General features: G+C 69.6%; 40 protein-coding genes, 1 rRNA gene and 1 riboswitch (1 of these 42 cut by a window edge). Of the genes, 28 read left to right on the plus strand and 13 right to left on the minus strand.

Annotated features, from left to right (window positions below):
- The 3 genes from ASF94_RS03510 to ASF94_RS03520 all read left to right on the plus strand — a co-directional run.
- A protein-coding gene (locus ASF94_RS03510; RefSeq protein WP_369818627.1) for a GGDEF domain-containing protein crosses the window boundary here: on the plus strand, positions 1–666 show its 3' portion. It extends 564 nt beyond the left edge of the window; the window shows 666 of its 1230 coding nt (coding positions 565–1230); the start codon falls outside the window, past its left edge; it ends in the stop codon at positions 664–666.
- A 140-nt stretch (positions 667–806) separates the two neighbouring features.
- The gene (locus ASF94_RS03515; protein WP_056661625.1) at positions 807–1556 is read left to right on the plus strand and encodes an SOS response-associated peptidase; all 750 of its coding nucleotides are present in this window, start codon (positions 807–809) and stop codon (positions 1554–1556) included.
- Between the two features lie 509 nt (positions 1557–2065).
- Entirely contained in the window at positions 2066–3184 is a 1119-nt protein-coding gene (locus tag ASF94_RS03520) for an IPTL-CTERM sorting domain-containing protein (RefSeq protein ID WP_235505247.1), read from the plus strand.
- 64 nt (positions 3185–3248) lie between these two features.
- Here the strand turns inward: ASF94_RS03520 and ASF94_RS03525 are convergent, their stop codons facing one another.
- From ASF94_RS03525 to ASF94_RS03535, 3 genes are all read right to left on the minus strand, one after another.
- Positions 3249–4115 carry an alpha/beta hydrolase gene (locus ASF94_RS03525; RefSeq protein ID WP_056661631.1) on the minus strand — a complete coding sequence of 289 codons (867 nt, stop codon included), beginning with the start codon at positions 4113–4115 and terminating at the stop codon, positions 3249–3251.
- A gap of 20 nt (positions 4116–4135) precedes the next feature.
- Positions 4136–5647 carry a M20 family metallopeptidase gene (locus ASF94_RS03530; RefSeq protein ID WP_056661768.1) on the minus strand — a complete coding sequence of 504 codons (1512 nt, stop codon included), beginning with the start codon at positions 5645–5647 and terminating at the stop codon, positions 4136–4138.
- 90 nt (positions 5648–5737) lie between these two features.
- The gene (locus tag ASF94_RS03535; RefSeq protein ID WP_056661634.1) at positions 5738–6766 is read right to left on the minus strand and encodes a helix-turn-helix domain-containing protein; all 1029 of its coding nucleotides are present in this window, start codon (positions 6764–6766) and stop codon (positions 5738–5740) included.
- Positions 6767–6977: 211 nt separating this feature from the next.
- Here ASF94_RS03535 and eat point away from each other — a divergent pair, with 211 nt between their 5' ends.
- Genes eat through eutC form a run of 3 tightly spaced genes read left to right on the plus strand, consistent with a single transcriptional unit; the run spans position 6978 to position 10753 of the window.
- Positions 6978–8393, plus strand: coding sequence for an ethanolamine permease (eat, locus tag ASF94_RS03540; protein WP_056661637.1), 1416 nt, complete (start codon positions 6978–6980; stop codon positions 8391–8393).
- A gap of 17 nt (positions 8394–8410) precedes the next feature.
- Positions 8411–9799: an ethanolamine ammonia-lyase subunit EutB gene (locus ASF94_RS03545; protein ID WP_056661640.1), complete on the plus strand. Its 1389-nt coding sequence runs from the start codon at positions 8411–8413 to the stop codon at positions 9797–9799.
- 54 nt (positions 9800–9853) lie between these two features.
- The gene (eutC, locus tag ASF94_RS03550; RefSeq protein ID WP_056661643.1) at positions 9854–10753 is read left to right on the plus strand and encodes an ethanolamine ammonia-lyase subunit EutC; all 900 of its coding nucleotides are present in this window, start codon (positions 9854–9856) and stop codon (positions 10751–10753) included.
- Between the two features lie 12 nt (positions 10754–10765).
- Here eutC and ASF94_RS03555 read toward each other — a convergent pair whose 3' ends face one another.
- The 5 genes from ASF94_RS03555 to ASF94_RS03575 all read right to left on the minus strand — a co-directional run bounded on the left by ASF94_RS03555 (position 10766) and on the right by ASF94_RS03575 (position 16919).
- A complete protein-coding gene (locus tag ASF94_RS03555; protein WP_056661646.1) occupies positions 10766–11929 on the minus strand; it encodes a GGDEF domain-containing protein in 1164 nt (387 codons plus the stop codon).
- A gap of 88 nt (positions 11930–12017) precedes the next feature.
- Entirely contained in the window at positions 12018–14036 is a 2019-nt protein-coding gene (locus tag ASF94_RS03560; protein WP_082492960.1) for a Cache 3/Cache 2 fusion domain-containing protein, read from the minus strand.
- A 413-nt stretch (positions 14037–14449) separates the two neighbouring features.
- Positions 14450–15034, minus strand: coding sequence for a methionine biosynthesis protein MetW (metW, locus tag ASF94_RS03565; protein WP_056661647.1), 585 nt, complete (start codon positions 15032–15034; stop codon positions 14450–14452).
- The gene (locus ASF94_RS03570; protein WP_056661770.1) at positions 15031–16176 is read right to left on the minus strand and encodes a homoserine O-acetyltransferase; all 1146 of its coding nucleotides are present in this window, start codon (positions 16174–16176) and stop codon (positions 15031–15033) included. The genes metW and ASF94_RS03570 overlap by 4 nt, the downstream gene beginning before the upstream one ends.
- A 176-nt stretch (positions 16177–16352) precedes the next feature.
- Positions 16353–16919 carry a TMEM165/GDT1 family protein gene (locus ASF94_RS03575; protein WP_056661650.1) on the minus strand — a complete coding sequence of 189 codons (567 nt, stop codon included), beginning with the start codon at positions 16917–16919 and terminating at the stop codon, positions 16353–16355.
- Between the two features lie 36 nt (positions 16920–16955).
- Positions 16956–17145, minus strand: a riboswitch (yybP-ykoY riboswitch).
- Between the two features lie 234 nt (positions 17146–17379).
- Between ASF94_RS03575 and ASF94_RS03580 the strand changes: the two genes are divergently transcribed.
- Together ASF94_RS03580 and ASF94_RS03585 are read left to right on the plus strand one after the other, a co-directional pair.
- On the plus strand, positions 17380–17790 hold the full coding sequence (locus tag ASF94_RS03580; protein WP_056661651.1) for an RNA-binding protein: 411 nt from the start codon (positions 17380–17382) through the stop codon (positions 17788–17790).
- Positions 17791–18105: 315 nt separating this feature from the next.
- Entirely contained in the window at positions 18106–18678 is a 573-nt protein-coding gene (locus ASF94_RS03585) for an RNA-binding protein (RefSeq protein ID WP_056661652.1), read from the plus strand.
- A gap of 358 nt (positions 18679–19036) precedes the next feature.
- On the opposite strand, the gene ASF94_RS03590 is transcribed toward ASF94_RS03585, so the two are convergent.
- From ASF94_RS03590 to flgA, 3 genes are all read right to left on the minus strand, one after another.
- Complete coding sequence (locus tag ASF94_RS03590) at positions 19037–19405, minus strand: hypothetical protein (RefSeq protein WP_056661655.1); 369 nt, start codon at positions 19403–19405, stop codon at positions 19037–19039.
- A gap of 71 nt (positions 19406–19476) precedes the next feature.
- Positions 19477–19797: a flagellar biosynthesis anti-sigma factor FlgM gene (gene flgM / locus ASF94_RS03595; protein ID WP_056661658.1), complete on the minus strand. Its 321-nt coding sequence runs from the start codon at positions 19795–19797 to the stop codon at positions 19477–19479.
- A gap of 93 nt (positions 19798–19890) precedes the next feature.
- Positions 19891–20688: a flagellar basal body P-ring formation chaperone FlgA gene (flgA, locus tag ASF94_RS03600; protein WP_369818629.1), complete on the minus strand. Its 798-nt coding sequence runs from the start codon at positions 20686–20688 to the stop codon at positions 19891–19893.
- Between the two features lie 321 nt (positions 20689–21009).
- Here flgA and ASF94_RS03605 point away from each other — a divergent pair, with 321 nt between their 5' ends.
- The 12 genes from ASF94_RS03605 (at position 21010) to ASF94_RS03660 (ending at position 33331) form a co-directional block, all read left to right on the plus strand.
- Complete coding sequence (locus tag ASF94_RS03605; RefSeq protein ID WP_056661664.1) at positions 21010–21480, plus strand: flagellar basal body protein; 471 nt, start codon at positions 21010–21012, stop codon at positions 21478–21480.
- Positions 21481–21544: 64 nt separating this feature from the next.
- Complete coding sequence (gene flgC, locus ASF94_RS03610) at positions 21545–21949, plus strand: flagellar basal body rod protein FlgC (protein WP_056661667.1); 405 nt, start codon at positions 21545–21547, stop codon at positions 21947–21949.
- A 37-nt stretch (positions 21950–21986) separates the two neighbouring features.
- Positions 21987–22643: a flagellar hook assembly protein FlgD gene (locus ASF94_RS03615; RefSeq protein WP_056661673.1), complete on the plus strand. Its 657-nt coding sequence runs from the start codon at positions 21987–21989 to the stop codon at positions 22641–22643.
- 55 nt (positions 22644–22698) lie between these two features.
- Positions 22699–23955 carry a flagellar hook protein FlgE gene (gene flgE, locus ASF94_RS03620; protein WP_056661675.1) on the plus strand — a complete coding sequence of 419 codons (1257 nt, stop codon included), beginning with the start codon at positions 22699–22701 and terminating at the stop codon, positions 23953–23955.
- A gap of 43 nt (positions 23956–23998) precedes the next feature.
- On the plus strand, positions 23999–24742 hold the full coding sequence (locus ASF94_RS03625; RefSeq protein ID WP_056661677.1) for a flagellar basal body rod protein FlgF: 744 nt from the start codon (positions 23999–24001) through the stop codon (positions 24740–24742).
- Between the two features lie 58 nt (positions 24743–24800).
- Positions 24801–25583 (plus strand): flagellar basal-body rod protein FlgG, encoded by a 783-nt coding sequence (gene flgG / locus ASF94_RS03630; protein WP_056661680.1) that lies wholly within the window; start codon positions 24801–24803, stop codon positions 25581–25583.
- A 41-nt stretch (positions 25584–25624) separates the two neighbouring features.
- Positions 25625–26335 carry a flagellar basal body L-ring protein FlgH gene (locus ASF94_RS03635; protein WP_056661772.1) on the plus strand — a complete coding sequence of 237 codons (711 nt, stop codon included), beginning with the start codon at positions 25625–25627 and terminating at the stop codon, positions 26333–26335.
- Between the two features lie 195 nt (positions 26336–26530).
- On the plus strand, positions 26531–27673 hold the full coding sequence (locus tag ASF94_RS03640) for a flagellar basal body P-ring protein FlgI (protein ID WP_056661683.1): 1143 nt from the start codon (positions 26531–26533) through the stop codon (positions 27671–27673).
- Between the two features lie 81 nt (positions 27674–27754).
- Positions 27755–28714 carry a flagellar assembly peptidoglycan hydrolase FlgJ gene (gene flgJ, locus ASF94_RS03645; RefSeq protein ID WP_056661688.1) on the plus strand — a complete coding sequence of 320 codons (960 nt, stop codon included), beginning with the start codon at positions 27755–27757 and terminating at the stop codon, positions 28712–28714.
- Between the two features lie 22 nt (positions 28715–28736).
- Positions 28737–30707 (plus strand): flagellar hook-associated protein FlgK, encoded by a 1971-nt coding sequence (gene flgK, locus ASF94_RS03650; protein WP_056661690.1) that lies wholly within the window; start codon positions 28737–28739, stop codon positions 30705–30707.
- A 30-nt stretch (positions 30708–30737) separates the two neighbouring features.
- Positions 30738–31988, plus strand: a complete 1251-nt coding sequence (gene flgL / locus ASF94_RS03655; RefSeq protein WP_056661691.1) for a flagellar hook-associated protein FlgL — start codon at positions 30738–30740, stop codon at positions 31986–31988.
- Positions 31989–32089: 101 nt separating this feature from the next.
- On the plus strand, positions 32090–33331 hold the full coding sequence (locus ASF94_RS03660; protein ID WP_056661695.1) for an HDOD domain-containing protein: 1242 nt from the start codon (positions 32090–32092) through the stop codon (positions 33329–33331).
- Positions 33332–33367: 36 nt separating this feature from the next.
- Here the strand turns inward: ASF94_RS03660 and ASF94_RS03665 are convergent, their stop codons facing one another.
- Complete coding sequence (locus tag ASF94_RS03665) at positions 33368–34834, minus strand: PLP-dependent aminotransferase family protein (RefSeq protein WP_056661698.1); 1467 nt, start codon at positions 34832–34834, stop codon at positions 33368–33370.
- Between the two features lie 189 nt (positions 34835–35023).
- Between ASF94_RS03665 and ASF94_RS03670 the strand changes: the two genes are divergently transcribed.
- The 8 genes from ASF94_RS03670 (at position 35024) to ASF94_RS03705 (ending at position 42280) form a co-directional block, all read left to right on the plus strand.
- Positions 35024–35623 carry a LysE family translocator gene (locus ASF94_RS03670; protein ID WP_056661700.1) on the plus strand — a complete coding sequence of 200 codons (600 nt, stop codon included), beginning with the start codon at positions 35024–35026 and terminating at the stop codon, positions 35621–35623.
- Between the two features lie 118 nt (positions 35624–35741).
- Entirely contained in the window at positions 35742–36656 is a 915-nt protein-coding gene (locus ASF94_RS03675; RefSeq protein ID WP_235505252.1) for a DMT family transporter, read from the plus strand.
- Positions 36657–36793: 137 nt separating this feature from the next.
- Positions 36794–38029, plus strand: coding sequence for a PLP-dependent aminotransferase family protein (locus ASF94_RS03680; protein WP_056661702.1), 1236 nt, complete (start codon positions 36794–36796; stop codon positions 38027–38029).
- Between the two features lie 5 nt (positions 38030–38034).
- Positions 38035–38655: a glutathione S-transferase family protein gene (locus ASF94_RS03685; RefSeq protein ID WP_056661703.1), complete on the plus strand. Its 621-nt coding sequence runs from the start codon at positions 38035–38037 to the stop codon at positions 38653–38655.
- 151 nt (positions 38656–38806) lie between these two features.
- Positions 38807–39736: a PhzF family phenazine biosynthesis protein gene (locus tag ASF94_RS03690; protein WP_056661704.1), complete on the plus strand. Its 930-nt coding sequence runs from the start codon at positions 38807–38809 to the stop codon at positions 39734–39736.
- Positions 39733–40446, plus strand: a complete 714-nt coding sequence (locus tag ASF94_RS03695) for a VOC family protein (RefSeq protein WP_056661707.1) — start codon at positions 39733–39735, stop codon at positions 40444–40446. Before ASF94_RS03690 ends, ASF94_RS03695 begins: the two co-directional genes overlap by 4 nt.
- A 70-nt stretch (positions 40447–40516) precedes the next feature.
- A complete protein-coding gene (locus ASF94_RS03700; protein WP_056661710.1) occupies positions 40517–41536 on the plus strand; it encodes a threonine dehydratase in 1020 nt (339 codons plus the stop codon).
- Positions 41537–41608: 72 nt separating this feature from the next.
- A complete protein-coding gene (locus ASF94_RS03705; RefSeq protein ID WP_056661711.1) occupies positions 41609–42280 on the plus strand; it encodes a histidine phosphatase family protein in 672 nt (223 codons plus the stop codon).
- Between the two features lie 464 nt (positions 42281–42744).
- Here the strand turns inward: ASF94_RS03705 and rrf are convergent.
- A 5S ribosomal RNA gene (rrf, locus tag ASF94_RS03710) occupies positions 42745–42832 on the minus strand; the annotation flags it as partial.

Below are 42832 nucleotides of genomic sequence, written 5' to 3' on the forward strand. Positions count from 1 at the left end.
GAATGGCGCAGCGAGCCGGGCCATTCGCAGGCGCTGTCGCTGGCCTACGCGGTGATGATCGTGGTGGTGCTGCTCAGCTCCACCTTCCTCACCCGGCGGGTGCAGGCCACGCGGGAGCACCTGCGCCGCCAGCGCTACGAGCTGGCCCAGGCCGTCGAGCAGGTGCGCAAGCTGGCCACGCACGACGAGCTGACCGGCCTGCCCAACCGCCGCTACATGCTGGAGGTGCTGCGCCTGGAAGTGCTGCGCGCGCAGCGCTCCGGCCAGCCGTTGCTGGTGGCGCAGCTGGACATCGACCATTTCAAGACCGTCAACGACACCCACGGCCACGCCATGGGCGACCGGGCGCTGCAGGTGTTCGCCCGCACCGTGCGCGCCAGCGTGCGGGCGAGCGACGTGCTGGCCCGCTGGGGCGGAGAGGAATTCATATTGCTGCTGTGCAACACCCCGCTGGCGCCGGCCGATGACCTGCTGGAGCGCGTGCGCCACGCGGTCGCGGCCCAGCGGCTGGAACGCCCGGGCAGCCCGCCGCTGCAGATGACGGTGTCGATCGGCGTGACCTGCCTGCGCCCGGGCGAGGCGCTGGAAGAAGCCCTGGAGCGGGCCGACCGCGCGCTCTACAGCGCCAAGGCGGCGGGCCGCAACCGGGTGGCCTGGATGACGTGAGCGCATGCGCCCTGCCGCACGACTGCCCGATTGCCCGATTGCCCGATTGCTATCGATTCGATAGCTGCAGGCGCTGATCCAACAAGCGGCAGAGGCACTTTTTGCCTGGGCCGGAGCGTCTGGCGGGTACCATCCGTCGCATGACGATCCGCTACGACGCCCTCACCACCCCCGACGCCTACCCCGACGTCTTCAAGGTGCCCGCCCCCGCCGAGCTGGGCGAGCGCCGCATCAAGCCGCGCAAGCCGGGCTACATGATCCGCCTGGCCCCGCAGGCGGCCATGGAAGGTGCAGCGGCCGAATCGGCCGGCCTGGCCGCCACCGCTGGCGACACCGCCACGCCAGAGCGCGAGCGCGAACGCGAACTGCTGCAGGTGCAGTGGGGCCTGGTGCCGCACTGGGTCAAGTCCGCCTCCGACGGCCGGCTGCGCGCGCCCAAGCTGGTCAACGCCCGCTCCGAAACCGTCACCACGTCCACCCCCTTCCGCGACGCCTGGCTGCAAGGGCAGCGCTGCATCGTGCCCATGCAGGCGTTCTACGTGGACGACCTGCGCAGCGGCAAGCCGGTCGCCACGCGCATCGCCCGCATCGACGGCGCCACGCTGGGCGTGGCGGGCCTCTGGGCGCGGTGGACGGGGCCGGACGGCGACACGCTGCTGAGCTTCACCCTGCTCACCGTCAACGCCAACAGCCACGCGCTGCTGCACCGCTACGGCCAGCCCGGCAGTGAAAAGCGCATGCCCGCCATCCTGAGCGAGGGCACCCACGCCGCCTGGCTCGCCGCGCCCGTCGCCAAGGCGGGTGAATTCATGCGCGCCTTCGCGGCGCAGTCGCTCACGGCGAACCCGGTGGAGACCAAAGCGGACAAGGTGCGAGATCGACTGGTTTGATCCGCCGTGCCGCCAAGCGTCTGACCCCGAATGGGTAAATACCGGCCCTGATATTCGGGCTGTGAGTTGCGCGGCCATCGACTAATTAAAAATACTGAACGGGGAGCCGTTCCCCCGGGCAATCTGCACACGCCCTCCCCGCCTGAAATAGCACCTCCCACTGGCCGGCGCAACATAACTTGAAATCGGAGATCGGCGGACTCAGAAGCCGCATTCCCAGGCATTTGCGTGATGCGTCCATTGGGAAGTTTCACGCTTCAGCTGCGAATCAGCCTCGACACGCAGTTCTGCTGCCGGATCGAAGGCTCTAGAACGGCCTACCCGATAAAAGCAGGGGCATACGGCGCCATCCCGCGCGCCTCGGGCTGGGGCCAGGATTTGCAGCGCAATACCTTCCACTCGCATTGCAAAGGTTAACAATCTTCAAACGCACGGCAAAACGGAACAATCTGTAAATGGGCGAATTAGGATGCAACCCCGATTAACCCATGCGCATCCAGGAAAATCACATGCCATTCCATTTCAGCGGGCACAAGGTTTCAGGCCGCGATATCCTGTCCACCCGCCGCTGGCAGATGATCCTCTCCTTCGCCCTGGCATGGTGCGTGCTGCCAGCGCAGGCGGCCACGACCATCACGGGGTCGACGGGCACCCTGGCAACGGTGCCCGCCGCAACGGGGCGATTCACCTCGGACAATATCGCCGGCAACTGCCATGAATCCTTCATGGACACCGATCCGGTCACCCAGGCGGCGTATTTCATCGTCGAACCCAGAACGGCGACCGCACGGTGCAGCATGTCGGTCACCGATGACAATTCCAAGGTCCTCGTCGATCTGACCACGGTAGGCGTTCCCGCAGTCGCGTACTTGGCAAGGCCCGGGGAATACACCGTGTCCGTGATGGATCTGGACAGCAACGCCGTCGCCTCGACGACGACGACGTTCGGCGGCACACCCCGGCTTCCGGCCCTCGGCAGCGGCGCCAACACCGCCGCAGGCTGCAGCACCGACCTGCAGCGCCGTTCGGTCATCGGAGCCATTTCCAGCTACACCAACGGCTGGAACATCGTCTCCCACCAAGGGGCGGCCAATTGCCCCCATACGGTCGGAACAGCCACCGTGGCGACGGATCTGGTGCAGGTGGCGATCCAGGACCCGTTCGATCTGAGCATCGTCAAGTCGGTGACCGTGCCCGACACGCCCAGCGCCGGGCAAAGTGTCGCCTACAGCTTTCTGATCACGAACGGAGGCGGCGTCCCCTGGACCCTGAGCCTGGCAGACCCCTTGCCCGGTCTTTCTGCGATCGACTGCCCTGTGAACCCCCTGCCCGCCAACCGCACGACCACCTGCACTGCAAGCTACACCATCACGGACGCGGATGTGCAGGCAGGCACCGTCAGCAACAGCGCCAACGTCACCGGCCGGGACGACACGCGGGCTGATGCAACGGGCGCCTCCGTGACGACGAGCGACAGCGCGGTGGCGTTCACCCCGGCCAGTGCTGTGCCGCCGGCAGAAACCCGGAAAGCGGTACCGACGCTGAGCGCTGCCGCACTGGCCGCGCTCGCAGCCTTGGTGGCCTTGGGCGCCTGCGTCATCAGCCGCCGCCACCCCCGCGGCTTTTGAGGCGGCCCGGACGCCGAATGCTGGGGCTGGGGCTGGGGCTGGCGCAAGGCGGCGCTGGCCGCGCTCAGGCAGGGCAGCGGGCCGCCAGCCATTCCTCCAGCCGCTGGAAGACCGGACCGGCATCCCGCTCGTTGAAGATCTCGTGGAACAGCGCCTCGAAGCACTGCGCCTGCACCCGGCCCGACGGGGCGGCGGCGGCGGCGAAGGCAGCGCTGCCGGCCGGGCGCACCAGCCGGTCCCGTCCGGCCCAGAGCAGCAGCGTGGGCACGGGCCAGTCGGCTGCGCGGGCCCGTACGGCCGGGCCGCTCTCGGCGATGAAGCGGGCCAGCCGGGCGCTGATGCGGTCGTGGCAGAGCGGGTCGGCGCGGTAGGCGGCGGCCACGGCCGGGTCGTGCGAGAGCGCGTCCACGTCGAGCCCGTTGCCGACGCGCAGGTCGGGCGCGATGCGCGGCAGCGTGGCCAGCAGCAGGCGCTGCAGCCGGTTCAGGCCGGCATCCAGCGCGGGCGACGACAACACCAGGGCATCGACGGGCGGCCACCCTTTCGCTGACGATTCCGCCACGAAACGCGCTGCCACCAGCCCGCCCAGGCTGTGGCCCAGCAGCACCAGGGGCTGGCCGGCGGGCAGGCGGGCGCGGGTGGCCTGGACCAGATCGGCCAGGTCGTCCAGCAGGCGGGTGTCCGATGTGAGTCCGCCGCGCGGGCCCGCCGATTCGCCATGGCCATACTGGTCATAGCCCCGAACGGCGAAGCCCCAGCCGTTGAGCCGGCGCGCCAGCGCGTCATACCGGCCGGCATGTTCACCCAGGCCGTGCACCAGCAGCACGGTGCCGCGCCTCGCGCCGCCCTGCACCGGCCAGTCCTGCACGGCGAGGTTTTCGCCGTCGCTGGCCGTATAGGGGCTCAGCGTGGCGGGCGCGGGCTCGGGCATGGCGGCGGACGGCACACGCGTCAGGCAGCGGCGGCGGCCGGGGCCTCGGCGTCGGCCGCTCCTGCGGGCGGCAGGCTGGCGATGACCTGCGCCACGGCGGCGGTGAGCTTCTTGGCGTAGGGCACGTGCAGGAACTCGTTGGGCCCGTGCGCGTTGCTCTTGGGGCCTAGCACGCCGCAGACCATCATCTGCGCCTTGGGGAAGCCCTGGCTCAGCAGGTTCATCAGCGGAATGGTGCCGCCCTGGCCGATGTAGCCGCACGATGCGCCGAACTGCGCCCGGCTGGCGGCGTTCAGCGCGTCCTCGAACCAGGGGGCGGTGTCGGGCGCGTTCCAGCCGGTGGCGGCGCCGGCCGAGTCGAACGTGACCTTCGCCTGGTAGGGCGCGCTGTCTTCCAGGAGCGCCTTCATCTCCTGCACGCAGCGGGCGGCGTCCACCAGCGGCGGCAGGCGCAGGCTGAGCTTGAAGGCGGTGTAGGGCCGCAGCACGTTGCCGGCGTCCTGCAGCGCCGGGAAGCCTTCGGCGCCGGTGACGCTGAGCGTGGGCTCCCAGGTGCGCTTGAGCAGCGCCTCGACCGGCTCGGTGGTGGTGGGCAGCGCGAAGGTGGTGGAGCCGCCGCAGTCGTAGTGCGCCCACGGGAAGCGCCGGTAGATCTCGTCGCCCAGGATGGCGGCGGTGGCGCGGGCCTGCGCCAGCCGCTCGGCGGGCACGGTGCAGTGGAAGCTGGCGGGCAGCAGGCGGCCGGTGGCGGAGTCCTCCAGCCGGTCGAGCACCTGCCGCATGATGCGGAACGACGAGGGCACCAGGCCCGAGGCGTCGCCTGAATGCACGCCTTCGGTGAGGATCTCCACCTTCAGCGTGCCGCTGGCCATGCCGCGCAGGCTGGTGGTGAGCCAGAGCTGGTCGTAGTTGCCGGCGCCGGAATCGAGGCAGATCACCAGCGCCACGTCGCCCAGACGCGGGCGCAGCTGTTCGATGTAGGGCAGCAGGTCGCGCGAGCCGCTTTCCTCGCAGGTCTCGATCAGGCCGACGATGCGCGGATGGGGCACGTTCTGGCGCTTCAATTCCTGCACCGCGGCGATGCTGGCATAGACGGCGTAGCCGTCGTCCGCGCTGCCCCGCCCGTAGAGCTTGCCGTCCTCGTACTTGGGCGTCCAGGGGCCCAGGTCGGCGCGCCAGCCGTCGAACTCGGGCTGCTTGTCGAGGTGGCCGTACATCAGCACGGTGGGGCCGCTGGCGGCCTGCGGCTGGGTGCCGTCCACCTCGAAGAACAGCACCGGCGTGCGGCCGGGCATGCGCACGATCTCGAGTTTCAGGCCCGGCACCTTCTGCGCCAGGGCCCATTCGGCGGCGTTGCGCAGCACGCGGTCGAGCAGGCCCAGCTGCTCCCAGTCGGGCGCGAAGCCGGGCGACTTGGCGGGGATGGCGATGTAGTCGGTCAGCTGCGGCAGGATGCCTTCGTCCCAGCGCTGGCTGAGTTGCGACAGGGCCTGGTCGGGCTGGAAGGCGGAGGCGGGGATGCGGGCGTTCATGGGCGGCTCTTCTTTCGTGCGGAGGACGGGCGGCGCCGGCGGCCCCGGCAACCGGGTGCGGACAACCGCCGCGCCAGACGGACGATTGTGCTACCGACTCTGCCCCGCGCGCTGGCGCAGGGTCTGCGAAGGCGCTTCGCCGAAGAGGGATTTGTAGTCCTGCGAGAAATGGCCCATGTGGAAGAAGCCCCAGCGCGCGGCCGTGTCCTGCACGGTGTCGCCCGGCGCGGCCGAGCGCAGCGCCCGCCGGCAGGCGTTGAGCCGCACGGCCTTCAGGAAGTCGGCGGGCGACTGGCCCAGCACCGCATGGAAGTGGTTCTGCAGCGTGCGCCGGGTGACGTGCAGCTGCTGGCACAGCGCCGGCACATCGCGGGCCTCGTCCCCCCGGCACGGCTGGCTGGCCCAGGCACGCGCGGCCATCACCAGCGTGAAGCGGCGCTGGGCCGCGCTGGGCGGGCTCTGCCTGCCTCGGTCCGCAGCGGCGGGTTCGCTGCACAGCAGGCGCAGCAGTTGCCGCGTCAGGGCCTCGTGCTGCGCCAGGCTGGCGGGTTCCGGGCCGGCGTCAAGGCCCAGCAGCGCCTCGATCGTGCCGCACAGGGCGGCGTGAGCGCGCCCCGCCAGCGGCACGGCATGCGCCGGGCTCGCCCACAGGGCTGCCGCGCCGCGCAGCCCCAGGGCGTCGGCCTGGGCACGCAGCCATTCCTGGTCCATGACCACGCCGTAGATGCCGAAGTCTTCCGGCGTGAGCAGCGTGAAGCCGTCGCTGGCGCGCGCCCGCAGGACGAAGCGCTGCGCGTCGGTGCGCCGCTCGCCGCCGCAGAAATGCAGGGGCCGGGCGCAGCGCATGTCGGGCAGGCCGAACCAGACCGACCCCGGCCACGGCGCGCATTGCTGGCTGGTGGGCTGGGAGGTGTATTCGTGGAAGACCTGCAGGCGCGGGCCGCTCAGCCACAACTCGCGCACCCGCCCGGCGAAGCGGCCGCCGCGCAGCTGGTCGTATTCCTGCGACCAGTCGGAGAGCTGGTCGGCATGTTCGTTCACGTCTTCGCTGGCGCGCGTCCGCCAGCGCAGGGGGCCGGAGGGCACCAGGGCGGAGGGGGCGGAAAGCGCGGCGGCCATGTCGTGGAGCGTTCGGGCGGTGGATTGCCGAATTTGATGCAAGAAAGACGCCAGCCAGTGCGCGAAAACCCTGGCGCCCTATCCCGGATCGGAAAAAAACGCCGCCGGGCGACGCTTTGCCCAATCGGGATAGGCAGGGCAGGCCTGGCATGGGTGCAATGGGCCTGCCGTTCCTTTCGTCGCCACCATCCCCAAAGCCAAGGCCCACCCCATGCAAAGACAGGCAACTTCAACGACCCCAGGCACCCACGCGCCGCACCTGAAGAAGGTGCTGGGCAGCTTCCAGCTCTGGGGCATCGCCGTCGGGCTGGTGATCTCGGGCGAATACTTCGGCTGGAGCTACGGCTGGGCCAGCGCCGGCACGCTGGGCTTCCTGGTCGCCACGGTGCTGGTGGCCGCCATGTACACCAGCTTCATCTTCAGCTTCACCGAGCTGACCACGGCCATTCCGCACGCGGGCGGCCCCTTCGCCTATGCGCGCCGCGCCTTCGGGCCGGCGGGCGGGTTCGTGGCGGGCTATGCCACGCTGGTGGAATTCGTCTTCGCGCCGCCGGCCATCGCGCTGGCCATCGGCGCCTACCTGAACGTGCAGTTCCCGGCCATCAACGCCAAGACCATCGCCCTGGGCGCCTACGCCGTGTTCATCGCGCTGAACTGGGTGGGCGTGGGCATCGCGGCCACGTTCGAGCTGATCGTCACGCTGCTGGCCATCTTCGAGCTGCTGGTGTTCATGGGCGTGGTCAGCCCCGGCTGGTCGTGGGCGCAGTTCGCCCATCTGGGCTGGGCCGGCAGCGACACCTTCAGCGGCGCCACCGTGGCGGGCATCTTCGCGTCCATCCCGTTCGCGATCTGGTTCTTCCTGGCGATCGAAGGCGCGGCCATGGCCGCCGAGGAAGCCCGCGACCCGCAGCGCACCATTCCGCGCGCCTACATCGCCGGCATCCTGACGCTGGTGACGCTGGCCTTCGGGGTGATGATCATGGCCGGCGGCGTGACCGACTGGCGCACGCTCTCCAACATCAACGACCCGCTGCCCCAGGCCATGAAGGCGCTGCTGGGCGCGGACAGCGGCTGGCTGCACATGATGGTCTGGATCGGCCTCTTCGGGCTGGTGGCCTCGTTCCACGGGATCATCATGGGCTATTCGCGCCAGATCTTCGCGCTGGCCCGCGCCGGCTACCTGCCCCGCGCCTTCGCCGAGCTCAGCCCCCGCTTCAACACGCCGCACCGCGCCCTGCTGGCGGGCGGCGTGGTGGGCGTGCTGGCGATCTTCAGCGACGAATGGGTGCAGTTCGGCGGCCAGACGCTCACCGCCAACATCGTGACCATGGCGGTCTTCGGCGCCATCGTGATGTACATCGTCTCCATGGCCGCGCTGCTGCGCCTGCGCCGCACCGAGCCCGGCATGCACCGGCCGTACCGCGCGCCGCTCTATCCGTTCTTCCCCGTGCTGGCGCTGGCGCTGGCGCTGGGCGTGGTGTGCCTGATCGCCATGGTGTGGTTCAACACCGTGCTGGCAGCGGTGTTTCTCGCACTGATGGCGCTGGCCTGGGTGTATTACGCTGCGACCGCCAGCCGCCGCGCCGAGGCCGCGCCCGACGCCCTGCTGGATGCATCCACCCGCTGAAGGAAGGAGCTTGCGCCATGCGCTACCACGCCACCCTGGGCGGCCAGGGCCATGCCTTCGACGACCTGCGACAGGTGATGGCGCATGCCAGCCCGGCGCGCTCGGGCGACTACCTGGCCGGCGTGGGCGCGGCCACCGCGCAGCAGCGCATGGCGGCGCGCCACGTGCTGGCCGACTTGCCGCTTTCCACCTTTTTGAACGAGGCATTGGTGCCCTATGAAGACGACGCCATCACCCGCCTCGTCATCGACGGCCACGACGCCGCCGCCTTCGCGCCCATCCGCCACATGACGGTGGGCGAATGGCGCAACTGGCTGCTGGGCGACGCGGCGACGCCCGAGGCGCTGGCGGCGCTGGCGCCCGGCCTTACCCCCGAGATGGTGTCGGCGGTGAGCAAGCTCATGCGCAACCAGGACCTGATCGCCGTGGCGCGCAAGTGCCGCGTGGTCACGCGCTTTCGCAACACGCTGGGGCTGGCCGGCCGCATCGCCGTGCGGCTGCAGCCCAACCACCCCACCGACGACCTGCGCGGCGTGGCCGCCTCGGTGCTGGACGGGCTCATGCTGGGCGCGGGCGACGCGGTGATCGGCATCAACCCGGTGTCCGACAGCATGGCCACGCTGGAAGGCCTGTGCCGCATGTTCGACGCGCTGATCCAGGGCCTGGAGATCCCCACCCAGGCCTGCGTGCTGACCCACGTCACCAACACGCTGCAGCTGATGAACGCGGGCGTACCGGTGGACCTGGTGTTCCAGTCCATCGGCGGCACCGAGAAGACCAACAGCGGCTTCGGTGTGAGCATTTCCGTGCTGGACGAGGCCTACGACGCCGCCCTGCAGCTGCGGCGCGGCACCGTGGGCGACAACGTGATGTACTTCGAGACCGGCCAGGGCAGCGCCCTGTCGGCCGGCGGCCACCACGGCGTGGACCAGCAGACCTGCGAGGTCCGCGCCTATGCGCTGGCGCGCCGCTACCACCCGCTGCTGGTGAACACGGTGGTGGGCTTCATCGGCCCCGAATACCTCTACGACGGCAAGCAGATCATCCGCGCCGGGCTGGAAGACCATTTCTGCGGCAAGCTGATGGGTCTGCCGATGGGCTGCGACATCTGCTACACCAACCATGCCGAGGCCGACCAGGACGACATGGACACGCTGCTGGTGCTGCTGGCCACCGCCGGGCTGAACTTCCTCATCGGCGTGCCGGGGGCGGACGACATCATGCTGAACTACCAGAGCACCTCGTTCCACGACGCGCTCTTTCTGCGCGACACGCTGGGCCTGCAGCGCGCGCCCGAATTCGAGGCCTGGCTGCAGCGCCAGGGCCTGACCACGGCCCAGGGCCGGCTGCGCGATGGCGCCGCGCCGCTGGCGCTGGCGAGCGTGTTGGGCACGCAGGCGCGCTGACCGGCTCCAACCGACCCCGGCCGCACCGACACGCACCGACACGCACGGATCGACATGGAAGACTCCCGCCGCGACGACCGCACCGCCGATGCAGCGCCTGCACCCCTGCCGGCGGCCGCAGGCTCGCCCCCCTCCGCTTCTGCGGTCACCGCCATGCCCTGGCAAAGCTGGCGCCGGGCCACCCCGGCACGCATCGCGCTCGGCCGCGCCGGTGCCGCCATTCCCACCGACGAGGCACTGCGCTTCGGCTGGGCGCACGCCATGGCGCGCGACGCCATCCATGCGCCGCTGGACGCAGAGGCCCTGGCCGCCGCGCTGCGCGATGCCGGCCACGAAGTGCTGCAGGCCCGCAGCCGCGCCGAAGACCGCACCACCTACCTGCGCCGCCCCGACCTGGGCCGCCAGCTGCACCCGGAAGACGCCCTGGCGCTGCAGGCGCATGCCGCGAATGCCGCCCAGGCCGGCACGCCGAAACCCACGCTGTGCGTGGTGGTGGGCGACGGCCTCTCGTCGCTCGCCGTGCAGCGCCATGCGGTGCCGCTGCTGCAGGCGCTGGCTCCGCTGCTGCCGCCGCAAGCCACCCTGGCGCCGGTGGTGGTGGTGCGCCAGGCCCGCGTGGCGGTGGCCGACGAGGTGGGCGAACTGCTGGGCGCGGGCCTGAGCGCCATGCTGATCGGCGAGCGGCCCGGCCTGAGCTCACCCGACAGCCTGGGCATCTACCTCACGCAGGCCCCCCGGCGCGGCCGCAGCGACGCGGAGCGCAACTGCATCTCCAACGTGCGCACGGAGGGGCTGGGATATGCCGCGGCGGCCTTCAAGCTGGCCTGGCTGATGCGGCAGGCCGCCCGGCTGGGCGCGACCGGCGTGGCGCTCAAGGACGACAGCGATGCCGAGTGGGCCATTGCACAGGGGCAGGGGCCGGCCGCCCGGCTGGAGCGTGACGGCGGGCCCTGACGGTGGGGCCCATCACCCCTGAGCCCACCTGCCGACCTCCACCCGGTTGCGCCCGGCGCGCTTGGCGCGGTACATCGCTGCGTCGGCCGCGTCGATGAGGCACTCCCAGCGGTCGCCGGGCTGCACCCTGGCGCTGACCGCCCCGACGCTGATGGTGACGGGCAGCTCCCGCCCGGCGTGGCGGAAGCGGGCCTGCTCCACGGCAGTGCAGAGCTTGCGGGCCAGCTCCACCGCGCCGGCCGCGGGGGTGCGGGGCAGCAACACCAGGAACTCCTCGCCGCCGTAGCGGCCGATGAAGTCCTGCGCCCGAAGCTGCGCGCACAGCACATCGACGACGCCGCACAGCACACGGTCGCCTGCCAGGTGCCCCAGGTCGTCGTTGATGCTCTTGAAGTGATCGACATCCACCATCAGCAGCGCCAGCGGATGCCCATCCTGCAGCGACTGCGCCGCCCCAGCCTCGAGCGCCGCAATGGTCGCGCGCCGGTTGGGCACGCCGGTCAGCGGATCCTGCGCGGCCAGGCGGCGGCTGGCGGCATCGGCGCGCTCCAGGGCCATCAGCACGTAGCCGAACGAGGAGGACTGCACCGTGACGAAGGCCAGCAGGAAGGTCAGGTGCTGAACCAGGCCGCCTTCCATCACGCCACCCCCGGGCATCAGGCCCAGCGCGGTCATCACCGCCCGCACCACCAGCATCAGCGACTGCAGCAGCAGACCGAGGAAGACGAGCCATGCGCCGCGGCCACTGCGCAGGGCGCCGGAGCGCCACAGCGCCAGCAGCGGCATCAGCAGCTGCAGCGGATAGATCACGCCCGTGAGCACCAGCCGCATGGGGTAGTCGTCCAGGAACGCCGTGAACAGCACCCCGGTGATGGCCACCGGCACCAGCATGCGGGCCCACGGCATCGACCGGCCGAGGAACTGGTACACCCCGCCCAGCAGACAGGCGAAGACGCCCGACGTGAGCATGTTGGCCACGATGATGCTGATGACGTCGGGCAGTTGCCCCCGGCCGGCGAGCAGCACGTAGGCCAGCGCGTGCAGCAGCAGCCCGAGGGCCCACCAACCCAGGCCCTCGCGGCGCCGGTTCGCGCCGACCACCAGCAGCCCTGCGGCCACAAGCACCGACGCGACGATGGTGACGAAGAGCAGCGTGGGGACGTGGAGCGAAATCATGGAAAACGGAAGCGCCCCACCGGCTGGGCGCGCTGGTGCCGCCGGGCTTGCCGGCTGCACACGGGCGCAGCGGTCGGGCGGCTCGGTGTCAGGCCAGTGCCGGCACTGCGCGGCGGGGGTCCACCTTCGTGGAATCGGAAGCGCCAGGCGCAGTGGAGGGCTGCGCGGCGGCGAGCCGGAAGAAGGCCACCGCTGCGGCCAGCCGCGCGCTCTGGTCGCGCAGGCTCTGTGCCGCGGCAGCGGATTCCTCCACCAGGGCGGCATTTTGCTGGGTCATCTGGTCCAGCTGGCTGACGGATGCGTTGACCTCGCCGATGCCGCTCGCCTGCTCGGAGGCCGCAGCGGCGATCTCGCCCACGATGTCGCCCATCCGGCGCACGGAGCCGACGATCTCCTCCATGGTGCTGCCCGCGGCGCGTACGCGCAGCGCGCCGGCCTCGGCCTGCTCGACCGAGGCCTCGATCAGCGCCTTGATCTCGCGCGCGGCCTCGGCGGAGCGGCCGGCCAGCCCCCGCACCTCGCTGGCGACCACCGCAAACCCACGGCCCTGCTCGCCGGCGCGGGCGGCCTCCACCGCGGCGTTCAACGCCAGGATGTTGGTCTGGAACGCGATGGAGTCGATCACGCCGATGATGTCGGCGATCTTGCGGCTCGCGCCCTGGATGTCGCCCATGGTGGACACCACCTCGCCCACCACCCGCCCGCCGCGTTCGGCGACCTCGCCGGCCGAAGTAGACAGCTGGTGCGCCGTGCGCGCCGCATCGGCCGACTGGTGCACGGTGGCCGTGAGCTGTTCCATGCTCTGGGCGGTGCCTGCCAGGCTGGCGGCGGCGGTCTCGGTGCGGGACGACAGGTCCTGGTTGCCGGTGGCGATCTCGGCACTGGCGTTCGAGATGCTGTCCACCGCCGTGCGCACCTGCAGCAACATCTGCACGTAGCGCTGGCGCATGCCTTCGACCTCACGGACGAGACCGCCCATCTCGTCGCGCCGCACGGTGGTGAACGCCTGGGTCAGATCGCCCTGGGCGACCTTGGTGACCGCCTGCGTCAGCTCGTGCAGGGGCCGGCTGATGCCGCGGCGCAGCACCAGGAAGAGGCCCACGCCCAGCACCGCCAGGGCGCCCGCGATGATGGCCCACACGCCCCAGAGCGCAGTGCGCTGCTCGTCCAGCGCCTCTTCGTCGGACACCTCGGCCACCACCCACCAGCCGGACTCGCTCTTGCTGCGCACGGCCCACGGATGGGCGCCCTGCCCGGGCAGCAGGGCCGGCGCGGGGTTGACGAATTTCTCGTCCTGCAGCGCCCGCAGGAATTCGCGCGCCTGGGGAAATGCCGCCAGCACCTTCTTGCCGTTTTCGCTGGGATGCGCGATGAACACCGCTTCCTCCGGCGACCCGCGCGGGTCGATCACGTAGCCACCACCGTGGTCGAAGAACTTCAGCGCGGCGATCTGCTTCTGGATCTGCTCGCGGAAGACGCTCAGGTCGGAGCCCACGAACAGCACGGCCACCACCTTGCCGGATGCGTCGCGCTGGGGCTCGTAGTGCGCCATGTAGGGCTTGCCGAAGAGCGCGGTGCGGCCGGTATACGCCTCGCCCCGGGCCACCTTGGCATAGGCGGGGCTGCTGCGGTCGAGCACCGTGCCGACAGCCCGCTCGCCCCGTTCGTTCTGCAGCGAAGTGGTGATGCGCACGAAGTCGTCGCCCTTGCGGGAAAACACGGTGGCCACGCCGCCCGTGGCGCTGGCGAAGCCGTCGACCAGTTCGTTTCTGCCGTTGATCAATTCGTCGTTGCTGCGCAGCTCGCCCGTGCCTTCGTCCCACTCCAGGCCGCTGGCGAACTGGCGGGCGAAGGTCGCGGCATGCCGGCGCACCGTGAGCACGTTGGCCTGGCTCATGGCGTCGAGCGAAGCGGCCACGGCGTCGATTCCGTTGGTGACGCCTTCGATGGCCTGTTCCCGTGCCGACCGCGTCGTGACGTCCGCAATGGCCAGGCTGACCGCCAGCAGCACGGCTGCGAGCAGGCCCACCGCCAACAGCGTGATGCGGCGGGCCACCGAACGGTTGGCCTGGGAAGCCGCTGGCGAATCGGCGATGCTTAAACTCATAACCCGTTAACCCCTTTTATTAGTAACGCCCCTCAATTATCGAGGAGCATGTTTTTTTGTGTAATCAATGTCGTGAAAGCCCGCGCGTCTCGTGTGCCGGCGCGTGATTCCGTGCGCCCCGCCATGCGGGCAGGAAGCGCCCCCAGGCGTCGGAACGGACGTGACCGTGCGACCCGCGTACCGTGAGAACGGCGCTGGGTTGAGTGCCATATCGGCAAAACGCGCCGAGGCTTGAGCCACCGGTGCGCTCGACGGCCGCTGCCCCCTGGTCAGGCGGCAGGCGCCAATGGCGGGAGATGCCCGCAAGAGGCGGGTGCTGCAGACCCCGGCACGGGCTGGGCAGGGCAGGGTTCAGCGGTGACCTCGGGCAGGCCAGACCGGGCGCCCGGCGGCCACTGCAGGCCGCTCGCGTTTCAGTCGTGCTCGAAGTGGAACACCGCCGTGCCGGCGAGTGCGTTGGGCAGGCGGCGCACTTCGCGGCCATCCTGCAGGCCGAAGGCGTCGAGGATGCGCAGCCGGTTCCGGGTCGCCAGCACTTCGAAGTCCTTGAACGTGCCCACGCGGATGTTGGGCGTGTCGTACCACTGGTAGGGCAGACGCCGGGTGACGGGCATGCGGCCGCGCAACACCGAGAGTCGATTGGGCCAGTGGGCGAAGTTGGGAAAGGCGACGATGCCGCTCTTGCCCACGCGCGCGGTCTCGCGCAGCATGACTTCGGCGTTGCGCAGGTGCTGCAAGGTGTCGATCTGCAGCACCACGTCGAAGGCGTTGTCGCCGAAGAGGGCCAGGCCTTCCTCCAGGTTCAGCTGCACCACGTTGACGCCCTGCCGCACGCAGGCCAGCACGTTGGCGTCGTCGATCTCCACGCCGTAGCCGGTGCAGCCGCGCTCGCGCTGCAGATGGGCCAGCAGGCTGCCGTCGCCGCAGCCCAGGTCGAGCACGCGCGCGCCGTGCGGCACCCGGCTGGCGATGGCGTGCATGGTGTGTCGGTCGCTCATGGTGCGGTCTCCGGGGCGGCCAGCTCCTGGGCGATGCGCTGGAAGTACGAGGCGATGACGCCGTGATAGCGGACGTCGTCGAGAAGGAAGGCGTCGTGGCCGTGCGGTGCGTCGATCTCGGCGTAGCTCACGTCGCGGCGGTTGTCGAGCAGCGCCTTGACGATCTCGCGGCTGCGCCCGGGCGAGAACCGCCAGTCGGTGGTGAAGCTGACCAACAGGAACCGGGCCGTGGCGCGCGCCAGGGCCAGCGTGAGGTTGCCGCCGTGTGCGAGCGCCGGGTCGAAGTAGTCGAGCGCGCGCGTGATCAGCAGGTAGGTGTTGGCGTCGAAGTAGTCGCTGAACTTGTCGCCCTGGTAGCGCAGGTAGCTCTCGATCTGGAACTCGATGTCCTGCGTGCTGTACTTGGGCGCCAGGCCCTCGCGCAGCTGGCGACCGAACTTCTCGTTCATCACGTCGTCGCTCAGGTAGGTGATGTGCCCGATCATGCGGGCGATGCGCAGGCCCCGCTTGGGAACGACGCCATGGCGGTAGAAGTGGCCGCCGTGAAAGTCGGGGTCGGTCACGATGGCGCGGCGGGCCACCTCGTTGAAGGCGATGTTCTCTGCCGTGAGGTTGGGCGCACTGGCCACCACCACGGCGTGGCGCACACGGTCGGGGTGCTGCAGCGTCCACGACAGCGCCTGCATTCCGCCAAGACTGCCGCCGAGCACGGCGGCGAGCTGCCGCACACCCAGCCGGTCGAGCAGCCGGGCCTGGGCATTCACCCAGTCCTCCACCGTCACGACCGGGAAGTCGGCGCCGTAGATCTCGCCGGTATCGGGGTGCGTGTGCATCGGGCCGGTCGAGCCGAAGCACGAGCCGAGGTTGTTCACGCCGATGACGAAGAACCGGTTCGTGTCGACAGGTTTGCCCGGGCCGATCAGGTTGTCCCACCAGCCCTCGCTGCGCGGCTGACCTTCATAGACGCCGGCCACATGGTGCGACGCGTTCAGCGCGTGGCAGACCAGCACGGCGTTGGAGCCGTCGGCATCGAGCGTTCCGTAGGTTTCGTAGGCGAGCGTGTAGTCGCGGATCGACCCACCTCCGGTGAGGGGCAGCGGGTCCGCGAAATGCAGGAACTGGGGCGTGGCGATGAAGGACATGAAAAAACCCGGCATCGCTAAAAACGAGGCCGGGTCGGTGGATGTCTGTGCCATGCATTTCTGCACGCATCCCTTCGCGGACGGGTCTTTAGCTGAACTTATAAAGCGCCCGCAAGCTGAAGCAAATCGGCGCGACAGGCACTATACCAAAGCGGCGCCTGTCCCGCAGCGCCCGCTCAGGCCACCGGAGCCAGCAGCGCGATGCCGCCGAGCACCAGGAAGATGAGCGCGGAAACCACGTGCACCGCGCGGATGGGCACGCGCCGGGTGATGCGCTCGCCCAGCCACACCACGGGGGCGTTGGCCAGCATCATGCCCAGCGTGGTGCCGGCGACGACGGCGACATAGGCGCTGTACTGGGCGGCCAGCATGACCGTTGCGACCTGGGTCTTGTCGCCCATTTCGGCCAGGAAGAAGGCCACCAGCGTGGTGCCGAACACGCCCCAGCGCGGCGCCTTGGGGGACTCGTCGTCGTCCAGCTTGTCGGGGATGAGCATCCAGACCGCCATGGCGATGAACGACAGCCCCAGGCCCCAGCGCAGCACCTGCGGCCCCACCACCGTGGTCACCCATGCGCCCACGGCACCGGCGAGTGCGTGATTGGCCAGCGTGGCCACGAAGATGCCGAGCACGATGGGCCAGGGCTTGCGGAACCGGGCCGCCAGAACGAGAGAGAGGAGTTGGGTTTTGTCGCCCATCTCGGCAAGGGCGACGATGGCGGTCGAAACGAAGAAGGCTTCCATGGGTGAGATGTCGTTATCCGGCCGGAAAAACGGTAAGACAGCATTGACTGCGCCCCGACTCCGGCTCTTGGATCGGTGCGCAGTCAATGGTCTCGCTCAGCCGCCCTGCATGAATGAATGAATGCATGGCTGCCGCACACACCATGGACCGCGGAGGTCCAAGTTTGTTGATGCGTGCCCCCCTGGCGCCGAAGCGCGGGACGAGCTACTCCCCAAAGACTGCCCGCATTGTAGGGGCGGGCGACGGGTCAACCCCGGGTAAATACGCAGCAAAAGTGCGGGAGTGCTGCAAAAAGTTCACCACAAGGCCGGAAACTATGGTTGATAATGGTTCCTGCCTTTCTGCCTTGCAGGAATGCAAGCTGCGGTGTTTGGTCGGTTTCGCGTCTTTGAAGTCGTCACAGGTTTGTTGATTGCGTAAGGCTCATCGCGTTTTATTGGTTTTTTGTAGGAGTCCTTCATGGGCAACAAACTTTACGTGGGCAACCTGCCCTATTCCTTCCGCGACAGCGACCTCGAGCAAACCTTCAGCCAATTCGGCGCCGTGAACAGCGCCAAGGTCATGATGGAGCGCGACACCGGCCGTTCGAAGGGCTTCGGCTTCGTCGAAATGGGCAGCGATGCAGAAGCCCAGGCTGCAATCCAGGCCGTGCACGGCCAAAACTTCGGCGGCCGTGACCTGGTGGTCAACGAAGCCCGTCCGATGGAACCTCGTCCTCCCCGTAGCGGTGGCTTCGGCGGCGGCAACGGCGGCGGCGGCTACGGCGGCGGTGGCCGCAGCGGCGGCTTCGGCGGTGGCAATGGCGGCGGCGGCGGCTACGGTGGTGGCAACGGCGGCGGCGGCTACGGCGGCGGTCGCGGCGGCTACTAAGCCCCTCATACCGATCGGCCCAGCGCCTTTTGCGCTGGGGTTCCGTATCGCCCAAAGGCCCTTTCGAGGGCCTTTTTTCATGCCCGCGCGAACGGCGTCATTCCACGTTTCCACGCGGTAGAACACCCCTGGCAGGCAGGCCTAAACCCTTGTGTTTTCACAAATTTTGTGGCGCATAATGTTTCTTGCAGCTTAGCTGCGCCGAGGTCTGCGGTGATTCCTTCCATTTCGCGCATAGGGCATCTTTCGTGATTCACTGGCTGCGTTTCCGGGACTCCATCGCTTCATCAATGTGTGTTTTTGAGGAGTCCCTCAATGGGCAACAAACTGTACGTCGGCAACCTGCCGTATTCCGTCCGTGACAGCGATCTGGAACAGGCTTTCGGCCAGTTCGGCGCCGTCAACAGCGCCAAGGTCATGATGGAACGCGACACGGGCCGGTCCAAGGGCTTCGGCTTTGTCGAGATGGCCAGTGACGAAGAAGCGCAGTCCGCCATCCAGGGCATGAACGGCCAGTCTCTGGGCGGCCGCAGCATCGTGGTGAACGAAGCCCGTCCCATGGAAGCACGCCCACCCCGCAGCGGCGGGTTCGGTGGCGGCGGTGGCGGCTTCGGCGGCGGTGGCCGCAGCGGTGGCGGTGGTTACGGCGGTGGCGGTGGCGGTGGCTACGGTGGCGGCGGTGGCGGTGGCTACGGTGGCGGCAGCCGTGAAGGCGGCGGCGGCGGTGGTTATGGCGGAGGTGGCCGTGAAGGCGGCGGTGGTGGTGGCTACGGCGGCGGCGGCGGACGCAGCGACGGCGGCTTCCGCAGCCCCTATGGCTCCGGCTCGCGCAACGGTGGCGGCGGCGGTCGCAGTGGTGGCGGCGGCTACGGCGGTGGCGGCTACTGAGACTGACCCTCTACAGCCAGCCGACAAGGCAACAAGGCTCCTTCGGGAGCCTTTTTCGTTTCTGCCACCCGATTGCGGGCGCCGGCCCATGCGTGAGAGCGATGGCGTGTCAGAGAGTGGGTACGGCCCGCGCCTTCCACGGCGGCGGGCTGCCAGGGGCGCATGTGCAGGCGCTACAGGTGCGTACCCGGTCGCAAGCCAGCTTCGTTGGGAGCGCGCAGATGGGGAGCGATGACCCCGATCGCCATGGTCGGTCGGGCGTGCGGGCAGCCCCGGCTTGCAGGCGGGAGGGCGGCTGGAGTGGCGGACGGGCGAGATCCGCCCAGCACTCCGGTCGCTCGTGACAGCTTTCGGGCGATCAGCCCGGCGCGCGGTAGATGCGCGCGCCGCGGGCCGAGCCTTGCCCGGTTCCGTTGCCGTAGGTGACCACGCCCTGCGCAGGCGGAAGCAAAGACGCGGCCTGCCGTTCCGTCAACGCCAGCAGGCGGGCAAGCTGGTCGCGCAGCGTGGGGAGCCGCGCGGCTATGGCGCGAATGCGCCGCGCCTGCTCGTCAGTCGGGGAAAGCGGGGTGCCGGCCTGGCCAGCCAGCGCCTGGGACAGCGTCATGGCCGCGCTGCGCAGTTGCGTGGCGGCTGGTTCGAGAGCGAGCGGATCGGTGGCCAGCAGTGCCTCCTGCACGTCCTGCAGTTGCGTTTCGACGGTGGAGAGCGTGGCTTCGAGGGACATGGGAGGGGGTATTCAGGGGCGCCTGGCCTGGCGGCTTCCAGCCTGAGGGTGGACGGGCCCTCCCCGGGCGTTCAACCGCGGAAGCGGGAGAAGGTTTCTTCGGCGTTGGACAGCAGCTTGTCGGCGATGGCCTCTGCGTTCACCGTGAACGTGCCCTGGTCGATGGCAGCCTTCACCGCCTTGACCTTGCCGGCGTCGAACTCGGCGCCGCTGCGGGCCGTGGAATCCACACCCCGGGCAGTACTGGAGAAAGTGACGGGCACACCGGCGGCGGCCGTGGATACGGTCTGGGCGACGGCTTGCGCCGTGGCTGCGGGGGCCTTGGCCTGTTGCTGCTTGACAGCAGCCTGCGATACCGCGTTCGCAATGTCTGGGTTCTGACCTATCTTCATCGCTCTCTCCACCACCCCGTCCGATGTGGGGCACAGTACCTTTCTTTTCGGCGGGTTCGGGAACGACTTGAGGCCTTAATTGAATTCAAGACGTTACAAGGCCGCCGCTATCGTTCCATCCTCGGCGACGATGCCACCGATCACCCGCCCATTGGCCATGCGGACGCGGATATTCTGGCCGACGGCGCCAGCGCTCATGGCCTGACCCGATGAGGTGACTGCAAAGCCCGGGCCCTGCGCCACGACCTTGACCTGGGCCCCCGCCTTGAACACGTCGGGGGCGCGGACCATATTCTGGCGCAAGGTCTGTCCCGCGACCAGCGCACGGGTGGCGGTGAGGCCCACCCACGATTCCTGGCTCGCGGCGACCGGCGCCTGGTCGGCCGCCCAGTCGACTTCGGATTCCGCCGCATCGGCCGCGGTCAGCAAGGCGCCGGAGGCGACGTTGTTGGTCAGCACGAAGGCGGGGCCGAAAGCCTTGACGGTCACCGGCAGGAAGACGTTCCAGCGAGTGGCCCCATCCAGGCAGCGCAGGCCCAGCCGTGTGCGGCCCCAGAGGCGTGCGCCGGTGGGCAGATAGGGCTCGACGCGGCTGCAGGGCGCCAGGCGCAGGCGCGGATCGAGCGCGCCCACGCTCACTTCCATGCGCAGCGGCAGGCCGGCAGTGGCGCCGTTGGCCTGGGCCGCCTGCACCGCGTCATTGAGCCAGCGCGCGGAGAGCGCACCCAGCTCGCCGTCCGGTGACGTGTCCGCCTGTCCCTGCATCGGCGCCTGCATCGACACCTGCATCGGCATCTGCGTCTGTGCCACAGCGCCCAGCGACACCGCCAGGCCGAGCATCACGCTCCCGACGGCGCGGCGCACGCGCGGGCGAGAGGCTGCAGCGGGCATGGGGGATGAGGGCGGATTGCGGAACATGGAACACCTCCTGGAAAGACGACGGCGGCAAAAGCGGGGAAGCGGGCAAGCAGGCGAGCGAGCACATGGGCAGACGGGCGAACGTCCGATGTCCGCTCGCCGCCGCGCGATGGGCCCCTGCCCCGCCGGGCCACCGCAGTGAACTGTAGGCGCGCCGCTGTCCGGCGATGGGCCGAACTGCCCGCCGTTTCCTGTGTTCTTCCCGCTTTAGGAAAACCGGCCGAATTTCACAATCGCTGCACGCCAGGAATCCGTGTGGACTCCTGATTCCACCCACCCGAGAGCGAGGACCGCATGCTCGACAAGTTGACCGACCGACTGGACTTCCACGGCAACGCGCTGCTGCTGCGTTCCGAGCGCCAGCGCGCCATCGCGAGCAACATTGCCAATGCGGACACGCCCGGCTTCGTGGCGCGGGACTTCAAGTTCTCGGACGCGTTGCGGGAGGTCAGCGAGGCGTCGTCGTCCGCCAACCGTCCCTGGGCCGCCACGCTGCAGGGCGGCACGGCGCGCCAATACGGCACCACCGACCCGCGCCACATCCCGCTGCCAGCCGCGCCCGGCCTTGGCAGCAATGGCAGCGGCGGCCTGTCGGTCAGTACCCTGGGCTACGCCGTGCAGGCGCAGCCGAACATGGACAGCAACACGGTGGACATGGACCGCGAACGTGCCGCCTTCATGGACAACGCCGTGCGCTACGAAGCCACGCTGCGCTTCATCAACGGCAACGCCAAGACCATGCTGAGCGCCATCCAGGGCCAGTGACGGACCGCGCCCCGCCTGACAGCCCCCACCCACCAGACACCGCCTTCGGGAAAGCGACGCCGCCATGTCCATGTTCTCCATCTTCAACGTCTCGTCGAGCGCGATCAGCGCGCAGTCGCAGCGGCTGAACGTCGTGGCCAGCAACCTGGCCAACGTGGAGGCCGTGGCCGGCCCGGACGGCCAGGCCTACAAGGCGCGCCAGGTGGTCTTCCAGACCGCGCCGATGGGCTCCGACAGCTCTGCCGGCGTGCGGGTCAGCTCGATCCAGGAAAGCCAGGTGCCCGGCCGCCGCGTGCACGACCCCAACCATCCTTCGGCCGACGCCGAAGGCTATGTCTCCCATTCCAACGTGAACGCGGTGGAGGAAATGGTCAACATGATTTCCGCCTCGCGCTCCTACCAGAACAACGTCGAGGTGATGAACACCGCCAAGACGCTGCTGCTCAAGACCCTGCAGATGGGCCAGTGAGCCCGCTGCCACTCCTCTTCGCCTGAAAGACGCCGCCATGATCCTCAACCCCGTCGGTTCGACCGCCACCACGGCCAACACCTCCGGCAAGTCCACTTCCGCTGCGACCGACCCGAACGCGGTGCAGGACCGGTTCCTGAAGCTGCTGGTCGCGCAGCTGAACAACCAGGACCCGATGAACCCGCTGGACAACGCGCAGATGACCTCGCAGATGGCGCAGATCAACACCGTGACCGGCATCCAGACGCTGAACCTGACCATGCAGACCATGGCCGAGCAGTTCTCGACCATGCAGACCCTGCAGGGCACGCAGATGATCGGCCGCTCGGTGCTCGCCGAAGGCGACAAGCTGTCCACCTCGGACGGCGTGAGCAAGGGCCAGTTCGAGCTGGCCGGCACGGCCACCGACACGCGCGTGGAGATCGTCACGCCCGGCGGCGTGGTGGTCGGCACGGTGGAGATGGGCGCCCAGGACAAGGGCCGCCACGACTTCTCCTGGGACTCCAGCAAATACGCCGGCAACACCAGCGACCTGAAGTTCCGCGTGGTCGCCACCACCAAGGACGGCGCCGTGGAATCCACGCCGCTGGTCACCTCGCGCGTGACCGGCACCGGCTCCGCCAACGGCGCACTCACCCTGACGCTCGACTCCGGCGCGACGGTGAACTACGGCCAGATCCGCGCCGTGCTCTGACCCTCCAGCCACCCCTCCCCACACCCACCCTCTTCCCCTCCCCCAGGAGCACACCATGAGTTTTCAGCAAGGCCTCTCCGGACTGAACGCCGCCAGCAAGAATCTGGACGTGATCGGCCACAACATCGCCAACTCCGGCACGACCGGCTTCAAGGCCTCGCGCGCCGAGTTCGCTGAACTGGTGGCCAGCGCCATCGGCTCGTCCGGCGGCAGCAACGCCGGCATCGGGGTGGAGGTCGGTGCGGTCTCGCAGCAGTTCAACCAGGGCAACATCTCGGTCACCGGCAACACGCTGGACGTGGCCATCAACGGCAACGGCTTCTTCACGCTGCAGCAACCCGACGGCTCGCGTGCCTACACCCGCGCCGGCAACTTCAAGCTCGACTCTTCGGGCAGTGTGGTGACCAACAGCGGCGCCAAGGTCATGGGCTACGCCATCGACCCGATCACCGGCGCACGCACGGCCAGCAGCGCCGTGCCGCTGCAGTTCCCGACCTCCGCACCCATTCCGGCGCGCCAGACGACCAAGGTGACCGCGTCGTTCAACCTCGATGCGCGCGCCGCCGACGCCGCCGGCAACCCCACCGCCACGCCGCCCGTGGCCGCCACGCCGCGCTCCACCTACGGCACCTCCATCAACGTGTACGACAGCCAGGGCGTGGCCAAGCCGGTCAGCCTCTACTTCTCCAAGAACGGCTCCAACACCTGGGACGTGTACGACTCGCTGGACCCCGCCGCCACGGCCGTGGGCCAGCTCACCTTCGACAACAACGGCGTGCTCACCGGCCCCGCGGCCACGCCGCCCGCCAGCGGCTTCCAACTGCCGCTGACCATCACGCCCACGCCGCCGAACCCGAACGCCCTGCCGACCTACACCGTGCAGGTGCAGCTCGACAAGGTCACGCAGAGCGGCAAGGCGTTTTCGGTGTCCGACCTCTCGCAGGACGGCTACACCTCGGGCGACCTGACCGGCATCAACATCGAGAACAACGGCATGGTCATGACGCGCTATTCCAACGGCGTGACACGCGCCGAGGGGCAGGTGGCGCTGGCCAGCTTCCGCAACACCCAGGGCCTCTCCGCCGCGGGCAACAACAACTGGGTGGAGACCTTCGAGTCGGGCCAGGCCGTGACCGGCACGCCCGGCGAGGGCAACTTCGGCGCCCTGCGCTCCGGTGCGCTGGAAGAGTCGAACGTGGACCTCACCGCCGAGCTGGTCAACATGATGACCGCGCAGCGCGCCTACCAGGCCAACGCGCAGACCATCAAGACGCAGGACCAGATCATGTCCACGCTGGTGAACCTGCGCTGACGCGCACGGCCGCCACCGCCTGAACTGAACCACGGAGCCCTCCATGGACCGCATGATCTACACCTCCATGACCGGCGCCAGCGCGTCCTCGCAGCGGCAGGCGGTGCTGGCCAACAACCTGGCCAATGTGTCCACCAACGGGTTCCGGGCAGAGATGTCCACCTTCCGGTCGGTGCCGGTGCAGGGCACCGGCTCGTCCACCCGCGTGTTCGCGCTGGAGGCCACCTCGGGCTTCGTGGACACCCCCGGCCCCGTGCAGCGCACCAGCCGCAACCTGGACGCGATGGCGATGGGCAATGCCTGGTTCGCCGTGCAGGGCCTGGACGGCACCGAGGGCTACACCCGCGCCGGTTCGTTCGAGGTGACGCAGGCCGGCCAGCTGGTCAGCGCCAGCAGCGGCCTGCCGGTGCTCTCCGACGGCGGCGGCGCGATCGACGTGCCGCCCGGCGCCGACGTGGCGCTGGGTGCCGACGGCACGCTGACGGCCACCGTCGCCGGCCAGCGGCCCCAGGCCATCGGCCGCATCAAGCTGGCCACGCCCACGCCGGAAGACCCGCTCAAGCGTGGCGACGACGGGCTGTTCCGCGCCGCCTCGGGCGAGCCGCTGCCCAGCGACGTGAACGCCCGGCTGCTGTCGGGCGCCATCGAAGGCTCCAACGTCAACGCCGTGGAATGCATGGTCGGAATGATCGCGGCGTCGCGCCAGTTCGAGCAGCAGATGCGCCTGCTGCAGACCGCCGAGAACGACGACAAGACCGCCGCGCAGCTGCTGAGCATGAACGGCTGACGCCGCCCCCTGTCGCCCCCCGCCCACCCGCGCCCCCGACTTCCCACCAGGACCCGCCATGATCAATTCCCTCTGGATCGCCAAGACCGGCATGAGCGCCCAGCAAACGCAGCTGGACGTGATCTCCCACAACCTGGCCAACGTCTCCACCACCGGCTACAAGCGCAACAACGCGGTGTTCGAAGACCTGATCTACCAGAACCTGCGCCAGGTCGGCTCGCAGACCACCGAGCAGAACCAGCTGCCCACCGGCCTGCACCTGGGCCTGGGTGTGCGCACCGTCGCCACCAGCCGCAACTTCACGCAGGGCAGCCTGCAGCAGTCGGGCAACCGGCTGGACGTGGCCATCAACGGCAACGGCTTCTTCGAAGTGACGATGCCCGACGGCACCACCGGCTACACGCGGGACGGCTCGTTCCAGCTCGACTCGCAGGGCCGCATCGTCACCTCCAACGGCCTGCCGGTGGCCAACGGCATCACCGTGCCCGGCAACGCCACCAGCGTCGGCATCAGCGAGGAAGGCGTGGTCACCGCCACCCTGCCGGGCAACACGCAGCCCCAGCAGATCGGCACCATCGCCATGGCCAGCTTCATCAATTCGGCCGGCCTGGAGCCCACCGGCCAGAACATGTACAAGGAATCGGCCGCGTCCGGCCCGCCGCAGCAGGGCACGCCCGGCACCAACGGCCTGGGCGTGATCCGCCAGGGCTTCCTGGAAACGTCGAACGTCAACGTGGTGGAAGAGCTGGTCAGCATGATCCAGACCCAGCGCGCCTACGAAATGAATTCCAAGGCCATCCAGACCTCCGACCAGATGCTGGCCAAGCTCGCGCAGCTGTGATGCGCGCCCCCGTCACACCCGCCTCCTCCAGGATGCTCGCCATGTCGCTCACCGCCTTCCCGACCGCCCTTCCCGCCACGCTCACGCGGATCGCCGCACTGGGCACCCTGCTCGCGGCCACCGGCTGCGCCACGCTCAGCCCGCCGCCGCCGGTCGAGCTGGTCTCCACCGCGCCGCCGCCGGTCGCCGCCATGCCCCGGCCCACGGGGCCGGCCACCGGCAGCCTGTTCCACGCGGCCAGCTACCGGCCGGTGTTCGAGGACCGCCGCGCGCGGCTGGTGGGCGACGTGGTCACCATCCAGATCGTCGAGAACGTGTCGGCCAAGCAGAATTCCACCTCCACGGTGGACCGCAGCTCGGGCACCAAGGGCGGCATCACGGCGCTGCCGTTCTTCGGCGGCGAGTCGCTCGCCAAGCTGAACGTGGGCGCCAGCACCAGCAATGCCTTCTCGGGCAAGGGCGGCACGGAAAGCTCCAACACGTTCACCGGCTCCATCACCACCACGGTGGTGGAAGTACTGCCCAACGGGCACCTGGTGGTGGCCGGCGAAAAGCAGATCGGCGTGAACGAGAACGTGGACGTGCTGCGCTTCTCGGGCACGGTGGACCCGCGCTCGCTGCAGCCCGGCAGCACCGTCAGCTCGACCCTGGTGGCCAACGCCCGCGTGCAGTCGCGCGGGCGCGGCGCGCAGAGCGAGGCGCAAGCCATGGGCTGGCTGTCGCGGGCATTCAATTCCGTCTCGCCTTTCTGAGCCACTGGCTGCGGGAAACCGCCCCACCATTGCTATTACTTTAATAGCTGTTGGCGCTTGTATGACAAGCGCTGACGGCTGTTTTCGCTTGTTTTTTCCGCTGCGGGACGTTTCGGGTCCTTGGCCGGCAAATAGCGGGTGAACCGGCGTCTTTTTGGCGATTCCCGAAACCGGGCAGCTTTCACAATCGGTGGCATGAAAGCCCTGCCTGCCCCCTTCACGTCCGTCGCCACCCGCAAAGCCTGCGTTCTGCTGGCGGTGCTGGGGTCGCTGCTCGCCGCCCTGCCCGCGCACGCGCTGCGCATCAAGGAAGTGGCCGCCGTGCAGGGCGTGCGCAGCAACCAGCTGACCGGCTACGGGCTGGTGGTGGGGCTGGACGGCACGGGCGACCAGACCACGCAGATGCCCTTCACGGCACAGGCGCTGTCCAACTACCTGCAGCAGATGGGCATCAGCCTGCCGCCCGGCACCACCGCGCCGCAGCTCAAGAACGTGGCGACGGTGATCGTCACGGCGCAGCTGCCCGCCTTTGCCCAGCCGGGCCAGGCCATCGACGTGAGCGTGTCCTCCATGGGCAACGCCAAGTCGCTCAAGGGCGGCACGCTGATCGCCACGCCGCTGCGCGGCGCCGACGGCGAGATCTACGCGCTGGCCCAGGGCAACCTGGTGGTGGGCGGCGCCGGCGCTGCCGCGGGCGGCAGCAAGGTGCAGATCAACCACCTGAGCGCCGGCCGCATTCCCGACGGCGCCCAGGTCGAGCGTGCCGTGCCCACCCCGCTGCACGACGGCGACACCATCAACCTGGGCCTGAACGCGTCGGACTTCCAGACCGCCCGCAAGGTGGCCCAGACCATCAACACCCGCCTGGGCCAGGGCACCGCCACCGCGCTGGACGGCCGCACGGTGCAGGTGCGCGCCCCGCAGGACCCGGGCGGCCGCGTCAACTTCATCGCCGAGCTGGAAGAGCTGGCGATTCCCGATTCCGTGCCGTCGGCCAAGGTGGTCATCAACGCCCGCACCGGCTCCATCGTGCTGAACCAGGCCGTGACGCTGGGCGCCTGCGCCATCGCCCACGGCAACCTGTCGATCACCATCAGCTCCACCCCGGTCATCAGCCAGCCCGCGCCGCTGTCGCAGGGCCAGACGGTGGTAGCGCAAAAGAGCGACATCCAGGTGCAGCAGGAAGGCGGCAAGGTGCTGCAGCTGCCCGCTTCGCCGCAGCTGGCCGACGTGGTGCGCGCGCTCAACACGCTGGGCGCCACGCCGGGCGACCTGCTGGCCATCCTGCAGGCCATCAAGGCGGCCGGCGCGCTGAACGCCGAGCTGGAGGTGATCTGACCATGAGCCCTTGCGCCACCACCGCAACCCGCGCCCCCCGTCCGGCGCACCGCCGCTGACGAGCCAGGAAAGGAGCGCGCCATGTCCCTGTCATTGACGTCCTCGGCCACCGTGTCCGCATCGTCCAGCCAGCAGCTGGCGGTGGACGCGCGCTCGCTGAACGCGCTGAAGCTGCAGGCGGGGCAGAACACGCCCGAGGCCGCGAAGGAAGCGGCCAAGCAGTTCGAATCGCTCTTCATGCGCGAGATGATCAAGAGCATGCGCGAGGCCACCATGAAGGCCGGCCTGCTGGACGGCGCCGAGGGCAACATGGCCAACGACATGTTCGACCAGCAGCTGTCGGTGCAGATGTCGGGGCGGCCGGGCGGGCTCTCCGAAGCCATCCAGCGCCAGCTCACCAAGCAGATGGGCGGCGACGCCGAAGCGGCGCTCGTGCCCGGCTCGACCCTGGGCCTGGATGCGAGCAGCCGCTTTCGCGCCGGCGCGGCCTCCGGCGCCAGCGCCAGCCGCGCCGTCAGCGACGCCAGCGCGCCCGCTCCCAAGGGCCGGGAGAACTTCGTGCAGCACCACCGCGCCGCCGCCGAGCGCGTGGCGCAGGAAAGCGGCATTCCCGCCAGCTTCATGCTGGGCCAGGCCGGCCACGAGACCGGCTGGGGCAAGAGCGAGATCCGCAGCAAGGAGACCGGCAACTCGTTCAACCTGTTCGGCATCAAGGCCGGCCGGGGCTGGACGGGCAAGGTCGCCGAGATCACCACCACCGAATACGTGGGCGGCGTGCCGCGCAAGGTGACGGCCAAGTTCCGCGCGTACGACTCCTACGAGGATTCCTTCAAGGACTACGCCAAGCTCATCAACGACAACCCGCGCTATGAAAAGGCGCGCGGCAAGACGCATTCCGCGGTGGCCTACGCGGCCGAGCTGCAGAAGGCCGGCTACGCCACCGACCCGCAGTACGCCAGCAAGCTGAGCCGCGCCATCCAGAGCACGGTGGGCGTGGCGCCGACCAGCGTGGCGCGCAATGCGTCGAATACGCAGGCATGAACGCCGGCCTGAGGACTGACCCATGAGCCTGCTCAACGTCGGAGGCCGCGCACTGCTGGCCAACCAGGTGGCCCTGCAGACCGCCGGCAACAACATCGCCAACGTCAACACGCCGGGCTACTCGCGCCAGACGGTGTCGCTGCAGACCGTGCAGGGCCAGTTCACCGGCGGCGGCTACATCGGCCAGGGCGTGGACGTGCAGACCATCCTGCGCAACCACAACGAGCTGCTGACCCGCCAGGCCGCTGCGGCCGGCGCGGTGCAGGCGGCGGACTCCACGCGCGCGCAGCGGCTGTCGCAGGTGCAGGACATCTTCCCTGGCGGCACTAAGGGGCTGGGCGCCTCCATCACCGACATGATGAATTCGCTGGCCGACGTGGTGGCCTCGCCGAGCGACATCACGGCCCGCACCGTCACCCTGACCCGGGTGAGCGAAATGGCCGGGCGCATGCGCTCGGCCGCCGAACAGCTGGGCGAGGTGGCCTATTCGGTGACCGAACAGCTGGGCGGGCTGACGGACAAGATCAACAGCCTGGCCCAGAGCGTGGCCCAGGTGAACGACCAGATCGCCCGCACCAAGGGCAACGGCCAGGTGCCGAATGACCTGCTGGACCGGCGCGAGCAGCTGATCCGCGAGCTGAACCAGTACGTGCAGACCACCCAGATTCCAGCGACCGACGGCACCGTGGGCCTGTTCGTGGCCGGCAGCCAGCCGCTGGTGCTGGGCACCACCGCCACGCCGGTATCGGTGCAGGAAGCGGGGCAGTTCCCCGGCAGCGGGCAGATGCGGCTGATGTTCAACCCGCCAGGCGCCACCCCGATCGAGCTGGACGAGAACCTGCTCGGCGGTGGCGAGGCCGCGGGCCTGCTGCGCTTCGCCAACACCGACCTGGCCGAGGCGCGCAACCTGCTGGGGCGCATGGCGCAGGCCATCGGCATGACGATGAACGCGCAGCAGAAGCTCGGGCTGACGCTGGACGGCACCCAGGGCAAGGACCTGTTCGCGGTGGAAACCAGCGCGCAGGGCTTTTCCAGCGGCACGGCCGTGGGCACCGCCAGCTACAGCGACCCCGCGCGGTTCGCCGCGTCGGACTACGAAGTGCGCTTCACCACCCCGCCGGCCGGCCAGGTGGTGCGCCTGTCCGACGGCAAGGCCACCCCCTTCACCGATCTGGCCAACCTCTCCGGCCAGCAGATCGACGGCCTGCAATTCAACCTGACGTCGGCTGGCGCCCCGGGCGAGCGCATGCTGTTCAAGCCGTTCGCCGCGCCGGCCGCCAACATCCAGGCCACGGTGTATTCGCCGCGCGACCTGGCGGTGGCCAACCCGATCAATGCATCGATGGGCAAGACCAATGGCGGCACGCTGCAGCTGGCCGCGCTGCAAGCCACGGGCAAGCCCACGCCGCTCGTGCTGCCCGGCAATGCCAATCCGACCGCCACGCCGGCGATTGCCGGCGGCGTGCAGCTGCAGTTCAACGCCACCACCCCGGTGACTTTCGATGCGGTGGACCGCAGCACCAACCCGCCGACCACGCTGGCCGCCGGGCAGACCTACGTGTCGGGCCAGCCGATCTCGATCAACGGCTGGTCGATCACGCTGCAGGGCACGCCCAAGGCGGGCGACACGGTCACGGTCGGCAACGCGCTGGACCCGCAATACGGCGACGCCTACACCCGCAACGCCGGCAACGGCACGGCGCTGATGAACCTGCGCGACGCGAAGCTGTTCGACGAATCGACCATGAGCGACGGCTATGCCGGCCTGATGGCGCAGGTCGGCACGCGCACGCAGTCGGCGCAGTACGCGGCCGACCTGTCCACGTCCATCGCCAAGAACCTGGAATCGGACCGCACGGCGGTGTCCGGCGTGAACCTGGACGAGGAAGCGGGCAAGCTGATCCAGTACCAGCAGGCCTACCAGGCCTCGGCCAAGATGCTGCAGATCGCGCAGAGCATCTTCGACAGCCTGATCCAGACCATGGGCCGCTAAAGCAGCCCCCGGCAACGCACGGAGCATTCCATGACCAATTTCTACCGCGTCGGCACCGCCAACATGTACGACAGCACGCTGCGCAACCTGAGCGGTCGGCAGGCCACGCTGGTCGACCTGCAGGAAAAGCTCACCGCCGGCAAGCGCGTGGTGCGGGCCAGTGACGACCCGGTCGGTGCGGCGCAGGCCGAGCGCTCGCTCACCCGCATCACCCGCATCCAGACCGAGCAGCGCGCGCTGGAAGTGCAGCGCAACGCGGTGGCGCAGGCCGAATCGACGCTGGGCGACGCCGTCGGGCTGGTGCAGGAGATCCGCCAGCTGATGGTGGCGGCCGGCAATGGCGGCATCAAGGCCGAGGACCGGACCACCTACGCCAACCAGATCAACAGCCTGCGCGAGCAGCTCACCGAAGTCGCCAACCGCAAGGACACCAACGGCATGCCGCTGCTGGGCGCCCTGGGCAGCGCGCTGGCGCCGTTCCTCGGCCCGCAGAGCAGCAGCCCCAGCTATGCATTCGCCGGCCAGCCGGGCCAGGCCGCCAGCACGGGCAATGGCCTGACCAGCACGCTGGACGGCCATTCGGCCTTCATGTTCGAGCCGCAGCGCGACGGCGTCTACACGGCCGACGTGAGCACCATTCCCAATGGCCGCACGCTGACCACCGACGCCGCGCGCGCCACCGACCTGAGCCAGGTCACCGGCGACAAATACCAGATCACCTTCACCGCCGTGGGCGCGGGCGCCACGCCCGGCACCAGCTCGGCCACCTACACGGTGACCAACCTGACCACCAACGTCACCAGCGCGCCGGTGACGGTGCCCGACTACCCCTCGGACAAGCCCGTGTCCATCGCCGTGAGCGGCGTGCCCGGCCTGGCGCTGTCCATCAACGGCACGCCGGCGGCGAACGACACCGTGAGCCTGCAGCCCAGCGACAGCCTGTTCGGCAGCATCGACGCAGCCGTCAAGGGCATCGGCGGCGCCATCAACAACAACGCCGCCACGCAGGCCGTGGGCCAGGCGCTGGCCGCGGTGGACAAGGGCCTGGAGCGGCTGCACAACCTGCGCGGCTATGCCGGCGAGCTGCTCAACCGCGCCGACCGCATCACCGGCGACCAGAGCAGCCGCGCCATCCAGCTGGAGGCCGACCGCTCGCGCGCCGAAGACCTGGACATGGTGCAGGGCATCTCCGACTTCCAGACCGCCCAGGTGGGCTACGAGGCCGCGCTCAAGTCGTATGCGCAGGTGCAGAAGCTCTCGCTCTTCAACTTCATCGGCTAGGGGTTCCCCAGGCAAGGGCCTGCGGGGTTTCTGCCCGCTCCCGCCGGGCGCGCCGTCTCCGACAATGGGGGCTTCTTCGACCTGGCTCATCGCACCTATCCATGGCCCAATCCGTTCTCGGCAGTCTGGTTCTCGGTTATCGCCCCCTGTGGAATGCAGAGCGGCGGCTGGCGGGCGTGCAGCTCTACGTGCAGAGCCAGGGCACCCATGCGGTCGATGCGCCGCACCTGCTGCGCACGCTACTGGAGCTGTGGACTGCTGCATCCCCGCGCCTGCTGCTGTCGCCGCAGAACCGCGAGCTGCTGGGCGAGTTGCTGGAACACGCCCCCGCCGGCAGCCCCTGGATCGAGGTGCGCGGCGCCTGGCTGGACGATGCCGCCTTGCTGGTGCGCGTGCAGGCGGCCCACCAGCGCGGCCTGAAGCTGGTGTGGCGCGGCGAGCTGCAGCACCTGCCCGACGCCGCCGTGGCCCGCTTCTTCGACAACAGCCTGCTGAGCCTGTCGCCCGCCGATGCCGCCAGCGCCCTGCAGACCCGCGCGGCGGCGACGGCCCAGCGCCAGGGCACGCCGGTGCCCCAGGCCGCGCGCCGCGCCAGCAGCCCCGTCATCGCCGGGCAGCTGTATGAGAACGTGGCCAGCCGCGCGCTGCTGGAGCATTGCCTGGACGAACACCATGCGCTGGCGGTGGCCGGCTGGCCGCTGGAAGACGTGCTCTACAGCCTGCGCCACCAGCCGCTGCAGCCGGCGCGCGAGACGGTGCATGCGCTGATGAAATCCATCGACGCGGAGCAGTCGCTGGAGGCCTTCGAGCACATCCTGGGCCAGGACCCGCTGCTGGCCTGGCGCTTCATGACCTACACCAACTCGGCCGCGCTGGGCCTGCGCACGGGGGTCGATTCGCTGCGCCGTGGGCTGGTGATGATGGGCTACGGATCGCTGCAGCGCTGGCTGTCGGACCAGCTGCCGCACTGCGCCACCGAACCGAACCTGCGCCCGATCCGCGAGTCGATGGTGCTGCGTGCCCGGCTGACCGAACGCCTGCTGGATGCCGGCGTGGAGAACGACCTGCGCCGGGAGGTCTACCTCTGCGGCCTGCTGTCGCAGATGGACGAGCTGCTGGGCGAACCCCTGGGCGCCATCTTGCGGCGGCTGCCCCTGTCGGAGCGGCTCTACGACGCCATCGTGCTGCACACCGGCCCCTATGCCGCCAGCCTGGAGATGGCCTGCGCGCTGGAGACCGACGACATGGCCGGCATCCGCCAGCTGTGCGAGACGCACGAGATGAGTTTGGAAGAGGTCAACCGGGCGCTGCTGCGCATGCTGGCGGAGCTGGGCGCGGGCTGACCCGCATCGCGGCCATTTCCACCACGGGACGCGGCGTCAGCGCACGCTGTCCGCCACGCGCTTCCAGGTCTTCCAGAACGCCACGTCCTGCGTGGTGGTGAAGTTGATGCGCATCAGCGTGCAGGGCTGGCGCGTGGCGTGGAACAGTGCGCCGGGGGCGATCAGGTAGCCCTCGTCCAGCATGCGCTGGGCCAGCATGTCGGTGTCCACCCCCGTCTCCACCCAGCCGAACAGGCCTGCCGGCTCCGCCGCGAAGGTGCAGCCCGCGTCCAGCGCCAGCTGCACGCTGCGCGCCCGGGCCTGCGCCAGCCGCAGCCGCATGCGGTCGGCATGGCGGCGCAGCTGGCCCTGTTCGATGCAGAGGGCCAGCGCCTTCTCCAGCAGCGAGGGCGTGGTCAGCGTGGACAGCAGCTTGGTGTCGAGCAGGCGCTCGACCAGCGGGGGCGGCGCGACCAGGTAGCCCACCCGCCAGTTGGGCGCCAGGATCTTGGCGAAGCCGTTGACGTAGACGGTGCGGCGCAAGCCGTCGAGCGCGGCCAGGCGCGTGGCGTGGTCGGGCGCGATGTGGCCGTAGGTGTCGTCCTCGACGATGTGGAAGTCATGCTGCCCGGCCAGCTGCAGCACCTGGTGCGCGCTGCCAGGCGACAGGCTGTAGCCGGTCGGGTTGTGCAGCACGCTCACGCTCACGAAGAGCTTGGGCGCATGCGCCTCGCAATAGCGCGCCATGACGGCCAGGTCGGGGCCGTCGGGGCCGCGCGGCACGGGCAGCACGCGCATGCCGAGCGCATCGAGCCGCGCGAATTCCACCGACCAGCCGGGTTCTTCCACCATCACCGGGTCGCCCGCCTTCAGCAGCGTGCGGCTGACGATGTCCAGCGCCTGCGTGGCGCCCACAGTGGTGATGATCTGCTCGGGCTGCGCATGCACGTTGATGGCCGAGAGCCGGCGCGCCAACGCCTGCCGCAGGCCGGCATCGCCCATGGGCTCGCCATAGCTCAGCGAGCCGTCCTGCAGCGCGCGGCTGCCGGTGATCTTGCGCACGGCGGCCGGCACGAAGCGCGCTTCCTCCAGCCAGTCGGGCGGGAACACGCCCGTGCCCGGCTGCGGCTTGGAAGATGCCTGGTGGAACATGCCCCGGATCAACGCGGTGGCGTTGATGTGCGAGCCCGACACGCGCATGCCGATGCTGCCGAGTGGTGATGGCCTGTCGCCATTTGCTATCTTATTAATAGCATCATCCCCAGAAGATTCAGGCGCTCCAGGCACTTTTTGCAGGTAATCGCGCACGTAGAAGCCGCGCTGGCGGCGCGCCTCGACCAGCCCCTGCGCCAGCAGCTGGTCATAGGCGGCGACCACGGTGTGCGGGCTCACGCCCTGCTGGCGGGCGCATTCGCGCACCGACGGCAGGCGGGCACCGGCAGGCAGCAGCCGCGAGCGGATGCGCTCGGCGAAACGGTCGGCCAGCTGTTCGGTCAGCGTGCGGTCGGAGGAACGGGTAAGCATGTGCGGCGGTAATGGCGTTGGCGGCGGTGGCGGCGTGGGGAGCGTCGGAAACTGTGCCGGCATCTGAACCGATACAGATGATGTATTTGTGAATCTGTCTGTACTGCAACTGTAATGGAATCGATCCTACAGTGAATGCCGGAATGCCGATACCGGCGCCCACCCCTTCACCGCATCGCCTGCCGCTCCATGCCGCTTCTCGAATTCACCGCTTTGCTCATCCTGGCCACGGCCATGAGCTTCTCGCCCGGCCCGAACACCACGCTCTCCACGGCGCTGGCGGCCAACCGCGGCCTGCCGGCGGCGATGCGTTTCGTCTGCGCCGTGCCGGTGGGCTGGACCCTGCTGCTGCTGCTGTGCGCGGGCGGCGTCGGCGCCATGGTGGCGGCCGTGCCCGCGCTGCAGTGGGCCATCAAGGCGATGGGCATCGGCTACCTGCTGTACCTGGCGTTCAAGCTGGCGCGCAGCGCGCGGCTGGCGCAGGCCGATGCGGCGCGCCTGGACGTCGGCTTCTGGCAGGGCGTGGCGCTGCAGTTCGTGAACATCAAGGCCTGGCTGCTGGCGCTGACCATCGTGGGCAGCTGGGTGGCCGGCCGGCCCGACGTGCTGCCCCGCCTGGCCGTGGTGGTGCCGGTGATGCTGTTCTTCGCCTTCGCCAGCAACCTGCTCTACGCCGCCACCGGCGCCCTGCTGCGCCACTGGCTGGCGCAGGGCGCACGCCTGCTGTGGTTCAACCGTGCGATGGCCGCCGTGCTGGTGCTGACGGCGGCCTGGATGGTGAACGCCTGATCCACCCGCTTTCACCCGTTTCCACCCGTTTCCCCCCCGTTTTTTCTCACCGACTGCTCACCACGCCATGTCTTCTGCCAGCACCTCCACCGGCGCCCACGACGCGCCCCGCCGCGCGATGTCGGCCGACGCCCGCGGGCTCTGGCTCGGCCTGCTGGGCGTGGCCATCTTCGCCCTCACGCTGCCGATGACGCGGCTGGCCGTGGGCTCGCCCGAGGCGCCGCAAATGAACGGCCTCTTCATCGCCATGGGCCGCGCCGTGGTGGCGGGCCTGCTGTCGGCCGCGCTGCTGCTGGTGCGCCGGGCGCCCTGGCCCGCGCGTGCCGACTGGGCGCCGTTGGCGCTGACGGCGGCGGGCGTGGTGTTCGGCTTTCCGCTGCTGACCTCGCTGGCCATGCGGCATGTGGAGGCGGTGCACGCCAGCGTCATCGTGGGCCTGCTGCCGCTGGCCACCGCCGCCGTCGGCGCGCTGCTGCACCGCCAGCGCCCGTCGGCCGGCTTCTGGCTGTGCGCCACGGCCGGCACCGCCCTGGTGGTCGTGTTCGCCGTGCTGCGCTCGGGCGCGGGCGGGCTGTCGCTGCACCCGGCCGACCTGCTGCTGATGGCCGCCATGCTGTGCGCTGCCGTGGGCTACGCCTGGGGGGCGCGCCTCTCGCAGCGCATGCGGGCCGATGCGGTGATCTGCTGGGCGCTGGTGATTTCGCTGCCGATCAGCGTGCCGCTGGCCTTGGCATCGTGGCCGCAGGCGCCGCTGCCGGCGTCGGCCTGGGGCGCCTTCGCCTATGTGTCGGTCTTCTCGATGTGGCTCGGCTTTTTCGCCTGGTACCGCGGCCTGGCCCTGGGCGGCACCGTGCGGGTGAGCCAGGTGCAGCTGGTGCAGCCCTTCCTCGGCATGCTGGCCGCCGTGCCGCTGCTGGGCGAACGGCTCGACGCGGTGAGCATCGGCTTCGGCCTGGCGGTGCTGGCCACCGTGGCGCTGGGCCGGCGCATGCCGGTGCGCCCACCGGAAAGGACGCCCCGCCCCACCCCCTGAAACCCCGCTGGCGCGGGCGCTGCAGGCGGTTAAGCTCCCCTGCGGCTTCACCCGCAAAGCCGAACCGGCCGCACGACGGCCCCCTGGCAACAACGACATACAGCGCCCTTGTCGAGCGCTCACGGAGATCAACGGATATGACGAACTGGACCCTGGCCGCACGCGCCGCAAAGATGAACCCCTCGGTGATCCGCGAGATCCTGAAGGTGACTGAGAAGCCCGGCATCATCAGCCTGGCGGGCGGCCTGCCCTCGCCCAAGACCTTCCCCATCAGCGCTTTTGCCGACGCCTGCGCCGCCGTGCTTCAGCACGACGGCCCGGCCGCCCTGCAGTACGCCGCCAGCGAGGGCTACCTGCCGCTGCGCGAAGCCGTCGCCGCCATGCTGCCCTGGGAGGTGGACCCGGACCAGGTGCTGATCACCACCGGATCGCAGCAGGGCCTGGACCTGGTGGCCAAGGTGCTGATCGACGCGGGCAGCCGCATTTTGGTGGAGACACCCACCTACCTGGGCGCGCTGCAGGCGTTTTCGCCCATGGAGCCCACGGTGGTGAGCGTGGCGAGCGACGACCACGGCGTGCTGGTGGACGACCTGGCCGACAAGGTGGGCACGGGCGCCGACCGCGCCCGCTTCCTCTACGTGCTGCCCAACTTCCAGAACCCCACCGGCCGCACGATGGACGAGGCACGCCGCGCCGCCTTGGTGGCCCGCGCGGCCGAGCTGAACCTGCCGCTGATCGAAGACAACCCCTACGGCGACCTGTGGTTCGACACGCCGCCCGCGCTGCCGCTGACCGCGCGCAACCCCGAGGGCTGCATCTACCTGGGCTCGTTCTCCAAGGTGCTGGCGCCCGGCCTGCGGCTGGGCTTCATGGTGGCGCCCCGCGCCATGTACCCCAAGCTGCTGCAGGCCAAGCAGGCGGCCGACCTGCACAGCCCGAGCTTCAACCAGCGCATGGTGGCCGAGGTGATGCAGGGCGGCTTCCTGGACCGGCACGTGCCGACCATCCGCCAGCTCTACAAGAGCCAGCGCGATGCCATGCTGACCGCGCTGGACCGCGAAATGGCGGGCCTGTCGGTGGAGTGGAACCGCCCGGCCGGCGGCATGTTCCTCTGGGTGCGCCTGCCCGAGGGCCTGAGCGCCATCGAACTGCTGCCCGAGGCGGTGGAGCGCAACGTGGCCTTCGTGCCCGGTGCGGCCTTCTATGCCGACGATGCCGATCCGCGCACGCTGCGTCTGTCGTTCGTGACGGCCAGCGCCCAGCAGATCGACATCGGCATCGCCGCCCTGGCGGCGACCATCCGCGCACGCCTGGCGCGCCCGGCACCGGCGGGCGCCACGAACCCCGCCACCACCGCCCCCGTGGCGGCCTGACGATCATGCTGCGCCTCTGGGGACGGACCACGTCCATCAATGTCCGCAAGGTCGTCTGGACCGCGCAGGAGCTGGGCCTGACCGTGCAGCGTACCGACGCTGGCGGCCATTTCGGCCTGGTGCGCGAGCCCGAATACCTGCGTCAGAACCCCAACGGCATGGTGCCGCTGATCGAGGACGACGGCTATCTGCTGTGGGAATCGAACGTCATCGTGCGCTATCTGTGCGCACGGCACTCCCCGGCCGACCTGTACCCGGAAAGCCTGTCGGCCCGCTTCATCGCCGAACAGTGGATGGACTGGCAGCAGACCACCCTGAACCCGGCCGGCCGCGATGCCTTCGTGCAATGGATCCGCACGCCGGCGGCCGAACGCGACGAGGCGCGCATCGCCCAGTCGGTGGCGGCGACCGAGCCGCTCTGGGACCTGCTCGACGATCACCTGTCGCACCAGCCTTTCGTGGGCGGCGACCGGTTCACCATGGCCGACATCCCGGTCGGCTGCGAAATGCACCGCTGGTGCGGCCTGCCCCGCGAACGCACCGCCCGCCCGCATCTGGACCGCTGGTACCAGACGCTGTGCGACCGGCCCGGCGTGCGCGGCGTGCTGGACCAGCCCCTGGCCTGACGGGCCAGCCGCCCCAGCCGATCACTGCGCTGCCCAGGCGCCGCCCGCCCGCACGCGGCGGCGCCCAGGGCGGAGCCTTGCCCGGCCCGGACCGATCCGCCCCATTCCACCCGATCCTTCGTTTCCGCAACCCATCGAAAGAAAGCGAACCATGCGCCAACGCCCCTTCAAGCAAGTCGACGTGTTCACCGACCAGCCCTACCTGGGCAACCCGCTGGCCGTGGTGCTGGATGGCGAGGGCCTGACCACCGAGGCCATGCAGCAGTTCACGAACTGGACCAATCTGTCGGAAGCGACCTTTCTGCTGCCGCCCACCGAGGCCGGAGCGGCGGCTGGCGCCGACTACCGCGTGCGCATCTTCTGCCCGGGGCGGGAGCTGCCTTTTGCCGGCCACCCCACGCTGGGCAGCTGCCATGCCTGGCTGCAGGCGGGCGGCCGGCCGCGCACGCCGGGCCGCGTGGTGCAGGAATGCGGCGTCGGCCTGGTGACCCTGCGGCAGGACGGCGAGCGGCTGGCGTTCGCCGCGCCGCCCCTGCTGCGCAGCGGTCCGCTGGACGAGGCCGATGTGGCGCTGATCGCTCGCGGCCTGGGCGTGGAGCGGGGCGACATCCTCGCGCACGCCTGGTGCCACAACGGACCGAACTGGCGCGGCGTGATGCTGGCCAGCGCCGAGCAGGTGCTGGCGCTGCGGCCTGACGCGGCGGTGCTGGGCGCGCTGGATATCGGCGTCGTCGGGCCCCGCGGCAAGGTCGGCGTCATCGGCGCCCATGGCTCCCATGGCACGCCCGGCAATCAGGGCGCCAGCGCCACCAGCGTGGACGACGACGGCGATGGTGTCGCCTTCGAGGTGCGGGCGTTCTTCCCCGGCAACAACGGTCTTGCGGAAGACCCGGTCACCGGCAGCCTGAATGCCGGCCTGGCGCAGTGGCTCATCGGCGCGCAGCTGGCGCCGACGAAGTACATCGCCGCGCAGGGCACGGCGCTGGGCCGCGCGGGACGGGTGCATGTCGAGCAGGAGGGCGACACCATCTGGGTGGGCGGCGGCTCCGTCACCTGCGTGGACGGGCAGGTGCTGCTATGAGCCCGGACGGTCTGCACCGCTGCGCCATCGACCACCTGGTGGTGATGGCCGACACGCTGCACGCGGGCGAGGCCTGGTGCCAGCGCACGCTGGGCGTGGCCCCGGCTGCCGGCGGGGAACACCCGCTGATGGGCACCCACAACCGGCTGATCAATGTGTCGAGCGAGTCCCATCCACGCGCCTATCTCGAGATCATCGCCATCCACCCGGGTGCGAAATGCGCCCGCCCCCTGGGCGCTGCGCGGTGGTTCGACATGGATGAGGCCGGTCTGCAGCAGCAGGTGCGGCAACAGGGGCCGCAGCTGATCCACTGGGTCGCCTCCCTGCCGGACGTGGCCGCCGGGCACCGGGCGCTGGCCGGGCTGGGCATCGATCGGGGCGAGATCCTCGAAGCCAGCCGGCCGACACCGCTGGGCCCGCTGCAGTGGCAGATCACCGTGCGCCATGACGGGCAGCGGCTGATGGACGGGCAACTGCCCACGCTGATCCAGTGGGCCGATCGGCATCCTTGCTACAGCCTGCCGGCCAGCGGCGTGGCACTGCGCTCGCTGCACCTGGAACACCCCGAGGCGCCGCTGCTGGCCAGCGCGTGCACCGCCGTCGGCCTGGGCGCGCGCGTGTCCATCCGCCATTCCGCCGCGCCGCGCATGCAGGCGACCTTCGGCACACCCCGGGGCACCGTCGTGCTGCAGGACGGACAGCCGGCGTGACAAGGCCGGCAACCCCTCCTCCCCAATTCCTGGCTCATCAGCCCGCACCTCTTTCCAGCGATTGCCCACCATGACGCACCCCCTGCCCGCCGGTCCTGCCCTGTCGGCCCTGCCCACCCTGGCCGACATCGAAGCCGCCTCCAAAGTCGTCTACGCAGACTTCCCCGCCACGCCGCAGTACCGTTGGCCGCTGCTGGGTGAACGGCTCGGCACGGAGTGCTGGCTCAAGCACGAGAACCACACACCGGTCGGCGCCTTCAAGATCCGCGGCGGGCTGACCTATTTCGACCAGCTGGCACGCCGTGGCCCGCTGCCGCGCGAGGTCATCAGCGCGACGCGCGGCAACCACGGCCAGAGCATGGGCTGGGCGGCCCGGCGACACGGCGTGGCCTGCACCATCGTGGTACCGCACGGCAATTCGGTCGAGAAGAACGCCGCCATGCGGGCGCTGGGTGTCCAGCTGATCGAGCACGGCGACGATTTCCAGGAAGCGCGCGAGCACGCCATGCAGCTGGCCCAGGAGCGCGGCGCCCATATGGTGCCGAGCTTCCATGCAGATCTGCTGCGGGGCGTCGCGACCTACTGGTGGGAGTTTCTGCGCGCCGTACCGCAGATGGATGTCGCCTATGTCCCCATCGGGCAGGGATCGGGCGCCTGTGCGGCCATCGCCGCCAAGCGCGCGCTGGGTCATCCGGTGCGCATCGTGGGCGTCGTCAGCGCCCATGCCACGACCTATGCGGATTCCATCGCCGCGGGCAGCGTCGTGGAAGCGCCCGTCACCACCGTGCTGGCGGACGGCATGGCTTGCCGGGTGGCGGATGCCGGCGCCCTCGACATCCTCAAAGCCCATCTCGACGACCTGGTCCAGGTCACCGACGCCGAGGTGGCAGACGCCATGCGCGCGCTGTTCGTCGACACCCACAACGTGGCCGAGGGGGCCGGCGCCGCAGCACTGGCGGCCGCGATGCAACGCCATGCTGGCACAGACCGTTCGGCCGGGTCCAGCCGCACCTGTATCGGTCTGGCCCTGACGGGCGGGAACGTGGACGCCTCCGCGTTCGCCAGGGCACTGCAACAGGGCCAGCCGTGATGCTATCTTTTTCATAGCTAACGTCGCCCTTGCGACAAGCGCTGGCGGGCGATCGGCTCAAGAATCACCGCCATGGGAACGCTCTACCTCGTCCGCCACGGACAGGCGTCATTCGGCGCCGACGATTACGACCAACTCAGCCCGCGCGGCCTCGAACAGGCCGTGCGGCTGGGCGAGTTCTGGCGCGGCCGCGGGGTGCAATTCGATGCGGTCATCACGGGTACCTTGAGACGCCAGGTGCAGACGCTTGCAGGCATCGGCACCGGCTTGCCGGGCCTGCCGCCGGCGCTGGAGTTTCCGGGCCTGAACGAGTACGACAGCGCGGCGCTCATCAGCGCCATCCACCCAGGTCCGTTGCCCAAGGCGGACACGCCCGCGCTCTACAAGCATCATTTCCGACTGCTGTGTGACGCGCTGGCGCAGTGGATGGGCGGCACCATCAGCCCCGCGGGCATGCCCAGCTGGCAGGAATTTTCTGCGGGCGTGCATGCGGTGCTCGACCATGTCCGCCGGCACCATGCAGGCCACAACGTGCTGCTTGTTTCCAGCGGCGGGCCCATCTCCACTGCGATCGGCCAGGTGTTGAGCACGCCACCGGAAGTCACCATCGCGTTGAACATGCGCATCCGCAACAGCGCAGTGACCGAATTCAGCATCAGCCCGAAGCGCCTGATGATGCAGACGTTCAATACGCTGCCTCACCTGGAGTCGGCCGAGCATCTGAGCTGGATCACGCACGCGTGACCTGTGGGTCGATGGCAGAGAGGGGGCCTGAGCCTGGATTGCAGCGGTAAAAGTACTACCGACGATCGTCGCAAACAGCGTGGGTTTGCGCATGGCTCAGTGACGACCCAACGCCCGTTCACCGTTAAACGTCACCCAGAGGCTTTCAGCGACGGCCGTGGGATACACGGACGTGCGCCAGCATGCGCTTCGGCGACTTCGTGTGACTTCGAGTGACTTGTGAACGACTCGCGGGCAGCACCCAGCTGACGTCTCAGGCGTCGTTCGCTCGCCTGTAGGGGACACGCGCCATGGAGCCGACTGCGACACGCCCGCACACCCGGGAATATCCAAAAAAATGAGCGCGCGCCACCTCAGATGTAAGGCAGTGGCAATTCACATCCGCGCGCTATACGTGCTTTCCAAATCCCCAAAGCAATACGCCCCGGGCACATGGAGTGCACGGGGCGGATTGGGCTGTAAGAGCCTGACGATGACCTACTTTCACACGGGAACCCGCACTATCATCGGCGCGAAGTCGTTTCACTGTCCTGTTCGGGATGGGAAGGAGTG

The organism is Acidovorax sp. Leaf160 (assembly GCF_001424265.1).
Lineage (GTDB): Bacteria > Pseudomonadota > Gammaproteobacteria > Burkholderiales > Burkholderiaceae_C > Paracidovorax.

What these genes read in the sequence shown, in the direction of transcription:
- ASF94_RS03615 (WP_056661673.1), top strand. Translation starts at nt 21,987, where the DNA reads ATGATCCTCAACCCCGTCGGTTCGACCGCCACCACGGCCAACACCTCC.
- ASF94_RS03705 (WP_056661711.1), top strand. Translation starts at nt 41,609, where the DNA reads ATGGGAACGCTCTACCTCGTCCGCCACGGACAGGCGTCATTCGGCGCC.
- ASF94_RS03665 (WP_056661698.1), bottom strand. Translation starts at nt 34,834, where the DNA reads ATGCTTACCCGTTCCTCCGACCGCACGCTGACCGAACAGCTGGCCGAC.
- ASF94_RS03560 (WP_082492960.1), bottom strand. Translation starts at nt 14,036, where the DNA reads ATGAGTTTAAGCATCGCCGATTCGCCAGCGGCTTCCCAGGCCAACCGT.
- ASF94_RS03685 (WP_056661703.1), top strand. Translation starts at nt 38,035, where the DNA reads ATGCTGCGCCTCTGGGGACGGACCACGTCCATCAATGTCCGCAAGGTC.
- ASF94_RS03570 (WP_056661770.1), bottom strand. Translation starts at nt 16,176, where the DNA reads ATGTCCTTCATCGCCACGCCCCAGTTCCTGCATTTCGCGGACCCGCTG.
- ASF94_RS03555 (WP_056661646.1), bottom strand. Translation starts at nt 11,929, where the DNA reads ATGATTTCGCTCCACGTCCCCACGCTGCTCTTCGTCACCATCGTCGCG.
- ASF94_RS03680 (WP_056661702.1), top strand. Translation starts at nt 36,794, where the DNA reads ATGACGAACTGGACCCTGGCCGCACGCGCCGCAAAGATGAACCCCTCG.
- metW (WP_056661647.1), bottom strand. Translation starts at nt 15,034, where the DNA reads ATGAGCGACCGACACACCATGCACGCCATCGCCAGCCGGGTGCCGCAC.
- ASF94_RS03590 (WP_056661655.1), bottom strand. Translation starts at nt 19,405, where the DNA reads ATGTCCCTCGAAGCCACGCTCTCCACCGTCGAAACGCAACTGCAGGAC.
- ASF94_RS03580 (WP_056661651.1), top strand. Translation starts at nt 17,380, where the DNA reads ATGGGCAACAAACTTTACGTGGGCAACCTGCCCTATTCCTTCCGCGAC.
- flgK (WP_056661690.1), top strand. Translation starts at nt 28,737, where the DNA reads ATGAGCCTGCTCAACGTCGGAGGCCGCGCACTGCTGGCCAACCAGGTG.
- flgM (WP_056661658.1), bottom strand. Translation starts at nt 19,797, where the DNA reads ATGAAGATAGGTCAGAACCCAGACATTGCGAACGCGGTATCGCAGGCT.
- flgJ (WP_056661688.1), top strand. Translation starts at nt 27,755, where the DNA reads ATGTCCCTGTCATTGACGTCCTCGGCCACCGTGTCCGCATCGTCCAGC.
- ASF94_RS03625 (WP_056661677.1), top strand. Translation starts at nt 23,999, where the DNA reads ATGGACCGCATGATCTACACCTCCATGACCGGCGCCAGCGCGTCCTCG.
- ASF94_RS03585 (WP_056661652.1), top strand. Translation starts at nt 18,106, where the DNA reads ATGGGCAACAAACTGTACGTCGGCAACCTGCCGTATTCCGTCCGTGAC.
- flgA (WP_369818629.1), bottom strand. Translation starts at nt 20,688, where the DNA reads ATGCCCGCTGCAGCCTCTCGCCCGCGCGTGCGCCGCGCCGTCGGGAGC.
- ASF94_RS03675 (WP_235505252.1), top strand. Translation starts at nt 35,742, where the DNA reads ATGTCGGCCGACGCCCGCGGGCTCTGGCTCGGCCTGCTGGGCGTGGCC.
- flgE (WP_056661675.1), top strand. Translation starts at nt 22,699, where the DNA reads ATGAGTTTTCAGCAAGGCCTCTCCGGACTGAACGCCGCCAGCAAGAAT.
- flgL (WP_056661691.1), top strand. Translation starts at nt 30,738, where the DNA reads ATGACCAATTTCTACCGCGTCGGCACCGCCAACATGTACGACAGCACG.
- eat (WP_056661637.1), top strand. Translation starts at nt 6,978, where the DNA reads ATGCAAAGACAGGCAACTTCAACGACCCCAGGCACCCACGCGCCGCAC.
- ASF94_RS03515 (WP_056661625.1), top strand. Translation starts at nt 807, where the DNA reads ATGACGATCCGCTACGACGCCCTCACCACCCCCGACGCCTACCCCGAC.
- flgG (WP_056661680.1), top strand. Translation starts at nt 24,801, where the DNA reads ATGATCAATTCCCTCTGGATCGCCAAGACCGGCATGAGCGCCCAGCAA.
- flgC (WP_056661667.1), top strand. Translation starts at nt 21,545, where the DNA reads ATGTCCATGTTCTCCATCTTCAACGTCTCGTCGAGCGCGATCAGCGCG.
- ASF94_RS03700 (WP_056661710.1), top strand. Translation starts at nt 40,517, where the DNA reads ATGACGCACCCCCTGCCCGCCGGTCCTGCCCTGTCGGCCCTGCCCACC.
- ASF94_RS03670 (WP_056661700.1), top strand. Translation starts at nt 35,024, where the DNA reads ATGCCGCTTCTCGAATTCACCGCTTTGCTCATCCTGGCCACGGCCATG.
- ASF94_RS03695 (WP_056661707.1), top strand. Translation starts at nt 39,733, where the DNA reads ATGAGCCCGGACGGTCTGCACCGCTGCGCCATCGACCACCTGGTGGTG.
- ASF94_RS03545 (WP_056661640.1), top strand. Translation starts at nt 8,411, where the DNA reads ATGCGCTACCACGCCACCCTGGGCGGCCAGGGCCATGCCTTCGACGAC.
- ASF94_RS03520 (WP_235505247.1), top strand. Translation starts at nt 2,066, where the DNA reads ATGCCATTCCATTTCAGCGGGCACAAGGTTTCAGGCCGCGATATCCTG.
- ASF94_RS03640 (WP_056661683.1), top strand. Translation starts at nt 26,531, where the DNA reads ATGAAAGCCCTGCCTGCCCCCTTCACGTCCGTCGCCACCCGCAAAGCC.
- ASF94_RS03530 (WP_056661768.1), bottom strand. Translation starts at nt 5,647, where the DNA reads ATGAACGCCCGCATCCCCGCCTCCGCCTTCCAGCCCGACCAGGCCCTG.
- eutC (WP_056661643.1), top strand. Translation starts at nt 9,854, where the DNA reads ATGGAAGACTCCCGCCGCGACGACCGCACCGCCGATGCAGCGCCTGCA.
- ASF94_RS03605 (WP_056661664.1), top strand. Translation starts at nt 21,010, where the DNA reads ATGCTCGACAAGTTGACCGACCGACTGGACTTCCACGGCAACGCGCTG.
- ASF94_RS03660 (WP_056661695.1), top strand. Translation starts at nt 32,090, where the DNA reads ATGGCCCAATCCGTTCTCGGCAGTCTGGTTCTCGGTTATCGCCCCCTG.
- ASF94_RS03635 (WP_056661772.1), top strand. Translation starts at nt 25,625, where the DNA reads ATGTCGCTCACCGCCTTCCCGACCGCCCTTCCCGCCACGCTCACGCGG.
- ASF94_RS03690 (WP_056661704.1), top strand. Translation starts at nt 38,807, where the DNA reads ATGCGCCAACGCCCCTTCAAGCAAGTCGACGTGTTCACCGACCAGCCC.
- ASF94_RS03535 (WP_056661634.1), bottom strand. Translation starts at nt 6,766, where the DNA reads ATGGCCGCCGCGCTTTCCGCCCCCTCCGCCCTGGTGCCCTCCGGCCCC.
- ASF94_RS03575 (WP_056661650.1), bottom strand. Translation starts at nt 16,919, where the DNA reads ATGGAAGCCTTCTTCGTTTCGACCGCCATCGTCGCCCTTGCCGAGATG.
- ASF94_RS03525 (WP_056661631.1), bottom strand. Translation starts at nt 4,115, where the DNA reads ATGCCCGAGCCCGCGCCCGCCACGCTGAGCCCCTATACGGCCAGCGAC.